This window comes from Sphingomonas sp. (assembly GCF_031361285.1).
In the GTDB taxonomy this organism is placed as follows: Bacteria; Pseudomonadota; Alphaproteobacteria; order Sphingomonadales; family Sphingomonadaceae; genus Sphingomicrobium.
The window spans coordinates 1-55,210 of record NZ_JANMCO010000033.1; the positions used below are offsets into that span (position 1 = coordinate 1).

A 55,210-nucleotide genomic window follows, 5' to 3' on the forward strand; every position below is an offset into this window, starting at 1 on the left:
TTAGGCCGTCAGTTACGCAGCAATTGCGAGTGCTTCGTTATCGTTAGCACTTGTGGTGATGAACGGTTTTACGGCTCATTCAGGCCGGCCGGCAATCAGGCCTTTATTGCACTCGTCGATCCTATTTCGCCCCCATCAGCATCAGCGGAGGCCTGCGCATGAGGCCGTTGGTCCGCTGCTGATGGTGGAGGCGCCGGGGTACTGCCCCCCGGGTCCGAAATGCCTATTCCACCTAACACTCTCCCGACATAGTCGAGTTGCCCCGACCCGGCTCAGATAGGCGCTTGGGCCGGGAGTCTCAAGTTGGCCGCCAATTCGCTCCCGGCTTGACCCACTGGCGTTGCTCGCGCGAGTCCTGTTATGTCTGTCGCGGTAACAATGCGATCGAAGAAGGGGTTTTCCTGAAATGAACAAGTTTGGTTTTGCACTGGCCGGAGCGGCATCGCTCGCTCTCGTCGGCTGCAGCGGCAGCAACAATGACGCCCTCAACAATAGCGAGAACATGGACGTGTCGGCCAATCTCGACGCGCTGGCCAATGCCGCCGCCAACGACGCCGAGGCCGAGGCGCTCGGCAATCAGGCGGCGCAGCTCAATCAGGAAAGCAACGCCACCGACGAGCTTAACACCACCGGGGCGACGGCAGCGGAAGAAAATGTCAGCGGCATGTAGTCATTCGCAGGCTTAACGCATCAGTGAAACAGGCCGCTGGCGCGACGCTGGCGGCCTTTTTCTTTGATGGCCGCTGGCCTAGGGAATGGCGGCGATGAGAGATGAGCCGATCCCTGCGGCGACCCTGGTGGTGGTGCGTGCAAGCGCGGCAGGCGGACCGCCCGAGCTGCTAATGGCCGAGCGCGCCAGCGGCATGGCCTTTGCGGGTGGGGCTTTGGTCTTCCCCGGCGGCCGGATCGACGAAGCCGACCGCCGCCTGGCCGAACCGCATGGCTATGCCGACGGCGCGGCCCGGGTGGCGGCGATCCGCGAGACCATTGAGGAAACCGCGATCGCGATCGGCGTCGAGCCGCAGCCGTCGCAAGACGACACGCTCGCCATGCAAGCCGCGCTGGTCGATGACCGCCCACTTGCCGAGCTGCTCGACGATGCCGGGCTTGGGCTCGATCTCGATGCCTTAACCCCCCTCGCCCGCTGGTTACCTAATTTTCATGTCACGCGCCGGTTCGACACGGTGTTTTTCCTCGCCCGCGCACCGGCCGGCGATTGGCAACCAAACGTCATCGCGGGCGAATGCAGCGGCGCTTTCTGGCTCACCGCAGCCCAAGCGCTGGAGCGCGAGACCAGCGGCACTGCGCGCCTGATCTTCCCCACCCGCCGCAATCTCGAGCGGCTCGCGCAGCACGCCAGTTTCGACGCCATGCACGCCGATGCCGAGGCGTTTGCAATCGCGCCGATTACCCCCTGGGTCGAAGACGATGCGGGGGAAAAATACGTCAGGATCCCGGACAATCTTGGCTATCCGGTCATCCGCGAGAAGCTCGACACGCTCTGGCGCGGGTGATTTCGGGCTGATTGAGAGCGGATTTCGAGGGTGATTCGCCTTCGCCAACCATGAAAAAGGGGACCCGCGTTGGCGGATCCCCTTCTCGGCCACGCCTTGCGACTGGCTTATTTCAGATGGTTGGACAGATGCTTGTTCATCTCGAACATGCTGCATCGGTCCTTGCCGAAGATCTTCTTCAGCTTATCGTCGGCGAGAATTTCTCTTTTGTTTTGAGGATTTTGCAGGTTGTTCTTACGGATGTGGTCCCACATTTTGGATACCACCTGGCTGCGCGGAAGCGGCGCGCTGCCCGTAATCGCCGCCAATTCCGGTGATGGTTGAACGGGGCGAGCCAATCCGCCCCCTGCTTTGCGACCAGTTTTTGCCATGTGCGCCCTCCTGTTGGTGTCCCCTTTTGTAGAGCGCAAAGCGGGGCGCTTTGCAATGCCTTCAAGCAACCTGGATCAGCATATTTTCAACCGAACGGGACGACCCGGTTGGCGGCGTCGTGACCGATGTCCGCGCGGCCACCAAAAACGATGCCCGAACGACCGCACCAATCGGCGACTATGGCCGCTTCGTCATGGCCGAAATCGGGATCGTTGCCGGGCACGTCCGCGACCCGGCCGAGTCGAATGCGCGCGGCGCCACGGACATTGGCGCTGGCGGTCACATGGAACATCAGCCGGTCGATCCGATAGTGATGCTCGCTGACTTCCTCGATCAGCAGGTCAGCGCCCTTGAGGTCGGGCTCCAGCGGCGTTCCGAGCAGGCACGACAACACCGTCAGGTTGAATGCAAACGCCGGAGCATGGAGTTGAGGCTCGAGCGCCGATGGATCACGCCGCACCAGCCAGTCGAGCGCCCGCGTCACCGCCGCCGCGCCGCCGTCGCGCAACACATCCTGCGGCATCGGGCCCCAGGCGGCGTCGAGCCCGGCCTTGTGCAGCCCGGCGAGCAGGAAGCCGGCGTCGCTATAGCCCATGTAGGTCTTGGAACGCGCCGCCGCGGGGAGATCGGCGAGCGCCGCTTCGGCAATCCGGTTGGATCCATAACCGCCACGCGCGAACCACACCGCGTCAAACGACGCGTCAGCCATCACCTCGCGCAACGCCGCCAACCGCTCGGCGTCATTCCCCGCGAAATGGCCGTCGGACAGGAAGCATTGTGGGTGGATGACGAGCTTACAATCGCCACGCCCCGTGGCAAGCGCGGCGACCGCATCAGCCGCCTCGCGCTTCAAGGTGCAGCTTGGCGCCACCACCGCAATCTTCATGCCCGCCCCATTTGTCATGTCGCTCGCCGTTCAATAGGGCACCGCCGATGAATGATTCCACTTTCTTTTGCGGCATCGGCGGCAGCGGCATGCTGCCTCTCGCCTGCATCGTCCGCGCTTCGGGCGGCCGGGTCGCCGGTTCCGACCGCTCGCTCGACGCCGGCCGCCTGGCGCCCAAGTTCGCTTATTTGCGCTCGCTCGGCATATCGCTGTTCCCGCAGGATGGCGGGGGCGTCCAGCCGGGCATGACCCTGGTCACGTCCGCCGCGGTCGAAGACAGCGTTCCCGACGTCGTCCGCGCCCGCGAGCTTGGCCTCACTCACATCACCCGCCCGCAATTCCTCGCCCAATTGCTCAATGCGGCGCAGCGCAGCGTTGCGGTCGGCGGGACCAGCGGCAAGTCGACCGTCACCGGCATGATTGGCTGGATCCTCCACGCCTGCCACCGCCAGCCGACGGTGATGAACGGCGCCGTGATGAAGAATTTCGCCACCCCATCGGCGCCGTTCGCCAGCGCGCTGGTCGGCGATCCCGAACTGTTCGTCAGCGAGGTCGACGAAAGCGATGGATCGATCGGGCTCTACACGCCGGAAGTCGCGGTGCTGACCAATATCAGCCTCGACCATAAGGAGATGGCTGAACTTCGCAGCCTGTTCGCGGCTTTCCTGTTGCGGGCTCGCAAGTCCGTTGTGAACCTCGACGACCCAGAAGCGCGAGCCCTCGCGGACATCGTCCCCGGTGACAATTGCGTCGGCTATGGCTTCGACAGCCCCGGGGCCGAGCTGATGGGCAAGCAGCTTGAACTACTCCCCGACGGCCTCAGCTTCGCCGTCGAAGCCGAAGGCGAGCGCCACGACGTCCGGCTGATGGTTCCCGGACGCCACAATGCGTCGAACGCTTTGGCAGCGCTCGCCGCGACGAGAGCGCTCGGCGTGCCGCTCGCCGAGGGGGCGGCGGCGCTGGCCCGGTTCGAAGGCCTGCGGCGGCGGCTGGAAACCGTGGGCACCAGCGCCGGCGTCACTGTGATCGACGATTTCGCTCACAATCCCGACAAGATCGACGCGACCTTGGCAACGCTGCATGCCCAGCCGGGGCGTCTGCTAATCATGTTCCAGCCGCACGGTTTTGGTCCGTTGGCGAAAATGGGCGAGGAATTGGCCCGCAGTTTCGCGCGCGGCATGGCTCCCGACGATCAACTCTTTTTGCCCGACCCAGCTTATTACGGCGGCACCGTCGAGCGGACTCGCGGGTCCGATTGGCTGGCCGAAGCGATCCGCGCCGAAGACCGCCACGCCGCTCATGTTCCCGAGCGCGCGGCAATTGGCGATGCGTTGATCGCCGAAGCAGGCGACGGCGACCGCATCCTGATCATGGGCGCGCGCGACGACAGCTTGTCCGAATTTGCCGGCGAACTGGTCGAACGGCTCGCGCAACGCGGTTGACTCGACGCCATGACGCAACTGTTTCTTGACCTCGACGGGGTGCTGGCCGACTTCGACGCTGGCGTCAGGGATTTGCTCGGCATGGCCCCCGTGCAGTTCGAAGCACGCCACGGCCGCGGCGAATTCTGGCGCCGCATCGCCAAGGCACCCAACTTCTACGGGACGCTTCCTGAAATGCCCGATGCGCGGCGGCTATTCGAGGCAGTTGAGCATCTCAGCCCGGCAATCCTGACCGGCCTGCCGGTGGGTAAATGGGCGGCGCCGCAGAAAGTCGCTTGGGCCGCTGAGCATTTCGCCGGTGTGCCGATCATCACCTGCATGGCCCGCGACAAGCATCTGCATATAGAAGCGGGGGATGTGCTGGTCGACGATCGCGAAAACCACCGCGCCGCTTACGAGCGCGCGGGCGTGGTCTTCATTCATCACAGCAATGCCGAGGACAGCCTCAAGGGTCTCGCGAAAATCTTTCCGTCGGTGAAAGCGGCTTAAGCAGCCAGCGTAACGTCGACCTTTTCGACCCATTCCGGCCAGAACACCGGCTCGCGGTTGGACCAGCCGGGCGCGGTCGCCGCGCTCTCGCTGATCGACTGCAGCAAGATCCGGCGGCGGTCGGGGTGAAGATGCGGGAGCGCCGCGGCCGAGCAGAAGGCCGACGGCAGCCACGGCCGCGCCGATGCGCCGATCAGCCGCTCATAAAGAAACCGGTAGGAAGCGAAATGCGGCAACCGGTCCTGGCCGAGGTCGAACGCCGATACCGTGATCAGCATGCCGATGAACGGTTCGATCATGTCGAGGCCGCTGTCGTCGGGAACTTGGAGGCGCATGTGGTCGAGCTGTTTGTAAAGCCGGCCCTGAGCACGGATCGAGGCGGCCTCGCCTTCGTCCCTGGCCCAGCATTCGATCGGGTCGCGGCGGCCGTAGGCAACATCGAGCGAACGGCGGATGTAGCGCTGCGTCGCTTTGGTGAAGCCCGCGAACTCCTTCATTTCGGAGATCAGCATTGCCCCACTTGCCGGCTGACTCGTCCGCGTAATCATGAACCCGACTCCTTGTGCTCGGGCAGGATCATGCGGTTGGTATAGTTGCGTTTTGCTTAACCACGGTTCCACCCTGGCGCAGATAGAATCAGAGCGGAGTCCTTGCGGCAACACGAAAATTTCACCCCATGTCGCTTCACGCGGCGACTGTGGACTATTTGCAACGCTGTGATTTTTTGTTTCGCTACCGCAACTTATTCGGGAAATCCGGATGACGGAACCGGGTCGTCATTCTGTCCCGGCTGGGCCGCGGCGAGCGGGTCGGACGCGTCCATGGACTGATCGCTGCCGACATCGGCCTTCTTGTCGAGGTCGTGCGGATGCTTGGTCAGCTCGCGTTCGAGTTCATGCTCCGGCGGGCGTTGCTGCACCGGCGGGGGGATGTCTTTTGTGTCCTCGGTGCTCATCATGCTCGCTCCTTCGGCAGACTCAACGAGCGCGGAGCAAGCCCGTTCCGGCTTGAATTGGCGCGGCTTTCGACAGAGACGCCGTTCGCTTCTGCCAAACGTCCAGCGAGCGATTGCAATCGCGGCCCCGCATGTTCAGATAGTCCAACATGAACAATCATTCAGAAATCTCGGCTTTACGGCTCGACGTGCGTCGCCAGGAATACGGCTACTTCGGCGATTGGCGTCTGGCGCTCAAATCCATTTTGGGCTTTTGGCTATTCTATGCGCTGACCGTTGTCTCACGGGCATTCCTTGGCTCGGATCCGTGGACGGTTCTTGAAAACAAGACGGTGACGATTGTCTCCGGCATCGTCTTTACCGCGGCAATCTATGCTGGCATTCGGCTGTTTGCGCTTCGGGCAACCATCGGCCGACGCGCAGTCGTCGCGACGATCGGCTCCTTTATCGCCGCGGGTGCCATGGCCGGGGTGTTGATCTGGGCCGACCGCTACCAGGAAAAGCCACAGGACGAGGAAAGGTACGTGTCGCGAGAAGGCTATCGCGTGATCGAACTCGGCAACACCATGCGGCTCGAGCGCGATGGGCAAGCGCCACTGACGGTGACCTGGCCCCACATTTCCGCTCTAAATCCCTATTTGCAGTTCCGCATCGCCGCGGATTCGGCGGTAATTTGGCTGTTCTTCTTCGCCGCGTGGAGCGCTTTTTATATCGCCATGCTCGCCCAGGCCGAAGCGTTGGGCGCGCGCCGCCGCGCCGCCGAAGCGGAAAGCGCCGCCCGCTCGGCCCAGGTTCGCGCGCTGCGCTACCAGGTCAATCCGCACTTCCTATTCAATACGCTGAACTCGCTGTCGTCGCTGGTCATGTCCGGCCGCCCCGCCGAAGCGGAATCGATGATCCTCAAACTGTCGACCTTCTTTCGCACGAGCCTGTCGCTCGACGCGTCCGCCGATGTCACCTTGGCCGAAGAAATCGCGCTCCAGAGCCTGTACCTCGACATCGAGCGGGTGCGGTTTCCCAAGCGGCTTAAGGTCGAGATCGACGTGCCGCCCAACCTCGAAACCGCGCGGCTGCCGGCGCTGGTCCTTCAACCGGTGGTGGAAAACGCGATCAAATATGGGGTTTCCCCAACGCGCGAGAAAGTCATTCTCAAGATCTCGGCGCGAGAAGCGGGGCCTGGCCGTTTCACGCTTGAAGTCAGCAATACGGGCAAGCATTCGCAGCGGCGCAACGACACGCCCGAAGGCACCGGTGTTGGTCTCGGCAATGTCTGCGAGCGCCTGCGCGCACGCTTCGGCAACGCCGTGCAATGCGAGTTTGGTCCGATCGACGAGGGCGGCTATCGTGTCGTGATGACGCTGCCGCTGGATCGGACCGATGGATGACGTTGTCGACCTAAAGGTACTCATTGCTGACGACGAGCCGCTAGCGGCGGAGCGGCTGCAGCTGCTGCTGGCGCGCTGCGCCGGTATTGATCTTGTCGGAACCGCCAGCGATGGCGACAGCGCGGTTCGCATGGCCGCAGCGCTGAAACCCGACGTCCTCTTGCTCGACATCGCCATGCCCGGTCTCGACGGCATTGAAGTCGCGCGCTCGATTGCTACGCCGACCGCGTCGCCGGCGGTGGTGTTCGTCACCGCGTTTGACCAGTTCGCCGTCGCCGCGTTCGAAGTCGCCGCGGTCGATTATCTGATGAAGCCGGTCGATCCGGCGCGGCTTGAACGCGCGCTCGATCGCGCTCGGGCCTATGTTCGGCAACGCCGGGATGAGCCCGGGCGGGCGCCATCGCGAACCTCGCAATGGCTCGACGAATTCTGGGCTTCGGACCTGACCGGCCTGGTGCGGATCGCGTCGCGCGATGTCGATCGGGTGTCGGCGGAACGCGATTATATGCGGCTGCATGTCGGCCGCCGCAGCTGGCTGATCCATCATTCGATGACCGCGCTCGAAGACGGCCTCGATCCCGAACTGTTCGTGCGCCTGCACCGCTCGGCGATCGTCCGGCGCGACTTCATTGGAGGCTTTACCCGCAATCCCTCAGGGCGATGGATCGCGCGTCTGGCCGACGGCGGCGAGCAACCAGTCGGCCGGCTCTATTCCGATCGGGTACGGAGCATCGCCGGCCGCTAGGCTCGACGAGCGCCGGCCACTGATCGGATTCGGTCAGGCGGCCGCGTTTTTATCCCTGGTGCCGCGATCGACCGCAGCGGTCACCGCGACGTCCAGCGTGACGTTGCCGAGGGTGCGAAAAATGTCCGGCACCATCTCAACCGCGACCAGCAGCGCCAACGGCGCAATCGGAACGCCGAGCGCCATCGCAATCGGCGCGATCGAACTGATATAGCTGATCTCGCCTGGCAAGCTGACCGCGCCATAGCTGATGATCGCGGCAACCGCGGTCGCGGCGATCATCTGGCTGACACTGGGTTCAAAGCCGAGCCAGTGCGCGACGTAGAAAGCGACCGCGACGTTCATCGCCGGTCCGGTCGCGCGGAACAGCGCCACCGACATCGGCAAAGTCACGTCGGCGACCTGTTCGCGAACACCCATGACGCGGGCGGCGGCCAGCATCGCCGGCAGCGAAGCCAGCGACGATCGGGTGGAAATGGATACGCTCTGCGGCGCGATCATCGCTTTGGTGAAGGATCCGAGGCCAATTCCGCCGGCCAGGACCGCGATTGGGTAGCCAGCCAGCGTCACCAGCACGCCAATGACCGAGATCATGACGATATAATGCGCCAGCGCCGCAAAGGCCGCGCCGCCGGCGCTCGCCCCAACAGTGAAGGCCAGCGCGAACACGCCCAGCGGCGCGATCCACAGCACCCAGCCGATGACGATCAACAAGGCGTCGCCGATGGCTTCGAACAGGCCGACCAGCGAACGCCGGCCCTGCTCGGGAATTCGCGCCGCGGCTAGCGCGAACAGCAGCGAAAAAACCACCAGCGGCAGCACGTCCCCGTTCGCCGCGGCGGCGATGACATTCTCCGGAATGATGCCGCGAAAGAAATCGGCAACGCCTGGAACCGGCGCCGAGGCGGTCGCCTGGTCGATGCCCGACAGCCCGGCCCGCAGCGCTTCGGCCGCCGCCTGGGGCAGCGGGAACAGGCCCAACAGGAACTGGATCATCAGCGTCCCGAAAATCGCCGAGCCGGTGCAGACGATGACGATCCACAGCACCGACCGGCCGGCGATCCGTCCAGCCCGCGCCGCTTCCGCGCCCTTGGCGACGCCGGTCACCAGCAAGGCCACGATCAATGGAATGACCGTCATCTTCAACGCATTGAGCCACAGGCCGCCGACCATGTTCGAGGCCTGCAATGCCGGTTCGCGAAGGCCGTCGCCGAGCGCCGCGGCGCCGGCGCCGGCGATCAGGCCCAGGACTAGCGCAAGCAGCACATAATAAGCCCGACCGCCAGCGACGCTGTCGTCGGCGACGACCTTTGGCCTTTTGCTCAACGCGGTTTCCGGAAACGATAAACGATGCGGTCGGTCTTGCCGCGGATCACCGGGTCGAACACCAGCAGCGTATGATCGTCAGCCGGGTTGCGAAGGAAGTTGCGAACCCCGACGAGCTCGAAACCGGCGCGCTGGAAGTCCGCTTTCAGCACCTCGGGGTCGATTCGGTGCAGTTTCTGAACCGTCGCGCGCGCGTCCGCGTTGGGCAGCGCGACATGGTCGATAATGCCGACCGTCGCCCCGGGCTTCATCGCCGCATAAAGTGTCTTGAGCCACGCGTCGGGTTCCATGCGGACAATCTTCCGCTCGGGATTCTGCCAATAGACGTCGTGGTAGTCGAGATTCATGATCATGAAATCATAAGCGTTGGTGCCGAGCTCCGGCGCTTCGAACGGGCTCGAGATTAACGACACATTCTTCTGCCGTTTGACGAATGCGGCGAACTTGGCGCGGCGCTCGTCGTTGATGAATTGGGTCGGTTGCCAGACGACGACCTTGCCCCTGGGGCCGACGACCGGGGCCATCATCTCCGCCCAATATTGGTTGGCGCCGAACATATCGATGACCCGCATGCCCTTCTTGAGCCCAAAAAAGTCCAGCACCTCGGCCGGCTTGCGGCCTTCGTCGAGTTTGACATTGTCCGGCGTCCGGGACGGCGCGGCCACCGCCGCCGCAATGGCGTTGGGTGCGGCAAAAGCAATCGTTGGCGACATGCCGAACGCGAGCCCGGCCAATAAAATAGTCGTCGCTTTCATAATCCCTCCATTGTGTGTGATTGCGCTTCTCATACCACGCGGCCGTTCTCGCGCCAGCCGGTGATAAAATCCCCATGTTCGGTCCTTTGCAGCCGGGCCAATGCACGCTAGTCTTACGGCCATTATCAGCCAATTCTTGGGGGATGTCGTCATGGCTACGGTTGCCGCGTCACCAGCCGAACGCCATTCCGCCGAGCGCAAATTCTATTCGCGCATGGCGCTGTTTCTGGTCGCGCTTGTATTGCTCGGCTTCGGTCCGAGCTTCTTCATGCGCGGCATCGTCCCGTCCTATCCGCGGCCCAACCCGACGCTTCCGCCGGCGGTGCTGCTGCATGGGACCGTGTTCACCGTATGGATGGCGCTCATTGTCGCCCAGACGCAGCTGATTTCCTCGCGCAAGCATGAAGTTCACATGCGTCTCGGCAAGCTGACCATGCTGTTCGCGATCCTGATGATCCCGGTCATGTACCTGACCGCCGTGTGGCAGGTCGCGCGGGCCAACCAGCCGCCGTTCACCGACCCACTGACCTGGACGATCGTTCCGCTATCGGTAGTCGTACCGTTCGCAATCCTGGTGTGGAAGGGCTGGGAGCAACGCCGCAACGCCCAGTTCCACAAACGCTTTCTGCTCAGCGCCGCAATTCTGACTGTAATGGGACCGGCGATCGGGCGTCTGCCGATCGCGCCGCCGACTCGCATCGGATTCACTGTCATTCTGCTCCTCGGGTTCGCACTGTTCGTCCCGTTGCTGGTGTGGGACCGCAAGACGCTCGGCCGAATTCACCCGGCAACCAAGCTCGGGCTCGCCATGGCTGCAGTTTCGATTTTCATCCCGCTAGCTGTGTTCTGGACCGGGGCCGACTGGGCTTCGATCGCGACGCGCCTGCCGGAGGTCGGGAGCTAGCCCGTAGAGCGACGCAACTCGGCGACTTAACGAATTTTCCAGCGAATGCGGCCAATAACCGCATCTTTGGCGGCCTTGCCATCAGCACCGATGGCAGGCGTGAATTTCGCTCGGCGCTCCAATATGCCACACGATTGCGTATCAAGTGCGGCAGCTCCGCTGGTTTCGATGATGGTGCAATCGGCGACCTTGCCGGTCTCATCAATCAACAAAGCAAAAGCCACGGTTCCGCTCTTGCTTTGATTGAACGCGATCGCCGGATAATCATCGTTGCTGAAGAACGACGCAAGGTTGGCTTTCGTCCGCTCCTTAAGCTTGGATTGATTACCTGTCGGGTCAGAGATGTTCCACAACAAGCGAAGGCCGACCAGGCACTTATCCATCGTCTTCAGCAGTGGCCCCATGTTCGACAGCGCAAACGCCTCGTTCAAGCCGGGTGACCGAATTGCAATGGTCTTGGCTTGGCGAAATGGCGCAAACTCGCTGGCGCGAAGACTAATTCGGTGGACGCGCAAAGTGGCTTTCCTGGGCTTTTAGACCAGGATGCTCGTACGAAACGCCGGCTGCTCATCAAACTTAACTGTCGCGTCGAGCTCTTCTGCCTCGCCCCCAGAGCCCTCACGCATGATGGCAAGCCGCATCAGATCGCCAAGCGGCGTGGCTTTGAGAACCAGGAAAATCGGTTTGTCGGCCGTGCCGTATTTTCGCGACGCAACGCATTGGGCATTGTCGAAATTGACCACCCATTTCGCAGTCGGTTTGAGAGCGTCGGACGCTTTGCCAGGAGCGGACGCTATAAGGAGAACTGAAGCACCAAATGCCCAGGGCCACTTCATGCACAAGCTCCCGCCGACCGAAAACTCCGAGCAATTCTGAGACTACCTCACGCCGCCCGCGCTTTGCCAGACCTTTCCGCAGCCATCGACTGAACGATCTTCATCGCCTCGTGCGCCGACAGCGCGGCACCTTCCTGCCACAAGCCGACGTAGCTCAAATGCTCACCGGCAAAGACGATCGGACCTTCGGGCTTCAATAGCTCGGCATAGCGCGGGCTGCGGCCGGCGGCGTCGAAGTCCTTGCCGATCGCGCCGACCCCCTCGGACCAGCGCGTCAGTCCCCAGCCGACCGTCACGCCCTTGCTCAACAGCCGCGATTTACCGGGATGCAGCGCCTCGACCGATCCGCGGCTGATGCGCAGACGCTCCTCATGGCTGAGCGCAGCGAATTGCTGTGGATTGCCGGGGTTGGTCCACCCCGCGACGTACGCCGCGATCAGCACACCCTTCGCGGAATTGAACCCCGACGACGGGTACAGCACATTCTCATTCAACCGGTCGGTCCAGGCGAGGCCGCCGTAGAGCTGCTCGTCACGTTCCCAAAATCGCGGACTTTCGAACGCGACCTTGACGCTGGGCAGATAGTCGATGCCCTGCAACGCGGCTTTCTTGGCCGGCGAGAAATCGCTGGGAATCCGCGCCAACAGATGGGCGGGCAACGTACAAACGCAATAATCGGCGTCGACCGGCGGGCGCGAGCCAAGTTCGATGCGAACCCCGCGTGGCGTGCGGCGAATGGCGGTGACCGGCGTCTTCAGCCGCACCGCCGGCTTGACCTGCTGGTAAATTGCATGGGCAATTCGGTCCATGCCGCCAACCGGCTGCAGCATCGGCGCCTGCATGTCGAAAATGGTTTCGAACAGGAAGGGAAAGGCAGGGCTCCCGAACGGTCCCTGGGCAAGGCTGGCCGGCAGCAGCTCCTTGAGTGTCATCGGCGGTCGCGGTTGCCCCGCCTGGGCATAAGCACCCGGCTCGACCGTAAAGCCGGACCGGCCATCCGGTGTATAGCGGCCCTGCGAATTGAGCGACGCATAAGGCGCTAGAAACTGGCGGAACAGCTCGAGCTCGCCCTTCGGCATTTCCTGGTCGAGCGCGTGGCTATCGATCGCCTTGGCCAGCAGCTCGCCGACGCGGCCCTGCATGTCGAACACCATTTGCCGATCACGCACGACGCGCCCGCCGAAGTCCCAACCGGCGCCGCGGTTGCTGTTGACGAAAACCTCCAGCGGCACGCCAAAGCGCCGCGCATAATCGAGAATTAGCCGGTGACTGGTTGGAATGCGGGCGGCGCCGGCGTTGAAGTATAACCCTGGATCGAAACTCGCGAGCTGGTCGGGTCGCCCGATTTGCCGGATGCGGTCGCCGCCGCGCACGGTCCACACCCGTCCACCGATGCGGTCGCGCGCTTCAAGCACGGTCACATGGTAGCCGGCACGCCGCAATTCATAAGCGGACACCAGCCCGGCGATACCGCCGCCCAGCACCACGACCGATCGCCCCTGCCCGCTTTGCCCAGGCAGCTCGAAATCTTCCGCCCCGGCGGGCGTCGCGACGGCGAGGCCGAGCGCCTCCATGCCCAGGAACACGGCGCTTGCGCCGCCGACAGCCCCCAGCTGTGTCAGCAATTTTCTTCGTGTCAGTGCCATGCCGTGCCCCCCATTTGTACGCGGTTGTCGACTCACCTCACCCGCGCGACCGATCTCAGCATAGCGCTTCCGCTCGACGGCCTGAAAGCGCTGGTCACCTCAAATGCAGTCCTGACGCGCATCCCCTTGAAACCTTGAGCGTTGGTGCACCGACAGGGGAAATTTAAAAGCCGGAGCAATAATCGATGACTGACCACATGCATTCCGCCCAGATTACCACCGTCAACACACTGATCGCCACGCTGGCCGATAGTATCACCGGTTACGAGGACGCGGCTGCCAACATCGAAGGCCACAACGACTTGCAGCAACTGTTCCGCAAGCGAGCCGAAGAACGCCGCGGCGTCGTCGACGACCTTCGCACCGAAGTCCGCCGTCTCGGCGGCGACCCGGAGGATGGCGGCACGTTTCTGGGCAAAGTTCATCAGCGGTTTCTCGACCTGAAGGCTGCGATAGCCGGGCGCGACGAGAAAGCGATCGTCGACGAGGTTGAGCGCGGTGAAGATTATCTCAAGGAGAAGTTCGAAACCGCACTCAAGAGCGGCTATTTGTCGAGCGAAGTCCGGGCCGCGGTCGAGCGCGCCAATCAGTCGGTGCGCTCGGGCCACGACCAGGTCAGCGCGCTCAAACACAAGCTCGAAGCCTAGCCTCTCCGGCCGCTCCCTCTCTCGCACAAAGTGCTGCGGGAGAGGGGTGGCGTGCGGGTTTGACGACACAAGGCATTACGCTCCTCATATCTTCTGCTATCGTCGATGCGGCAGGGTAACCAGCCGGACGGGGCGTCCGGCTCGGGCAGGAGTTGAACCTATGTTCGTAATTCGAGTTTTGGCGACGGCCGCGCTTGCGACGCTTTCGCTTGGCTCCGCGCAGGCGCAGCCGGCGGCGCCGGTGCAAGTCATCAATCTCGCCAGCTATTCGTTTTCACCGGCTCCGATCGTGCTTCATGCCGGAATTCCGGTAACGCTCCAGTTCGTCAATCGCGCCGGCAAGGGCCACGACTTCACCGCCAAACTGTTCTTCCGTTCCGCGCGCATCCTAGCCGGTAGCGTCGAAGGTGGCGAGATCGAGCTTCGTCCCGGGCAGACCGCGAACGTGACGCTGATCCCGGCGGCGGGCCGCTACAATGTTCGCTGCAGCCATGCCTTCCACAACATGCTTGGGATGCACACGACGATCCTGGTTCAGTAGCCCGGACCGAAAGCTAGCGCCGCTCGAGCATGCGCAGGATAGCGGCGTGGCGGACGGCGTCGTCGCCGCCAGCCTTTTCGAGCGTCTGGCGGATCCCGTTCAGTTCCTTCTCGCTCAAATGCTCGATGCCGATGAATTCGTTGCGCGCGTGGCCGACGGCGCGGATCAGCTCGTCGAGCTTGGCCTGGATCGCGCAGCCGTCGCGGTTCTGGGCATTCTGGATCAGGAACACCATCAGGAAAGTGACGATCGTCGTGCCGGTATTAATCACCAGCTGCCACGTGTCCGACCATTGGAAAATCGGTCCAGAAAGACCCCACACGATTATGGTCGTCATCGCCAGGATGAAAGCGATCGGACGGCCGGTCGCGCTCGATACCTTGCTGGCGATCTGTTCGAAGAAATAATTCATGCCTTTGGTCTCCTCGATCGCGCCATTGCGAGGAGTCGGGAGGAGAGGCAAGCGATCGAGCGCGGTCAGGCCGCCCGGTTGAGCCGTTCGACCAACGGATAGAGCTCGCGATTCTCGCGCAGGATGCGATTGGCCAGGGCATCGATCAACGCCTCGCTTTCTCGACAGTAGCCGCGCCAGTCGGCCGCGATCGACTCCGCTGTCCATTGCTTGCAATGCTGGGTGTAGGCTGCGGCCAGCCCGCCCATTTCGTCGCAGAAGGCATGGGCCGTGGCCGCGATCGTCACATCGGTATCGGCCAGCAGGCGGGGATAAAGCACCCAGTCTTCGGCCTTGAGATGACCGACGAGTAGCGACGAAAGTTCGTGGCGCAAGGCAAACAAATGGAGCCGTGGCGGCGGACTGGCCTTGGCAATCAGATGCCTGAACTTGGCGAGGATCGTCAGGATTCCGGCGTGGTCGCGGCGCAGCTTACTTAAATTGGTCATTTTGGTCCTTCGACGGGAAGTCCGGACCATTGAGAGGGGGCGGCTGATGGCACGTTAAGCTGGCCGCCAAAGTGGTGCAGTCTGTCTCCGCCAGGGCCAAGATCTAGCTTGCCCCGGTCTCGCAATTACAGCCGCAGCAGGTGCCGCAACAGGATCGCGCCGGTAAAAACAGCCCCAAACAGAAATGGGGGCCGGCATTGCTGCCAGCCCCCACTGCGCCGAGCACGGATATGTCGGTGTTCTCGTTTCAGTTCCGCCGAAGCTTCACTGTCTCTCGATCCTGACTCACCAGCTCAGGCGTCGCTTTCCACCGCAGCGGCTCGTGAGAGCCTCGCTTTCTCAAGTTTCCCTTCCCGAAGAAAGTTCTTCCTGGGTCCGCTCATGCATCGCCCGAAGACGAAGCAACTCCGATGTTCCACGGCCCTTCTTGGGATGATCACTTCTACGTCCCGCTTTGCTCCTGCCGTCCCGAAGAACAACTGAAACCGCGTCGCGCAAAAGGAAGATCATCTCTTCCGGCGCCTCTTCCCAGCTGGCCACGAATTGTCCCCGAAGGGACTTTCCACTGCCTGCCGGCAGAGATCGGTTCTTTGGTCACTGCCGCACCGTCTTGCCCGAAGACCGTCTAGCGAGGCTGCGACCGCCGTCCCGATCACCTGATGACAATGCACCTCGCCACGAGTCGCGCAAAGCTAAAAATGTGGGTCCAGGCCTGTGGATAACGGGGATATCGGTAACAACCGCCGGAACGAATCGTGATCCGCCGATTCGACCCTCGCCATTGCCTGAATCGGTGCCCGCCCCTACCTCGACATTGTGCCCGAAAGCTCCCCTGCCACGTCTGATCCTGCCTATCTCGCTGGCCTGAACCCGCCGCAGCGTGAAGCAGTGCTAACCACCGAAGGCCCGGTGTTGGTGCTGGCCGGGGCCGGCACCGGCAAGACGGCGGCGCTGACCGCGCGCCTTGCCCATTTGATCGCCACCCGCCGCGCCTGGCCAAGCCAGATCCTCGCCGTCACCTTCACCAATAAAGCGGCGCGGGCGATGCGCGAGCGCGTCTCATCGGTCAGCGGCGGTGCGATCGACGGCATGCCCTGGCTCGGCACTTTCCACTCGGTTGCCGCGCGCATGCTCCGCAGCCACGCCGAGCTGGTCGGCTTGAAGGCCAATTTCACTATCCTCGACACCGACGACCAGCTGCGCGTCATCAAGCAGCAGATCCTCGCCGCCAATCTCGACGAAAAGCGCTGGCCGGCGCGGCAGCTCGCCAGCCTCATTGACCGCTGGAAAAACCGCGGCTGGACTCCGACCCAAGTCGAAGCCGGCGAGTCCGAAATCTTCGCCAACGGCCGCGGCGTCGAGCTTTACGCCGCTTACCAGGACCGCCTGAAGGCTCTGAACGCCTGCGACTTCGGCGACCTGTTACTCCACATGCTGGTCATTTTCCGCCGCCACGAGGACGTCCTCGCCGCCTATCGGGAACGCTTCAAATATATCCTCGTCGACGAATATCAGGACACCAACCAGGGCCAGTACGAGTGGCTGAAACTGCTCGCCGAACCGCGGCGCAATTTGTGCTGTGTCGGCGACGACGACCAGTCGATCTACTCATGGCGCGGGGCCGAGGTCGCCAACATCCTGCGCTTCGATCGCGATTTCCCTGGAGCGGCGGTCATCCGGCTCGAACAGAACTACCGCTCGACCAGCCACATCCTCGGCGCCGCCGCGGGACTTATCGCCCACAACAGCGGCCGGCTCGGCAAGACCTTGTGGACCGACGTTGGCGACGGCGAACCGGTCAAGGTCATCGGCGTCTGGGACGGCCCCGAGGAAGCCCGCCGGGTCGGCGAGGAAATCGAGAACCACCAGCGCTCGGGCGGTAGCCTCGACGACGCCGCGATCCTCGTCCGGGCCCAGTTCCAAACCCGCGAGTTCGAGGAACGCTTCATCGCCATCGGTCTCGCCTACCAGATCATCGGCGGCTTCCGCTTCTACGAGCGGGCCGAGATCCGCGACGCGCTTGCCTACCTCCGCCTGGTTGCCCAGCCGGCCGACGATCTGGCGTTCGAGCGAATCATCAACGTCCCCAAGCGCGGTCTCGGCGACAAAGCGGTCGCGCGCATCCACAGCCATGCCCGCGCCACCGGTCAGCCACTGCTCCTAGCCGCCGCGGCCATGCTCGACAGCGACGAATTGACTCCCCAGGCGCACCGCAGCCTCGGCCGCTTCGTCGCCGACATCTTTCGCTGGCGCGATCAGGCAACCAAGCTGTCCCACCCCGAACTCGCCCGCATCCTGCTCGACGAAAGCGGATACAGCGCGATGTTGCAGGCCGACCGCAGCGCCGAAAGCGCCGGCCGGCTCGAAAACCTCACCGAGCTCGCGCGTGCCATGGAGGAATATGACAATCTCGGCGCCTTCCTCGAACATGTCAGCCTGGTCATGGACAATGATGCCGCGCGCGACGGCGAAAAGGTCACGATCATGACCATCCACGCGGCAAAAGGGCTCGAATTCGACCGCGTCTTCCTTCCCGGCTGGGAAGAAGGCGTGTTCCCGTCGCAGCGGGCGATGGACGAAGGCGGCCTCGCCAGCCTCGAGGAAGAGCGCCGCCTCGCTTACGTGGCCATCACGCGCGCGCGGCGCCGCGCGACCATCCTCCACGCCGCGAACCGCCGCATTTACGGCCAGTGGACCAGCTCACTCCCCAGCCGCTTCCTCGCCGAACTCCCCAAAGAGCATAGCGAGGAAGAGACCACCATGACCGGCGGCGAAAGCTTGTGGCGCGCGCAGTGGAGCGAGCACGCCGACCCCTTCGCCCATGTCGCGAGAGCCGAGCGCCGGGGTCCAGGCTGGCAACGCGCTCTAAGCCCCTCTCCCCTCGACGGAGAAGGAGCGACCCGTCGCGCCAGCGAAAGCGGGTATCGGAAAGTGAGGGGCCGAACCCCCTACGCCAGAGAACCGATCGAAGTCCGCGCAAGCGCCGTATCCCTCGGCAACAAGGGCCGCGACGACCTCGCTCTTGGCCAGCGCGTGTTCCACGGCAAGTTCGGCTACGGAGTGATCGCCGCCATCGAAGGCAATAAACTCGAAATCGACTTCGAGCACGCCGGCCGCAAAAGAGTCCTCGACAGCTTCGTCAGCACCGACGCGTAACGATTCCCGACGGGCTGGAGCAAACCCTCGTCGTGGTCGCCGACCTCTGCATTCCGGCGGCCGACCCGTGGCGGATCATCCCAAGCGCGGCGGTGGCATTGCACGGCGCCCTGGTCGACGATGTCCGCGACGTCGACCTGCTGATGAGCGGCCGCGACGCGCGGGCGACGTTGCTGCGGGTCGGAGTCCAGCCGGCCGCCGGCCAGGCGACGGACCTGTTCCGCTCGGCGGTCTTCGGGGCCTGGGATGGCCCGCCGCTGTCCGTCGAATTATTCGGCGATTTCGACTTAGCCGGCCCCGACGGCTGGTCGCGAGTCGCGCCGCAAACCCGTGAGCCGGTGGCGATCGGCGCGCGCACCCTGTTCGTGCCGTCCGCCGACGAGCTGACGCAGATGCTGACTAGCTTCGGCCGCCCCAAGGAGCGCGCCCGCGCCCGGCTACTCCTTTCGACCCAGCCACCGATCGACCACGATAAGCGCCGCCGCGATAATCGCGACCGCGCATAGCAACACCGCAACACTGGCAATCAGCGCCCCCGCGCTTTGCTCGGCTGGGTTGAGGAACCAATAAGCGTACCAGCCGTCGATGGCGCCGCGGGCGAGGGCGTAAGCGGCATAAAGTGCCGGGGGCAACAACGCCCAGCCGACCTCCCGCCATTTGAGCCGAGGATGCGGCGCCACCGCCCACAAGGTAATGAACAGCAATGGCATGGCATCGTGCAGTGCCATGTCCGCGACTTTCTGCAACCCGGTCGGATGCCATAGCGCCCGCAAGGCCAGCGAATAGGTGATACCGACCAGCGCAATTGACGTCGCCGCCATCAGCCGCGCCCTCGCGCCCGCCAGCGGGCCGCGACTGCCCAGCGCCATTGCCGTCGCTACCGCCGCGGCGCCGATGTTGATCAGGACGGTGAAGAAGCCGAAGTACCGCCACAACCCGAGCGCCGGCCCGAGATTGCCGATGATCAGCGCCAACTGCAGCACCAGTGCTGCCCAGCCGAACAAGGCAATAAATGCAGCGATACCCCTGATGCGCATCCGTCCCCCAATCAGCAGCCTCGGAACCCGACTCGGCCCGCAGGCATTTAACCCGCGAAAGTCACCTAAATAAACGAGCTGAACAATGAAAAAACGGCTAGCGTTAGCGCTCGCTTTGTCGAGCGTCTGTGCCCTCTCTATTCCGGTTGCACCGGCGGCCGGAGCCTATGAAACCCCCGACGCCAAAGCGGCGGCCAGCGAAGCCGCGGCGATGGCTTTATCCGACATGTCGGACGCGTTCGGCGACAAGCAATTGAAGCCCGGCCAATATCTGTGGCGCGACGTTTCCGCCGATGCCGGAGCGGAGCGGGTGGTTATCAGCCTGTCGGACCAGCTCGCCTTCCTTTATCGCGGCGACACACTGGTGGCTGTTTCGACCATATCGAGCGGCAGGGACGACAAGCCGACCCCGACCGGCATTTTCCCGATCCTTGAAAAGCAACCGATGTATCGCAGCGTTAAGTACGACAATGCGCCAATGCCGTTCATGCAGCGCCTCGATCAGTACGGAGTTGCGCTTCACGCCGGGTTCAACCCCGGCACGCCGGCGTCGCACGGCTGCGTCCGCCTGCCCGCGAAGTTCGCTGCAAAGCTGTACAGCGTGACGGAGGTCGGCACTCCGGTGTTCATCGGAACCTAACCCACGTTTCCCAAAACGCGGGAACAAGGCGCTTAACATGGATTAGAAAGCGCTGGGGCTTGGGTCCGTAATGATGTATATGATTTCCATCACTGGCATCGCTTGGCGCGCCGGTGGCTGAGAGACGTGCATTGCTCCCGCCGCTTGGGGCACATTCATGAGAGAGTTTCAAAGCCTGGCCGAGGCGCAGACGCTCGCTCTGGCGATCGCCGATACGCTTCCCGAACCGTTCCTCGTGCTCGACGACAAGCTCCACGTGTTGGCCGCCAGCCGGTGCTTCTACGCGGTGTTCATGGAAGACCCCGAGCAATCCCACGGCCGCTCGCTGTTCGAGATTGGCAATGGCCACTGGGACATCCCCGGCCTGCGCAAGTTGCTCGAGGCTGTGGTTCCCCAGCAAACGTCGGTCGAAGGCTTCGAGTTCGAGCAGAACTTCCAGCACCTCGGCAAGCGCACGGTTCAGCTCAATGCGCATCCGATCCACGACCCGAGCGATTCCAGCCGGATGGTGCTGGTGTCGATCAGGGACATCACTGATCGCCGCCTGATTGAGCAGGAGAAGGAACGGCTGCTCGAGCATAGCGAGGAGCTGCTCGAGCAGCAGAAGACCTTGCTGCGCGAGATGCGGCACCGGATCGCCAATAGCCTGCAGATCATCGCCAGCATCCTGTTGCTCAAAGCCGGATCGGTCGCGTCCGAAGAGACCAAGAACGAGCTGCGCGACGCGCACCAGCGAGTGATGTCGGTCGCCGCGGTGCAGAGCCACCTGCACGAAGTCGAAGGGATCGAGCACATCGACGTGGGCGCTTATCTGACCAAATTGGGCGCCGGACTCGCTTCATCGATGATCAGCCCCAAACAGAACATCAAGATCGCCGTCGTCGCGGACGATGGGACGCTTTCGACCAGCGAGGCCGTGAGCCTTGGCTTGATCGTCACCGAGCTCGTGATCAACGCGATCAAATATGCCTTCCCAGGAGATCGGAAGTCCCCGCGCATTCGCGTGACGTTCGAGACGGATCAATCCAACTGGAAACTCACGGTGTCCGACAACGGCACTGGTAGGCGTCAGATTGAGTCCGTTAAATCCTCGAGAGGCCTCGGCACGGCGCTGATCACCGCCCTTGCCAAGCAACTTGAAGCGCAAATTTCGGAGGTGTCGTCAACCAAGGGCCTCACCGTCGAGATCAGCCGGGCGACCTTCGTTTCTAAATTGTCTCAGGCCGCCTGAAGGAAGCGCGGGCGACTAGTCCTGTGGCAGCTCGACCGGCTCTAGGAATACGCCGCCGGCCTCGGAGCCGAGCGCCCAGCGGATTTGGGCCGGAAAGTCGCCATAGCGGGCGACCCTCAGGAAGACGTGCGATCCGATCGGAATGGTGTCCTCGGTGCTGAGGTGAAATCCGCCCGACGACACGTCGGTGATGACCACCGGATGCTCGGAACCGTCGGCCATGACCAGCATCGCGTCATGAGCGACGCTGACGCGGGGCATCCGCGAGATATGTCCAGGAATCCGGCTCACATTGCACGTCATACCCTTGCAGGATTGCGAAATGGTTAGCAGCGAGAGACTTAGCCGCCCTGCGTCATCGTCAGCGGGATCTTGAGATAATGGATTCCGTTGGCGTCGGCCGGTGGGAAACCGCCGGCACGAATGTTGACCTGGATCGCTGATAGAAGGAGCTTGGGCATGGCCAGCTTCGCGTCCCGCGCCTGGCGCATCGCCGTATACGCGTCCTCAGTGACGCCCCCACCAATGTGGACATTGTGGACCCGCTGTTCGGCAACATTGGTCTCCCACGCAAATTCGTCGCGGCCCGGCGCCTTGTAATCGTGGCACATGAACAGCCGCGTTTCCGGCGGCAGCGACAGAATGCGCTGGATCGAACCGTAAAGCTGTTGTGCGTTGCCGCCGGGAAAATCGCAGCGAGCGGTGCCGTAATCGGGCATGAACAAGGTGTCGCCGACAAACACCGCGTCACCGATTTTGTAGCTGACGCAGGCCGGCGTGTGGCCGGGCGTGGCGATCACTTCAATCGTCAGGCTGCCCAGCGGGAGCCGCTGCCCGTCTTCGAGCAGCAAGTCGAAATCGCCGCCATCGTCCTTCACATCATCGGCCGCGAACATCGGTCCGAAGGCTGTCTGCACCTCGCGGACGCCAGCGCCGATGCCCACCTTGGCACCGGTCCGCGCCTTGAACACCGGGGCCGCCGTCAGATGGTCGGCATGCGGGTGTGTCTCGAGCACGAACGTAATCAACAACCCCTGCGCGTCCGCCGCGGCCAGGATTCGCTCGGCCGACTTGGTGCTTACGGCGCCGCTGGCGGGATCATAATCGAGCACCGGGTCAATGACCGCGGCGGCACGCGTCTCCGGGTCCCACACAAGATAGGACACGGTGTTGGTCGGCTCGTCGAAAAAAGCCGTAATTTGCGGTCCCGCCGCCATGTCGCCGCTCCCCTTTGAGGCCAGTAGGATGACTCTCCGTGGGCGGCGCGGCAAGCCTTTTAGGTTAGGCTCAGATTTGAACCTCGGTCATGGTCGTCAGCTCCGGCTTGGGAGCGCCGCCCGCTTTGTACGACGCGACTAGCTCGGCCTTGCGCTTCGCCATCTGGGTACCGAGCGCGTCCATGTCGATCCCGGCGTGCCGTGCTTGGCTGAACACGCCCTCCATCCGCTTTTCTTCTTCCTCGACGTGATGCTCGATTTGCTCCTTGAGCACCTTGACCTTGGCATCGAAGAAATCGTCGTCACTCTCGCTGCTGGCCTCGATTTCGGCGATCAGTACCTTGGCGCCGTCGTGCTCGACATAGGCTTCCTTGAGCAAATCCTCGTCGACCTTGCCCCCGCAAGCCGGGTAGAAAATCTCTTCCTCGATAGTTGCGTGGACCGTCAGTTCAAGGCAGATTTTCTGCGCCAATTTCTGCTTGCGGTCGTCGCCGCTCGCTGTCTCGAATTCGGCAAATAAGTCCGCGACCGTGCGGTGATCCTGCTTGAGCAAAGCGATCGCATCGGGTTGTTTTACATCTGACATGTGGGGACTCCTGTAGTGTCCCAGCGCAACCCGCCGCACAGCGACATGTTCCTAATTTCGCCGGATAAAATTAGCTGCGCGCAGTCGCGAGCCTGGCCGAGTCCGCAACGATCGACGCGCTATGGTCACCCTGTTCCGGATCGTCAGGCTCGGCAATCGGCCCGGCCCGGCCATGGTCCAGTTCCAGCCAGTCGCGGAACGGCAAGTGATAGAGCATGTCCATGACTTCGAACTCGAGTCCCGCGGGCTGGTTGGTGTTGCTGTTCCACAGTGCCACGACGCCGCTTTTGCGTTGCGGGTCGAACAGGATCAGCGACCGATAACCGCTGACTCCGCCGCGATGGCCGACGATCCGGTGGCCGGCATAGTCATAGCTGCGCCAGCCATAGCCGTAATCGGCCTCGCCCAACCGCTCGAGAAATTTGCGCAAGCGCTGGCGCTCGCCGGGCGTCTTGACCAACGAGGCGTGAATGGTCTGCAACAAATGCGGCGAAAGTACGTCCGGCATTTCGCCCATCTGCGCTTCCAGCCACAGCGCCATATCCTTGATATTGCTGTTGATGCCGCCAGCCGCCGGGACGCGATAATATGCGTCCAGCACCTTCAAGGGTCGGCGGCCGCCATCGTGCGGCCGGGCCCAGCTTTTGGCGCTCTCCAGCCCGTCCCGAGTGACGCTGGCGCTGGTCATGCCGATCGGGTTGAACAGCATGTCCCGAACGGCTTGCGGATAGCTCTTATGGGTCACGTGCTCGACGATCTCCGACGCCCCGTCATAGGCGACGTTCTGGTAGCTCCAGCAGGTCCCGGGCGGGCAGATGGCGCTCAGCTGGGCCAGCGAACTGCGCAACAGGTGCGTGTCCTGCCCTTCTTCCAACTTGTTGTCATAGGCATTGCGATACAGGCCCAGCCGATGGCTCAGCATGTCGCCGATCGTCGCCGTCGCCTCGGCGCCGCCCGGCAGCTTCATGCTCGCGGCATATTGGATCAGCGGCGAGTTAAAGCTCAGCTTGCCCTGTTCGTCGAGCTTGGCGATCATCGTCGCCGCCAGTCCCTTGGACACCGAGGCCCAACGGAACACCGTGTCCGGCGTCACTAGCTCGCCCGACCCGGCCAGCGTCTCGCCATAGCCGTTCAAAAAAGTAATGCGGCCATTCTCGACAATTCCGACCGCCAGTCCGACCACCGGCCGCTGCTGCGCCAGCCGTTTCAGCCGCGCATCGAGCGCCACATAATCGATGTCGCGCCGGGAGGATGTCGACAAAGCGGCGAGCTGCAAATGCGCCCGTGACGGGGAGGCGCGATCGCCCTGCGTCGCCGGTTGCGGGCGCATGGTCAGCAACGCCGCCCCGATGACCAGGGCCAAAGCGCCGAGACCGATCCTATACTGCCTCTCCAAGCGCGCGCTCTCCCGACCCCCGCGCCTCGTGTGGCCGGTGCACTGGTCCCGCTCAACGGCGCGCTCGGCTCGCTGCGACGAGACGATTCCCTGGCGCGACGAATGCCGCTCCGGCTGGCCTTCGCTGCCGGTCTCGCTTAAAGGCGCGCGACGGGAGCCATGCCGATGCAATTTTTGAAGACCCTGTTTTGGGTGCTTCTTGCCGTGATCCTCGTCCTGTTCGCCAGTCGCAACTGGTCCGACGCCACGCTTAATCTGTGGGGCGACATCCAGGTCGATATCAAGCTGCCGGTCCTGATGCTGGTGGTGTTCCTGCTCGGCTTCCTGCCGGTCTTCCTGGTGCACCGGACGCGGTTGTGGAGCCTGAAACGGCGCCTGGAAGTCGAGCAGCGGCACCAGGCGCTCGCCGCGCAGCCCACGCCAGCGGACGAGGCAGCCTCGACCCTATGAGCCCGATTTTCGTCGCCATCGACACGCCCGATTTGGCGCGGGCCCGCGACATCGCGCGCGCCGTCCGCAGCGTCGCCGGCGGGCTCAAACTTGGTCTCGAATTCTTCGCTGCCAATGGCCCCGCCGGCGTAGCTGAGCTTGGCGAGTTCGGCCTGCCGATCTTCCTCGATTTGAAGCTGCACGACATTCCCAACACGGTCGCCAAAGCGGTGCGCGCGCTGGCCCCGCTCGAACCGGCGATCCTCACCGTCCACGCCGCCGGCGGCCTGGCGATGCTCGAAAATGCCAAGGCCGCGGCGTCTCTCAAGACCAAAGTCGTCGCGGTCACCGTCCTGACCAGCCTCGACGAAAAGGATCTCGCCGCGGCGGGCGTCAAGGGCAGCCCGGCCGACCAGGTCACGCGCCTGGCGGCGCTCGCGCAAAGCGCCGGCCTCGACGGCATCGTCTGCTCGGGGGAGGAAGTCGGCGCGGCGCGCAAGGCGTGGCCCGACGGTTTCTTCGTCGTGCCGGGGGTTCGGCCGCCCGGCGGCGGCGCGGCCGACCAGAAGCGCATCGTCACGCCCCGCGCGGCGATCGACGCCGGCGCTTCGGTGCTGGTCATCGGCCGCCCGATTACCGAAGCGGACGATCCGTCGGCGGCGGTCCGGAGCATCGCCGCGACGCTCTGAAGGTAGACAAGAAGCCGCCCTTGCGCCTAGCGGAACGCGACCAACGAACGAGGATTTGAATGAGCTGGTTAAGCCGGGTCAAAAAGGGCATTCCCTTCCTGCCCAAGCGGCAGACGACCGACAATCTCTGGCACAAATGCGTCAAGTGCGGGACGATGGTCTTCCTGAAGGAATGGGAGGACAACCTCCGCGTCTGCCCGCGCTGTGAATATCACGATCGGATCGGGCCCGCCGCCCGGTTCGACCAATTGTTCGACCGCGCCAAATATGAGCTGCTGCCGACACCCGCGGTCCGCGAGGACCCGCTGCGCTTCAAGGCCAAGGAGCGCTATACCGAAAAGCTCAAGGAAGCCCGGGCCAAGACCGGCGAGAGCGATGCACTGTTGAATGCGCGCGGCAAGATCGATGGCAATAAGGTGGTCGTCGGCGTCCAGGATTTCGCCTTCATGGGCGGGTCGATGGGCATTGCCGTCGGGGCGGCTTTCCTGGTCGGCGTACGCACCGCGATCGCCGACCACTGCCCCTACATCATCTTCACCGCCTCGGGCGGCGCCCGGATGCAGGAAGCGGCTTTGTCGCTGATGCAGCTGCCGCGGACGATCGTCGCGGTGGCCGAATTGCGCGAGGCCGGCCTGCCCTACATCGTCGTTCTGACTGATCCGACCACCGGCGGCGTGACGGCATCCTACGCGATGCTCGGCGACGTCCAGATCGCCGAACCCGGCGCGTTGATCGGATTTGCCGGCCAGCGCGTGATCGAACAGACCATCCGCGAGAAATTGCCCGAGGGCTTCCAGCGCGCCGAATATCTGCTTGAGCATGGCATCATCGACATGGTTGTGGCGCGCAATCAGCTGCGCGAGACGCTGTCCCGGCTGATCGCCTACCTCGCGCCGGAGAAGGCCGCGGCCTGATGGCCGATTTCGCGACGTCGACGCACCCCGCCGTCCAAGCGCAGCTTGACCGGCTGGCTGCGCTGTCGCTCGGCGGCGACCGCCTCGGCCTCGCGCGCATCGCGATCCTGCTCGACCGGCTCGGCCGGCCACAAGATGCGCTGCCGCCGATGTTCCATGTCGCCGGCACCAACGGTAAGGGCTCGACCTGCGCTTTTCTCCGCGCCGCGCTCGAAGCGGCGGGCCACAGCGTCCACATGTTCACTAGCCCCCATCTCGTCAGGTTCAACGAGCGCATCCGGGTCGCCGGCCGGCTGATCGACGATGATTCACTTGCCGCCCTCCTGGCCGAGGTGCTCGACGCCAGCGGCGACATCGACGCCAGCTTCTTCGAAGTCACCACGGCGGTCGCCTTCCTCGCCTTCGCCCGCACCCCAACCGACGCGTGCATCCTCGAGGTTGGGCTCGGCGGGCGGCTCGACGCGACCAATGTCGTCGCCCGGCCGGCAGTGTGCGGCATCGCCGACCTCGCCCTCGACCACCAGCATTTCCTGGGCCGGCGGATGATCGACATCGCCGGCGAAAAAGCGGGTATCGCCAAGCTCGGTGTGCCGCTCGTCACCCAGCGCTATCCAGCCGGAATTGCCCGCCGGATCGGCGAGCTCGCCGACGCCGCCGGTGCGCCGTGGCTCCCCCGCGGCCAGGCATGGGACATGCGCATGGTGGGCGACCGGCTCCGCTATCGCGACGCCACGGGCGCGCTCGATTTGCCGGTCCCGGGCCTCGTTGGCCGCCATCAGGCGAGGAACGCCGGGCTCGCCGTCGCCATGCTGCGCCATCAGTCTGAGGTAAGGGTTTCCGACGACGCGATGGCCCACGGCATGCGCGCGGCGCGATGGGCCGGGCGGCTGCAACTCTTGGGTGACGGACCCCTCACCGCCGCGCTGCCGGGCCGGCGCGTGTGGGTCGACGGCGGGCACAACCGCCATGCCGCCCAGGCTATCGCCAAGGCGATGGCACCCTACGCCCCGTTCGACGCGATCTTCGCACTGACCGCGACCCGCCGCGTCGCCGACGTGCTGGGCCCGGTCGCCCCGTTGATCCGCAAGGCGCACACCGTACCGATCGCTGGACACGTCCACCACGATCCGCGCGATATCGCGATGGTCGCCCAAGCCCGCGTCGGCCCGCGCGAATGCTATCCGGCCTTCACGCTTGAACAAGCGGTCGAGCGGCTCGCCAAAGATCCCGACGCCGCCAAGGACGTCCTCATCTTCGGCTCGCTCTACCTCGCCGGCCAGGCCCTCGCCGCCAACGGCGAGACGCCGGACTAGGGAGTCGCGACGCTTGCTGTGGCGTCGGCGCGGTCGCGGCGGCCGACGGCGGCGACGCGCATGCCTTCGAGAAGGACGAACAGGATGGCAAAGGCACCGGCCGCCGCGGTCCAGCGAAACACGGTCGCATAACCGTACGTGTCGAACGCCTCGCCCGCGATGCCCCGGCCCAGCGAGCCGATCAGGAAGGTCAGCGACGACAGCAACGCATATTGCACCGCGGTGAAATTCTTGCTGACGATGCCCGACAGATAGGCAACGAACGCCGCGCCGGCGATGCCGGTCGAGATATTCTCGTAGGATATGGCGAGCAACAGGCGGGTCATCCGCTCGTCAGAGCCAAGCGCGGTCGCCAGCCGGTCGAGAAACAGCAGGTGGCCAACCATGTCGATCCGTCCCCCGCCCTCGGCCAAGTCGGCGTAAACGAAATTGCCGAACACCGGCAGAATGGCGCCGATCAGGATGGTCGGGATGCGGCCGATGCGGAGGAACAGATAACCGCCCAGGCTGATGCCGATCATGGTCATGAAGATGCCGAACACCTTCGACGCGAACGCCACTTCATCCTTCGAATAATGGAGGAAATCGAGGTAGAAGGGGAAGGCGAACGACGACCAGATATTGTAGCACAATGTATAGCTGAGGATCAGCCCGAGGACGATCAGTACGCCCCAGCCGAGCCTGCCGGCAAGCTCCGACAACGGCGAGACCAGGGCCACGTACAAATGATTGGCGGCGGTCCGCACCGGCGTGTGGTGCGTGTCCTGTTGGGTCAGCACGTAACGGTGGTGACTGCGCAGCCAATTGGTGACCGCGGCCACGATCAGCGGCACGATCACCGTCGCGATGATAATCCACGGCCCGTAATGTTTGGTGAAATCGGCCACCGACGGCTGCTTTTCGCCCGGCGCCGTGGTCAGCATCGAGATCATGAAATGGGCAATGCTGAAAATGGCCCACGCCCAGCTGACGCCGACGATCCCGAGCGCTACCAACCGCGCTCCGGGCTCGAGCGCGCCCGGCTCGGCCAGCGCCCCGTGTAGCACACCGGCGCTGGGCCGTTCGGTGTCGGGCGCCCGCGACGTGACCAGGATCAGGATGCCGATCAGCGCCGCCATGATCAGATAGACCAAGGACCAGCTCATCCGCGCCGCCAGCACTAGCGCCAGCGCGCCGCCGACGATGCTCGCGATGCGATAGCCGAATTGATAGACTGCGGATAATAGCTCGACCGGCGTCTGCTCGTCGGCGACGTCGATCCGCCACGCGTCGACCGCGACATCCTGGGTCGCCGAAGCCAGCGCGGCGATTACCGCGAAAATCGCGAAGGTGCCGATATTCGTCGCCGGATTGGTTGCCGCGAGCCCGGCGAAGGCGGCGATCATCACCGTCTGGCACAGGATGATCCAGCTTTTGCGGCGACCGAGGCGGTCGAGCAACGGCAAGGGGAAGCGGTCGACCAGCGGCGACCACAGGAATTTGAAGCTGTACGACAGGCCGATCCACGACAGCACGCCAATGGTGGCGAGATTGATGCCCGCCTCGCCCAGCCACGCGTTGAGCGTCCCGATCAGAAGCGCGTACGGCAAGCCCGACGAGAAGCCGAACGCCAGCATGGTCGAGGCTTTTTGGGTCGCCAGCGCCGTCTTCAGCAGTTTCCAGCCCTTTGGACGTTTCACCGCCACCGTTTCCGCCACTGTTGCCCTCCACGGCTGTTGCCCGGCGGCAGCTTAGCTTGGTTTCACGACCTGCCTAGCCCTGTGATGTTTGCTTGGCCGACGCGCAGCGACCGTCCGTCGACGAAGGAACTCAGCCCGGCTCGCGGATGTAGATCTCAAGCCCCTTGAGCGGCTTGACCGTTTCCCCCGACAAATGCCGGTCGATGCTCGCGATCGCGGCCTTCAATTGGCGATCGGAATAAGGCTTGAGCAAGCAACCGACTGCGATTTCCGCCGCGCCCGGATAGGGATGGCCGGTGGCGAACAGGGTCGGGATGCCGCGCTCCTTCGCCGCCCGGGCAAGGTGGATGCCGGTTTGCTGGCTGCGCAGGCGGACGTCGCTGAGGATCAAATCGACCACCTTGGTCTCGAGCACTTTCATCGCTTCGTCGAAATCGTCGACCGTCGCGACGATCTCGTAGCCGGCGTCAGCCAGCATGGTTTCATTGTCGAATGCCGTCAGCGGCTCATCCTCGACGATGAGGATCCGCTTGACGATCCGGTTGCGCTTGCCAAACAGCATGGTCACCCTATCGAGGAATTATCTTGCCCCCGCAACGAACGAAACCGGATACCGTGCCGCGCCGCCGTGGCGCCGGTCGAATGATATCGAAAAATCCCGAACCGCGCGAGACCGGACCACAGCGGATCGCCAAGCTGCTCGCCCGCGCCGGCGTTGCGTCGCGCCGCGATGTCGAGCGGATGATTGCCGAGGGCCGCATTGCGCTCAAAGGCGCCGTCCTGACCACACCGGCCACCTTGTTGACCGATCTCGCGGGCGTGACAGTCGACGGCAAAGCAGTGCGCCCGCCGTCGGCGCCGCGGCTGTTCCGCTATTATAAGCCGCAAGCGACGCTGACCGCGGCCCGCGACCCCAAGGGCCGCCCGACGATCTATGACCGCCTACCGCAAGATCTGCCGCGACTGATCCCGGTCGGCCGCCTTGATTTCATGACCGAAGGGCTGCTCCTGCTGACCAACGACGGCGAGCTGAAGCGCCAGCTCGAACTGCCCAGCACCGGCGTCACCCGCCACTACCGCGCCCGTGCGTTCGGCACCGTCAGCCAGGCGGCGCTCGAAGATTTGGCCGAAGGCGTCACCATCGAGGGCATGCGCTATGGCTCGATCGACGCCAATCTCGAACGGCGGACCGGACGCAATTGCTGGATCCAAATGAGCCTGACCGAGGGCAAGAACTGCGAGGTGCGGCGGGTCCTCGAATATCTCGGCCTGCAAGTGTCGCGCCTGATCCGCACCGGTTACGGCCCATTCGACCTGCGCGGGCTCGACCCGGGCGGCGTCGATGAGGTCGACCGCAACCAGCTGGCCCAGTTCCGCAACAGCCTCAAGTGAGGATCATCGCCGGGCAATGGCGGGGGCGAACGCTGGAATCGCCGCCCGGCCAGGCGACCCGACCGACCGCCGACCGGGTGCGTGAAACTTTGTTCTCGATGCTCGCCAGCCGCCTCGGCTCGTTCGAGGATTTGCGCGTGGCCGACTTGTTCGCCGGCAGCGGCGCTTTGGGCCTGGAAGCGCTGTCGCGCGGTGCGGGCTTCAGCTGCTTCGTCGAAAATGACACCAAAGCCGCCGCCGCGATTCGGGCCAATGCGACCGCACTGGAGGCGCTCGATCGCGTGCAAATCCTCGGCGGCTCGGCACTGGCCCTGCCAAGATGCGAACCGTTCGACCTGGTCTTTGCCGACCCGCCTTATGCGCCCGGATCAGGCACTTTGACCGTCGCCGCGGTCACCGCCGCGCAGTGGCTCGCGCCGCGCGGCTGGATGGCCGTTGAAACCGCGCGCACTGACACCGTCGACCCGGGCAGCTGGACCATCGACACCGTCCGCGACGCCGGCCGCGCCAGGCTTACCCTTTTGCGCTCGAACCAGCCTTTTTCGACGCTTTCTTGATTTCGTCGAACTCGCTCGACAGCCGTCGCCCGATGGCTGCGGCAGCGGCCTTTGCAGCATCTTTGACCGTCTTGCTCGACTTGGCGTCGGCGCCGGTCCGCCGGCTGTGCCGGCTCTCCGTAATCGCGGCCAAGGCGGCGGTCGCGCCAACCGCCAGCAAATCGGCGACCAACGGACTTTCGAGCAGCTTCAGCAGCGCATCGACCGCCGTGTCCTTGGGCGCGCGCCGCGGCGAGGACGCCTTGCGCGTCGTCTTCCTCCCCGCGACCTTTGTCTTCTGCTTTTTTGCGGCGGCCTTCTTTGCAGTCGTTTTCTTGGCCATTGGATACCTCCTGATTGTTCGTCTTGCCTGGCTTAACTCATGCGCCGCATGTCGGTATCCGCGAACGGCTGCGCAAGCGCGCAGGCATCGACGCGCTCATTGTCCAGCCACCGTCCGCCATCGCTTGGCCGCAGCATCACCGGCATCGCCTTGGGATGCACCGCGCCGACCGTCGCATTCGCTTCGCAGGTCAGGAACGCCATATACGGTCCGTCGTCCCCCGGCCGCCACAGTCCGGCAAAGGCGAACAACGGCGGATACGCCTTGGCCATGCCGAACCACATTTTCGACTTTCGCTTGGTCGCGGGGTCGGGCTCGGCGGTCCATTCGCAAAAACTGGTTGCGGGAACGATGCAGCGGCGCTTGGGATCGTTGAGCGCGCTGCGCCAGAACCGGCTGGCGAGATTGCGGACATTGGTCACCGGCCGCGATCCCGCGGCGGCGGGCCCGGGAAAGCCCCATTGCATCCGTTGCAGCGCCAGCCCGCCATCATCCTTTCGGCGCAGCACCGGCGCCAGATGGCCCGGATAAATCTCGTCGAACGGCGGCAGGTTGCTGGTGTCGCCATCAAACGCGCCGAACAGCCTCCGAAGCTCATCGACGGTCGCGGTCATGCTGTAGAGATTGCACATGGGCCGTCGCCTAACACGTCGTCGCCGGGGTGTGCTACTGTATTGACAAGATAATACACTCGTCCTATCCGCTGCCGCGACAGTGGAGGAATGGGCATGTACAGTCAAAATGAACTCGACGAAGCGGTCGCGGCCGGCGCGATTACCGCCGAGGCCGCCGCGTCATTGCGAGCATACATCGAGCGTCAGGATTCGAGCTCGACCGTCGATGAAGAACAATTCCGGCTGCTGACCGGGTTCAACGATATTTTCGTCTCGATCGCAGCGGCGATCCTGTTGTTCGCGGTCGCCTGGATCGGCCATCAGATCGGCCAGAGCCTCGGCCTGTCGATCGACGGCGACGGTCCCGCCCCGACCGGTCCGCTGGCGGTTGCCGCGACCGCTTGGGGCCTCGCCCTGTTCTTCACCGCCAAACGCCGCATGGCGCTACCGTCGATCCTGTTGCTGCTCGCCTTTGTCGGCGGCGTGTTCGCCAGCGTGGCGTTCGGCCTGGTGCTGGCCGTCGGCCCCGACCAGATCGAAAATAATCCCCAGCTCGCGGGCATTGTCGGCGCCGTGTCCGGCGCCGCCGCAGCAGCTGGCGCGTGGCTCCACTGGAAGCGGTTCAGAGTCCCGATTACCGTCGCCGCGGGCGCCGCGTCGGTGGCCGCGATCGCCGTCGGCCTGCTGGTCGCCGCGCTTGGCGATACGGCCGAAAATTCGCGCAACCTGATCCTCGGCTTCGTGCTCCTGCTCGGCATCGGCACGTTCCTGTTCGCGATGTGGTGGGATGGCTCGGATCGCGCCCGTCTGACCCGCCGCGCCGACGTCGCCTTCTGGCTCCATTTGCTGGCCGCGCCGATGATCGTCCACCCGGTCTTCACCTTGCTCGGGCTCAACGACGGTCACGCCACCATCGGCGAGGGCTTTGTCGTCATCCTGCTCTACCTGGCGATTGCCGTCACGGCGCTGGCCATCGACCGTCGCGCCCTGCTGGTGTCGGCGCTCGCTTACGTGCTGTTCGCCATACAGCAATTGTTCGAACAGTTTGGCGCGGTTCAGCTCAACGTTGCCTTGACCGCGCTGGTCATTGGTTCGGCGCTGCTACTGCTGTCGGCCTTCTGGCATCAGGCCCGTAGCGCGGTGGTCAAGCCATTGCCGCCCGGGCTGCGCGAGCGGCTGCCGATCGTCAATCGCTCGAGCGTTCCCCAACCAGCCGGATCATAAAGCCTGGAACGGCGCTGGCAGGCTCAAGCGCTTTTGGTCTTGGGAGCGGGCTGGCGCGTTCGCTTCAATGTTTCGACCTCTGTGCGCAACGCTGCGATTTCGCGCTCAAGGTCGGCAATGCCGACCCGCGACGGATCGACATCCTCGCCGCACGGCGTGCCGTAGGGAATGAAGCCGGGGCTGTAATGGATCGAATCGATCGGCACCGCTCGGGCCGGAATGCCAACCACCGTCGCGCCCGGCGGAACGTCCTTGGTGACCACCGAATTGGCACCGACCTTGGCCCCCGCGCCAACCACCACCGGCCCGAGAATTTGCGCGCCAGAGCCAATCACCACGCCGTCATCCAGCGTCGGGTGCCGCTTGCCGCCGACGCCTGTCGTCGGGTTGGTCCCGCCCAGCGTGACGCTCTGGTAAATGGTGACATTGTCGCCGATCTCGGCCGTCTCGCCGATCACCGTAAAGCCATGGTCGATAAAGAAGTTGCGCCCGACTTTCGCGCCGGGATGGATGTCGATCGCAGTCAGGAAGCGCGCCAAATGATTGACGATGCGAGCGAGGAAATAGAGGCGCCCGCCATACAGCCAATGACCGATGCGATGCATCCCCAGCGCGAGCACGCCGGGATAAAGCAGCACCTCCCAGCGGGATCGCGCCGCCGGGTCGCGGGACTTAACCGAGTCCAGATAAGCGATGAACCCAGAATCCACGGGAACTCCTTGTTGTTCTTCTTTGGCCGAACAATCTAGGTCTGAGGCGACCGAATTGCCAGTCGAATGGAAGCTTTCGGCAAGCCTGACGCTTGCGAAACCAACGAGCGTTGGGCAAATCGCACGCATCTCGCCAGGGCGGAGGGCATCATTTTTCAATCCTTGTTCGCCGATCCGACGCTGCTTCTGACCTTCGTCCTGGTCGGTTTCGCGGCGCAACTTATCGACGGTGCACTCGGCATGGCGTTCGGCCAGATTTCAAGCACCATCCTGGTCAGCATGGGTGTTCCGCCGGCGGCGGCGTCGGCCGGCGTCCATACCGCCGAGACTTTCACCACCGCAGTCTCCGGAATTAGCCACATCGCTCACGGCAATGTCGATTGGCGGCTGTTTTTCCGCATCGTCATTCCAGGCGTAATCGGCGGGGTGCTCGGCGCCTATGTCCTGACCCGGATCGACGCGTCGACCGCCAAGCCGATCGTGCTCGCCTATCTCGCCGCGCTCGGCCTGTACTTGTTCTACCGCGGCGTCATGCACCGCCACACCGAAAGCCGGCCGAAGATCGTCGCGCCTCTCGGTTTTGTCGGTGGCTTCCTCGACGCGGCGGGCGGCGGCGGCTGGGGCGCGATCGTCACGTCCAACTTACTGGTTCAAGGCAGTAACCCGCGCAAAACCATCGGCACCGTCAACACCGCCGAATTCTTCCTGACCGTGACCATCTCGGCGACCTTCATCGCGGCATTGGGCTGGAAGGCGTTCACGGTTGCGACTTTTGGCCTGCTGATCGGCGGCGTCCTCGCCGCGCCGTTCGGCGCCTGGATCACCAAACGCGTCAACCCCGACGGTCTGCTGACCTTCGTTGGCGCATTACTCACCGCGACCAGCGGATTCGGCCTGTACCGCGCACTGAGCTGATATCCTCGGTCTGGCATTAATCGTTTCAGGCGCTTATTTCGGTCCGACTGATCGGAAACACCACTGGCTACCTATCTCCCCACCATCAAGCAGCTGCAATATCTCGTCGCGCTGCGCGAGCATGGCCATTTCGGCCGGGCCGCGGACGCTTGCTACGTCACCCAATCGACGCTGTCGGCCGCTTTACGCGAATTGGAGACCTTGCTCGGCGTCACGTTGGTCGAGCGCACCCGTCGCGTCGTCCGCTTCACGGCCTTGGGCGAAAAAATTGCCGACAAGGCAGTCCGGCTGCTGCGCGAAGCGGAAGCGATTGCCGAGGTCGCCCGCGCCGAAGGCCAGCCGCTCCACGGCGAATTGCGGATGGGCGTCATTCCGACCATTGCGCCCTTTCTGCTCCCGGCCATGCTCCCCAGCCTGCGCCGCGAATGGCCCAGCCTGAAGCTCTATCTGCGCGAGGAAACCAGCCAGGCGGCCTGCGAAGCGCTGCACCGCGGCCAGCTCGATTGTGTGCTGCTCGCGCTTCCCTACGGCTGCGGCGACGTCGACTCAGCACCCTTGTTCGACGATCCCTTGTTCGTCGCCTTTCCCCACGGCGAAGCGCCGGGCGGCGCCACCGTCGATGTCGCGGCGATCGACGAGAACCGCATGCTGCTGCTCGAAGACGGGCACTGCCTCAAAGACCATGCGCTGTCGGCCTGCAACCGGCCGGACTTGAGGGCGCACGCGGCGATGATGGGGACCTCGCTCCACACCCTCGTCCAGATGGTCGACAACGGGCTTGGGGTGACCTTCATCCCGTCGATGGCGATCGACGCCGGCATCCTCGACGGCACCAATGTCGACGCCAAGCCGCTAAAATCCGATCACGGCTTTCGCCGCATCGCGCTCATCTGGCGCCGCTCAAGTCCGCGCGAAAGCGAGTTTCAGCTGCTCGCCACCACCCTTCGCCGGATCATGGCTGGGCTCGTCTCGCCGCCGTCTAGCCAAGATCGAAGCGATCGGCGTTCATCACCTTGGTCCACGCCTTGACGAAGTCGCGGACGAACTTCTCCTCATGGCCGGTCTCGGCATATACTTCGGCGGTTGCTCGCAGCTGCGAATTCGACCCGAAGATCAGGTCGGTGCGGGTCGCGCGCCAACGCTCCTGCCGGCCGCCGCGGACAAAACCGATGAACTCTTCGTCGCCGCTGGTGTCGACCACCTCCCACACCGTGTCCATGTCGAGCAAATTAACGAAGAAGTCGTTGGTCAGTTGGCCGACGCGGTTGGTTAACACACCGTGCTTGCTCCCTTTGTGGTTGGCGCCGAGCACGCGCAGGCCGCCGACCAGCACGGTCATTTCGGGGCCTGACAGGCCGAGCAACGCCGCCCGGTCGAGCAGCAGTTCCTCGGTCTTCACGCTGTGCTTGGTCTTGAGATAGTTGCGGAAGCCGTCGGCCGCGGGCTCCATCACGTCGAAACTCTCGACGTCGGTCCAGTCCTGCGTCGCATCGCCACGCCCGCCGGTGAACGGCACGTCAACCGCTAAGCCGGCGTCCTTCGCCGCTTTTTCGACCGCCGCCGTGCCCGCCAGCACGATCGCGTCGGCCATCGACAGCGACCCACGCAATTCGCCGATCTTGCTCAGAATTCTGGCCAGTTCTTCCGGCTCGTTGACCGCCCAATCCTTTTGCGGGGCGAGGCGGATGCGCGCGCCATTGGCGCCGCCGCGATGGTCTGACTTGCGGTAGGTCGAGGCCGACGCCCAGGCGGTCTTGACCAGCTGGCCGATACTCAAGCCGGCATCGAGGATCTTCGCCTTGAACGCGGACACATAGCCGTCCGACGGCTCGGCGCCGGCCGGAATGGGGTCCTGCCAGATCAAATCCTCGCGCGGCACTTCCGGGCCGAGATAACGGACCCTGGGCCCCATGTCGCGATGGGTGAGCTTGAACCAGGCGCGCGCGAAGGCGTCCTTGAACGCCGCGTGATCAGTGCGGAATTTCTCCGAGATCGCACGGAATTCCGGGTCCATCTTCAGCGCCATGTCGGCGGTGGTCATCATCGTCGGCACCCGCTTCGACGCGTCATGCGCCGCTGGGGCCATATCCTCGGGCTTCTGGTTGACTGGCTGCCACTGCTGCGCCCCAGCGGGTGATTTCACCAGTTCGTAATCATAGTCGAGCAGCAGGCGGAAATAATTCTCCGTCCACGTCGTCGGCGTATTCACCCACGATCCCTCGATACCGCTGGTAATGGTGTGCTCGCCCATGCCGCTTTCATAGCCGCTCGACCAGCCGAGCCCTTGCAGCGCCATGTCGGCGCCTTCCGGTGCCGCACCGACCAGGCTCGCGTCGCCGGCGCCATGCGCCTTGCCGAAGGTGTGGCCGCCGGCGGTCAGCGCCACCGTTTCCTCATGGTTCATGGCCATGCGCTCGAACGTGATCTTGATGTCGCGTGCCGACTGCAACGGATCGGGGTTGCCGCCCGGGCCTTCCGGGTTGACGTAGATCAGGCCCATCTGGATCGCTGCCAGCGGATTTTCGAGCTCGAGCTCGCGGTCCGGCTGGATGCGGGTTTCACTGGCCTCAACCCATTTTTCTTCGGCGCCCCAATAAATATCGCGCTCGGGCTCGAACACGTCCTTGCGGCCGCCGCCGAAGCCGAACACCGGGCCGCCCATCGATTCGATGGCGACGTTGCCGGCGAGGATGAACAGGTCGGCCCAGCTGATCCGGTTGCCGTATTTCTGTTTGACCGGCCACAACAGCCGCCGCGCCTTGTCGAGATTGCCATTGTCGGGCCAGCTATTGAGCGGGGCGAAACGCTGCTGGCCGCTGCTGGCGCCGCCGCGGCCGTCGGCGGTGCGATAGGTGCCGGCGGCATGCCACGCCATGCGGATGAAGAACGGGCCGTAGTGTCCATAGTCCGCCGGCCACCACGGCTTGCTGTCCGTCATCAGCGCGGTCAAATCGCCCTTCAGCGCGGGATAATCGAGCCCCTTGAACGCCGCTGCATAGTCAAAATCCTCGCACATCGGATCGGGCGAACCGCCGCTTTGATAGAGAATGTCGAGCGGCAGCGAGTCCGGCCACCAGTCGTGGTTGGTTCGACCCACCAGTGAGCGCACCGCGGGGTTCATCGGGCAGCTCAAAGGGCCGCCGCTCGTTTTTGCGTCCATGGTGTCACCACTCCTCATTTTTGGGTTGGTCGCTCGCTAGGCCGGGCTTTGCAGCGACGGAAACGATTAAACTTGGTCAGTGCGAACGGTAAATTCGATTAGTCCCGCCCGCACCGCGCTATTCCATGTGGCGGATGCCGGTCCTGAGATAATCATAGCCAGTGACCAGGGTCAGCGCGGCAGCCGCCCACAGGCTACCCAGCCCGACATTATGCACCCAAACCTGCTCGGGGACTGACCCACCGAGAATTAGCGCCCCCAGCGCGACCAGCTGCAACGTCGTCTTCCATTTGGCGAGCGCGCTGACTGGCATCGACACTTGCGATTCCGCCAGGAATTCGCGGAGACCGGAAACGATGATTTCGCGCAGCAGGATGATCAGCGCCGGGATGATGTGCAGGCCGTGGATCACCGGCTCGCCGCTCATCTTGCGCGACGACACCAGCATCATGATCACCGCCGCGACCATGATCTTGTCGGCGATCGGGTCGAGGAATTGGCCGAGCTTCGAAATTTGCCCCTGCGCGCGGGCCAGATAGCCGTCGAAATAGTCGGTAATGCCGACCACGCAGTACAGCACGAAGATGATCGCATAATCGAGCGGCGCCGGCCGCCACAGCAGGAAGACGAGGATCGGCACCGCGAAGATTCGCGAGAGCGTCAGCAGGTTCGGCAGCGACAACATCGTTGGACAATGCCGTTATAGCGTTTGGCGGCTCGCGCAAAGCTAGCTATGCCGTGCCCAGCTTATGCGAGCCGGCGCCACCCCGCTTTGATCCAAAATGTAAGCCATTTGCTGCGTACGCGGCGCTTCTTGCCGATTTTCGTCACGCAATTGCTCGGCGCCTTCAACGACAATTTGTTCAAGTCGGCGATGGTCATTCTCGCCACTTATGCGATCTACAATGACGCGACCAAGGAAGCGACGTTCAATGGCGTCGCCGGCGCCTTGTTCATCCTGCCCTTCTTTCTGTTTTCGGCGCTGTCGGGCCAATTGGCCGACGCCAACGACAAGGCCAGGATTATCCGGATCGTCAAAACCGCCGAGGTCCTGATCATGATCGTCGGCGCCGCCGGGCTGCTGCTCCAGAACATTCCGCTGCTGCTTACCGCTTTGTTCGCGATGGGCGTCCACTCGACCTTCTTCGGTCCGATCAAATATGCGATTTTGCCGCAGCATCTGGAGCGCGACGAAGTCCTCGGCGGGACCGGCCTGGTTGAAGCCGGCACCTACATCGCCATCCTCGGCGGGACCATCCTCGGCGGCCTGCTGGTGATGCAGCGGGCCGACGGCTCCTATCACGCCGAATGGGCGGCGCTCGGCGTCATCCTGGTGGCTTTGGTTGGCCGCGTCGCCGGTTCGTTCGTTCCGCCAGCGCCGCCGGCCAATGATCCCGAGATTCCCGGTTACCCCAAGCGCGGCATGGACTGGCACATCATCCGCGCGTCGATCACTTTGGTCAGCGCCACCCTGCACGTTCGCCGGCTCTACCTCGCCATTCTCGCGATCAGTTTCTTCTGGGCGATGGGCGCTGTGCTCGCCGCGCAATTCCCGCCGCTGGTCAAGAACAGCCTCGGCTCCGACCAAACCGTCGCGACCCTGTTTCTCGGCACCTTCTCGGTCGGCATCGCGATCGGCTCGGTGGCCGTCAATCGCCTGCTCAAGGGTCAGGTCTCGGCCAGATTTTCGCCTTCCTCGGCGTTGGCCATGGGCTTGTTCGTCGTCGACCTTTACCGCCGCGTGCACGGCTGGCCAGTGGATACGGGCGAGCTCCACGATATCCGGTCGTTTCTCGCTTTGCCCAGCAGCTGGATGATCGTCCTCGACCTGCTGGGGGTGGCGATTGCCGGCGGCATGTTCGTCGTGCCGCTCTACGCCTTTTTGACGACCACGGTTCCCAAGTCGGAAACCGCGCGGACGATCGCCGCCAACAACATCGTCAATTCCGGGCTGATGGTCTTCGCCACGCTGATCCTGACGCTGGCGGTGCAGCTCGGCGTGACCGTCGGCGACAGCCTGCTGATCGTCGCCGTCGGCAGCATCTTCGCCGCCTGGCTCGGCTGGAAACTCCACCTCGCCTGCGACTGAAGCGAGTCCGCCCGCAACGGCCAAAGCGGACATTAGAGACCCACAATCACAAGGTGTAATGGCGACTAGGAAGCTGGAAGTTAGGGCATCACAGCCCAAGGACTAAGCCCGGTTCCTAAGCCAGATCAGGTACGGCAGTTAGGTCGTTTCTCCTGTCGCGACCGAACAAGGCACGCATCATGAAGATCGTGAAAGCGACGACGCCGACCGTGAAGACGAGATCTCCCGGCACGCGCATCCACACCAGCGCCTGCATGAGCGGGCTGTGGATGACCTCGGCGCTGCGCGCATAAGCGTAATCGCGGGTGAAGCTCTGGTAAGTCTGGAACAGCCCTTGCGGGAAGAGCGACAGGAAGACCATCATCGCCAGGCCGATGTTGAGGCACCAGAACGAGGTCTTGAGCAGTCGGTTGCTCCACCGCGACGGGTCCGACAGGCCGCGCATGCAGAACAAGGTGAGGCCGATGCCGAGCATGCCGTAAACGCCGAACAATGCGGCATGGGCATGGGTCGCGGTCGTGTTCAGGCCCTGCATGTAATACAGGGCGAGTGGCGGATTGATGAAGAAGCCGAACAATCCGGCGCCGATCAGATTCCACACCAGCACGGCCGAGAAAAAGGCGAACGGCCAGCGATAGGCCTCCTGCCAATCATGCCGGTACTCGAACTTGGCGCGATTGTAGGCCTCGAACCCGACGACCATCAGCGGCACCACTTCGAGCGCGGAAAACACGGCGCCCAACGCGATCACCGCGGTTGGCGTGCCGGCGAAGTAGAGGTGGTGAAAGGTGCCAAGCACGCCGCCGGCCAGGAAGATGATCGTCGCGAGCAACACCGACGTCGCCGCCACCGATGCCCGCACCAGCCCCATTTTGACGAACAGGGCGGATACGATCGCAGTCGCGAAGACCTCGAAAATGCCTTCGACCCATAGATGGACGACCCACCAGCGCCAATATTCCATGACCGAGATATGGGCGTGCTGGCCATAAAAGAGCCCGGTCCCGAACAGGAGGCCGATCGAGACCGTCGCGATGGCGACCAGGAAGACGAGTGAGCGCCCGCCTTTCTCGCGCAAGGCGGGCCACACGCCGCGCAGCACCAGCGCGGTCCACAGCAGCAGGCCTACGAACAGATAGAATTGCCAGAAGCGGCCAAGGTCGAGATATTCATAGCCCTGGTGGCCGAACCAGAAATTGATCGTCCCGACGGCCAGGTGACGGTTGATCGCCATCCATTCACCGGCGAACGAGCCGACGACGATGACGAGCAGGCTGATGAACAGGAAGTTCACCCCCAGGCGCTGGAACCTCGGCTCTCGTCCGCCCAGCAGCGGAGCGACGTACAGACCGGTTGCCAGCCAGGCGGTCGCGATCCACAGAATTGCGAGCTGCGTGTGCCAGGTCCGCGTGACCGCATAAGGGAAATATTCCGCCATCGGCAGGCCGTAGAGGCCCTGTCCCTCGACTGCGTAATGGGCGGTGACGATACCAAGCAGCACCTGAGCGAAGAACATGGCGGTGACGACGAAGAAATATTTGGCGGTCGCGCGCATCGAGGGGGTGATCACGGCGCCTTCAAACAGATCAGTGGTCGCAAACCCGTCGAGCGGCTCAATGTCGCGCCGCCACACGTCGAACTCGCGCGCATAATACCAGACTAGCCCGCCAATGCCGGCGAGAAGCACGAAGATCGAAACGAATGTCCACAGGAAGATCGCTCCCGTCGGCGCGTTCCCGACCAAGGGCTCGTGCGGCCAGTTGCTGGTATAGCTGATTGCTTCGCCCGGCCGCTGGGCGGCGGCCGCCCAGGACGTCCAGAAAAAGAAGCCCGTCAACGCATGCGCTTCGTCCGCGCTCAGCGCCGCGTTCTGCGGCATCGCATAGAGCTCGCGCAGATGCTGGTCCGCTGGCGTGCGGTTGGTGAACAGCCCCTCGAAATGGTCCGCCGTTGCCGAGATGGCAGCCGCCCTTTGGTCACTGACCAAGATGACGGACGTTTGCGGATCGAAGCTGTTGGTGCGCATTTCGCGCTTCAGGATCGCGCCAATCCGTGCCTGATCGGGTTCGGGCATCGTCTCATATCGCCCGTTCGAGAGCTGGCCGCGCAGCGCGACCGCTTCGCGGTGCAGCCAGTCGGCGCTCCAGTCCGGGGCAACGTAGCTGCCATGGCCCCAGATCGAGCCCTGCTGCATGCCGCCGGTCGACTGCCACACCGCCTGGCCGCGCTGGATGTCCTCGCTCGTGTAAAGCGTTTGCCCGGAAACGGTCCGGACCGCGCTCGGGATCGGTGGTTTGGAGTGATAAATCTGGGCGCCGAAGTAGAGCAGGGTTCCGAACATGATCGCCATGCTCGCGCCAAAAATGATCCACAGACGCCGGATCGAAAATTCAGAGGCGTAGTCGGACATAATAATCCCCCGCTCACAGGCTTTGTACCAAGCCAGTCTCTCGCAGTGGAGCCGCGCCTCGTCTAACTTATGTCATGCGCCCGTTGTTACGATTAGACAATGCGGGTCGCCGCGTCTGCGAGCTTCCATCTAATGTCCGGGTGGCAAAGCTCGATGCGCGCTTATTGTTCAAATCCAAACTCTAGCTCGTCGACACCCGCAAAGAGGGCATGGCGCCCGATCCAGATTTGGTGCGCGAAGCTCTCGATCAGCAGCGGTCCTACCGACGGTCGTGCGTGCGCGGCCGGGGCCGCAACGACCCTAGCTTTGGTGTGGGCAGCGAAAGGAGAGCCTTGAGCGCGCGCGTTTGACCCGATGCTGCCGGCGGCGGGAGCTGTTCAACCACGCCTGGCTGGAAAAGTGGCATGCTCGTCATTGGGTTGGTAGACGGCGGTTGTCATAATCTTGGGAAGGTGCCGCAATGCAATTTCGTGCCAACAAAGCAACCGCACCTGAAGCTCGTCGCCATCGCAGCCCGATCGCCGTGGGCTCAGTCGGTTTAGCTGCTGCTTCGCTGCTTCTCACGGCCTGCGCCACGGCCCCGCCAGGCAAGGATGGGATCGCCCGGGTCAATCCCGCCAGCATTGCCGCTGCTCCAGCCACCTGGGACGGGCGCACAGTCGAGATCGTCGGCCTGGTCGTCTGGGAGTCCGGCGATTTCGGCCTTTATCAAAACTACGGTACTTTTTGCCGTGGCGGCGAAGGCGCCGCGATCAACGTGCAGTGGGACAAGTGGCCGGGAGTGTCGCCGAAGGACAGCCGCCGCCGCGCGGTCGTGCGGGGGGTGTTCCGCAACCGTGTCGGGGTCAAGCAAGCCGATGGCAGCACGGCGATCTCGGCCGGCGCGCCGGGACCGGGCCCGCTGGAGCCGGGAGCTGTCGTCCGCTGGCTCTCCACGCCCGAGCGCCCCTGCCCCAACCGTCAGTAGCCAGGGCACTAGATCTATTTTCTACCCAAACTTGCCGTACACGGCGGCGACTCATTGCGGCCCTTCCTGGACAAAATCAGCGTCACAATGTCCACCGCTTCCCGCGGCCGAGCGGCGCCTTACGTCAGCTCCAGCACGACGGGGCCCGACACCGGGTCAGTGACCCCAAGATCGCCGCCAAGATCCTCAAGTGTGTCGCGGAACGTATCGAGCGTCGCCAGCATGTGCGGCCGCGCCGCGGCGATGCTCTCGACGTCGTCCCATTCGCCGACGATGCAATAATTGTGCTCACCGGTCTTGATCAGGTTGGCGCTCCGCATCCCCGGCCAATTCCTTTCGACCTTGCGGTGCGCGGCGATGAATTCCTCGTCGCGCCCGGGCTTTACCTTGAAGCGCACGCTGTTGAATGCAGTCATGACAATTCTCCCGCGTCAGAAAGACGGCGGAAGGCCCTTTAACCGATCAGGATCGAAACGAACAGAAAGCCGGCGGCAAAAGTGATCGCGAACAATCGCAGGTCATTGCCGAGCGTCGGCGCACGCATTGGCGGCGCGTCGGCGCAAGCAATCGGCGCCCTGCCGAAGCGGCGCGGGTCCATTGCAAGGGCGGGGCGAACAACAGCCATGCACAATTCTTAACGCAGTTTTTACCATACCGACAACCTCCGGAATGGGCGCAAAGTGCCAAGCGGTCCCGTCATGGGACAGCGGCCGTGGCGTGGCAGTGGATGAGAGGCGCTTAGCCGCCGGCGATTTTGCGCTGAGTTTCGACGTCCGGCTGGCCGTGGACGTCCGGCTGCGTGCGCCGGGCGAGCAATTGGGTCGCCTGGTCGCCGGTCATCGGCTTGCCGAAGTACCAGCCCTGGCCGACCATGCAGCCAAGGCCAAGAACGGCGGCGTGGGACGCCTCGGTCTCAATGCCTTCGACATAGACCGGCACCTCCAGCGCGCCGGCGAGCGTCGTGACGGCGCGAATGATGGCGCTGCTTTCCTTGTTCGAATGAATGTTCGCAACGAAGCTGCGGTCGATCTTGATGACGTCGAACGGCAACGACCGCAGGTGCGACAGCGACGAAAATCCGGTCCCGAAGTCGTCGAGCGCCAGGCGGATGCCCTGGTTCTTCAGGCTGGTGACGATCGACCGCGCGAGGTCGATGTCGGCGAACAGCGAGCTCTCGGTGATCTCGACCACCAGCCGCTCAGCCGGAAAGCCGATTTCGGTTAGCAGCCGGACAATCCGCTGGGCCAGCCAGGCATCGGTCAGCTGGACCGGCGAGATGTTGACCGAAATCTTGATCGCCGGGTCCCATTCGACCGCCTGCGCCAGCGCGCTGGCGATCACGTGTTCGGACAATCGGCCGATCAACCCGATTTCCTCGGCCACCGGAATGAAGGTGTCGGGCTGGATGATCCCGCTCAACGGATGGACCCACCGCGCCAGCACTTCGAAGCCAATGATCTCGCCGGTCTCGAGGTCCATCTGGGGCTCGAAAAATGGCACGAACTGGTCGTGGTCGAGGCCGTAGCGAATGCCTTGCTCGATCTCACTGTGGGCAATTAGCTCGCGTTCCATGCCGCCGTCGAACCACACCGGGCGCGCGGCGCGGCCGCTCTTGGCATGCTCCATGGCGATGTCGGCGCGGCGCAGCAGGTCGGGGATCCGGACGTCGGATGCCGGGGCCGTGGCGATACCGGCGAACGCTCCAACCTGGATCAGCCGTTCGTCAATCGAGAAAGCCGCGGTGACAGCGTGCAGCACCGCTTCGGCGGAGCGTTCCAGTTCGTCGGTTTTGTCCGGATCGAGCGCCATCGCGACCGCGAACTCGTCGCCGCTCAGCCGGGCGATCTCGACCTCGGGGTCGAGCGCTTCGGCCATGGCTGCGGCCAGCGAGCGCAGCAAGCTATCGCCGACTTCATAGCCGTGGCGATCGTTAACGGCCTTGAAGCGGTTGATTTGGATCGAGATGATGGCCAGCTGGTGGCCGGCCAGGCTAGCCCGCTGGGCCAAGGCCGCGGCCCGGTCGGCAAAGCCCTTGCGATTGAGCAGGCCGGTATGCGCGTCGGTCGACGCCAGCACGGCCGCCCGCCGCTCGCCATCGGCGCGCAGTTCCGCTTCATGCTGCAAATCGACATATTGCCGCCAGCCGAACAGGATCAGCGCCACATTGAGCGTCAGCGCAATGCTGGCGATCTTCGCTTCGCGACCAAGATCCGCGCCGGCGGACATCATCTGGCTGAAGAACGTCGTGCCGTTCCAGATTAATAGCGCGACCGCGCCGATCAGGATGGCGAGCGTCAACGCGTGGCGCCGCATTCTAAACTGGTGTTCCGGCGTTGCTGCCGCAACACCCGAAAGGTTCGCCATTTCGCTCACGCCTTCGGGTTAACCCGATGAAGCTTAACAATTTATCTTCATTCCGGACGATTAACGCGCCGCTAATTGGTGCGGACGGCGGGACTTGAACCCGCACGCCCTAATTGGGGCAGAAGATTTTAAGTCTCCAGCGTCTACCATTCCGCCACGTCCGCATCCGCGCGAACCCAAGCGCTTCCCGGCGCGAACTGCAAGTTGTGGACCGCCTGGACGGGCGAACGTCGGCTATTCGGCGGTGACTTCCTGCAGGTTCAGCCGCTCGCGCATTTCTTTGCCTGGCTTGAAGTAAGGCACGCGCTTGGCGTCGACGTCGACCGCGGCGCCGGTGCGCGGGTTGCGCCCCACCCGAGCGTCGCGCTGGCGAGTCGAAAAGGCGCCAAAGCCGCGTAACTCGACCCGACCACCGCCGGCCAGTTGGTCGGTGATGGAATCGAAGATCGCGCCGACGACGCTTTCGACTTCACGCTGCGTCAGGCCCGGAAAATCGGCGCACAGCTTTTGCACGAGTTCAGAACGGATCATGGTGTCCCCGCCTCAAGTTATATGGGCCGGCGCTCCCCAGCGCAGCGGCCCGTTACACATAGGCTGTCAGGAAAGCCCCCCCTGCGCAACCAGATTTCGACGAATGCGCATGATTAAATCGCGCCGCCAAAGCAAGCTACCGAAAGTCAGCTATTCCTTCTTCGCCTGCTTCAGCGCTTCGCCGAGGATATCGCCGAGCGACGCGCCCGAATCAGACGATCCGTACTGGGCCACCGCCTGCTTCTCTTCGGCAATCTGCAGCGCCTTCACCGAGAAGTTGGGCTTCTTCGACCGATCGAAGCCGATGACCATCGCATCCAGCTTCTGGCCGACCTGGAAGCGCTCGGGGCGCTGCTCGTCGCGGTCGCGGCCAAGGTCGGTGCGCTTGACGAAGCCGGTGACGCCGCCGTCGCCGACCTGCACCTCGAGGCCGCCGTCGCGCACTTCGAGGACCGAAACGGTAACCGTCTCGCCCTTGTTGACGCCGCCGCCGCCCGACGCGCTGCCGGCCGCGGTGACGCCGCCGCGCTCAAGCTGCTTGATACCGAGGCTGATGCGCTCTTTCTCGACGTCGATATCGAGCACTTGGGCAGACACGGTCTCGCCCTTGTGGTGGAGCTTCAAGGCTTCCTCGCCCGACACGCCCCAGGCAATGTCGGACATGTGGACCATGCCGTCGACGTCGCCATCGAGGCCGATGAACAGCCCGAATTCGGTCGAATTCTTGACTTCGCCCTCGACCGTCGAACCGATCGGGTGCTTGGCGGCGAAATCGGACCACGGATTTTCCTGCGCCTGCTTGAGGCCCAGCGAAATCCGCCGCTTCTCTTCGTCGACCTCGAGCACTTTGACATCGACTTCCTGCGACGTGCTGACGATCTTGCCCGGGTGGACGTTCTTCTTGGTCCAGCTCATCTCGCTGACGTGGACCAGGCCTTCGATGCCCGGCTCGAGCTCCACGAAGGCGCCATATTCGGTGATGTTGGTCACCCGGCCCTTGAACGTGCCGTCGATCGGATAGCGGGTCGCGGCGCCGTCCCACGGATCGCTCTCGAGCTGTTTCATGCCGAGGCTGATGCGCTGCGTCTCGCGGTTGATGCGGACAATCTGCACCTTGACGACGTCGCCGATGTTGATGACTTCGCTCGGGTGGCCGACCCGTTTGTAGCTGATGTCAGTGACGTGCAGCAGCCCGTCGATCCCGCCCAAATCGACGAACGCGCCGTAATCGGTGATGTTCTTGACGACGCCTTCGATCACTTGGCCCTCGGTCAGGCTGAGGATCAGGCCGGAGCGCTGCTCGGCGCGGGTTTCTTCAAGGATCGCGCGGCGCGACACGACGATGTTGCCGCGACGGCGATCCATCTTCAAAATCTGGAACGGTTGCGGCAGGTCCATCAGCGGACCGACGTCGCGGACCGGGCGGATGTCGACCTGGCTGCCGGGCAAAAAGGCGACGGCGCCGCCCAGGTCGACCGTGAAGCCGCCCTTGACCCGGCCGAAGATCACGCCTTCGACCCGCTCGCCCTTTTCGAATTCCTTCTCAAGCTTGTCCCACGCGGCTTCACGGCGGGCGCGGTCGCGGCTAAGCATCGCTTCGCCGGCGCTGTTTTCGACCCGGTCGACAAAGACTTCGACTTCGTCGCCGACTTTCAGCTCGGCCTTCTGGCCCGGCATGGCAAACTCGCGCAGCGGCACGCGGCCTTCGGATTTCAGCCCTACGTCGATCACCGCCAGATCGTTCTCGATCCCGGTGACGATCCCCTTGACCACCTTGCCTTCGAAGGTTTCGTTCTCGCCGCCGAGGCTCTCGTTCAACAGGGCTTCGAAATCGTCGCGGGTCGGAAATGCCGTTGTCGCCATAAGAAAAATGTCTTCCGTACTATCAGGGCCTGCCGCGCGGCCTGCCACGGTGGCGAGCCTTCATCTGCGGACCTGGTCAATCCATTCCGCCGCCCCAGCCCCATGCTGAAGTGGCATCCGTTGGAGGCTGAAGCTGATCGCGGCGCTCCGTACCTCAAACGAAAAGCGTGTTCCGATGCCGGCCACAACCGGACCACCGTACGCGCTCGCCAAATGGACGGGCTGCCGCGAGGCTATACAGCACCCGCCGGACGGGGCGGCCTATATGCGAAGGGGGTGAGAGGGGCAAGGGTGAAGCCGATCGGCGTTCGGCTGGAACAGACCGCTTTTCGCGACGAATACCGTGAATCTTGTGCCGGCTCGAGTATGGCGGCATTGTGGCGGCTCCATTCGCCGGGGAATTCTCCATGACCAAGATGACCAAGCGATTTTTGATATTCGCTCCGCTGGCATCGCTGGTTTGCGCCTGCCAATCGACCCCCCAGGAACCGACGCTCAAAGAGGTCAAGTCCATTGCGGAGCGGTACGCCGACGTCAACGTCGCCATCGCGGAAGGTTATAAGACCGACAATAAATGCATCACCGCGGCAATGCTCGGCTTCCCCGCAAGCATGGGCACCATGGGGCTCCATTATGTGCGGCGTGACGTGCTCGGCCTTCCGGATAAGCCGGTCGGGCGCGTTAAGGGGACCGGTACGCACACCGATTTCCGCACGCCGGCGATGCTGGTCTACGAGCCACAACCCGACGGTTCGCTTCAGCTTGTGGCGGTTGAAAATCTCGTTTTTGCTGCTGCCTGGCACGAAACCGCGGGCCACAAGGAGCCGCCGAAATTCCATGGCCGCACCTATCCACTGCTAAAGGACGATCCAGCAACCAAAGTCGACGAAGCCCACGGCTGGGAACCGCATTACGAGCAGCATTTATGGGTGTTTCGCGACAATCCGAACGGCGTCTATTCGCCGTTCAATCCGAACGTTACTTGCCGACACAACAAGCCGCTCGCGCCAGCGCCGCAGCACAGCGCGCATTGAAGGTCGACGACATCAGGATAATTGCATCATTTTCTGAAGGTTGAACGAACAGGCGGTTCGGCGCACAGTCCCGCCACCAACGGGGGAGTTGGATGGCCGCACTGTTCCTGAGCTACTCGCGAGAAGACGTCGAGCGCGTGCAGCCGCTCGCGACTGCGCTTGAGCGCGAGGGCCACAGTGCCTGGTGGGACCGGCACATTTCTGGTGGCCAGGAGTTCGCCGGTGCGATCGAGCAGGCACTCGCGTCAGCCGATGTCGTGATTGTGTGCTGGTCCCAAAGTTCGATCCGGTCTGATTGGGTGCGGGACGAAGCGGCCGCGGGGCGGGACAGCGGCAGCCTGGTCCCGGTAACTCTCGACGGCTGCCCCCCGCCGCTCGGCTTTCGTCAGTATCACACGATCGATCTGTCCGGCTGGAACGGCCGCCCGCGATCGCGAGCTTTACGACCGCTTAAGGCGGCGATCGCGGAAAAGGCGAGCGGCGCGGTCCCCCACGCGAGGCCCGCCGAGGCCCTGCCCATACGGCAGCGGCGGAGCAGCTTCGAGGTGGGCCGCTGGAGTATTGCAGCGGCCGCCGTCCTCGTCCTCATTTTCGGCGGCATATTCCTGTATCCGCGAATCTGGACCGGCACCGACCGGATCACTCCCAGGGTCGCGATCGGCCAATTCGAACTCGTCTCGGCTGACTTGCCCCGCGCGCTTCCCGACATGCTCGGCCAGGAGATTCTCGCCGCGTTCGGTGCCGAGAACGCTGTCGCGGTGGTTTCCGCCGGCGATGGCACGGCCGGTTTGTCGGCGCCGTTTGTTATGGACGGAGGTGTCAGCCGGCTGGGGGATGCAGTGCGCTTCACGGTCAATCTCAAGAACCGGAAGTCAGGCGTTCTCCTGTGGTCCGACGCCTATGAGCACGAGGCCGCCGATGTCGTCGCCGCGCGCCAGGCTGCGGTCGGTGCAAGCCAAGTCGTCCGTTGCGGCCTGTGGGGCGCCTCCTCGTACAAGGGCCGGATGTCGGACCAGGCGCTGTCGCTCTATTTCAAATGGTGCAACGAACATTGGGGCGGATCGGCCACCCAGGCCGCCGAGCTCGACGCCGCCCGCCGAGTGACGGTTGCGGTGCCAGATTTTTCGTTTGGCTGGTCGGCATTGGCGCTGGCAGCGGTTCCGCTCGCGGCAGGCAAGTCAGGGGAAGCGATGCAGCTGCGCAACGAAGGGATGGCGGCGGCGCGCAAGTCGATGCAGCTCGATCGACAAAATCCCGAGGGCTATATGGCCATTGCCGGGCTTCTGCCGCTAAATCGCTACGCCGAACGCGAGGCGCTGCTCAAAAAGGCGATCAGCGTCAGGCCGACCGAGTGCGGGTGCGAGCGCCAGGCCTACGGTGACTTCCTCGCGTCCGTCGGGCGCATGGAGGAAGCGGTCGGGCAATATGAGCAGGCGCGAGCCATGCGTCCGTTGGCGCCCTTTAGTAACCTTCGCTTTGCCCAGTCGCTCTATGTCGTTGGCCGCAACGACGAGGCCGACCGGATTTTGACAGAAACGCTCACGCTGTGGCCCGACGCGACTTCGCTTCGCTTGCTGAAAATGAAGTCGGCGTTGTGGACCCACCGTTATGACGAAGCGATCACCCTGCTCCAGGCTGCCGACCTCCCGCTGACGAGCGTGCAGCGGAATACGCTGACCGCCGCCTTTCAGGCGCTGAAATCACCCAATGCCGCGCTTCGGGCGAAATCGGTTGCAGATCTCGAAAGCTTTGCAGTCGATCCGCGCTACAACGACCGGCTGGTGGTAGGCACGCTCGCGGCTCTCGGGGCACGGGTAGCAGCTCTGAAGGCAGCCACGAACCTTGTGCGCACCCGCGGACTATTCGACACCGAAGTGTTGTTCGAGCCCAATCTGGCGGCGGCGCGGGAGGAGCCTGGCTACGCCCAGCTCGTCCGCCAGCTGGGGCTGACGAATTACTGGCGAGGGGCCCGCAACGCGCCCGACATTTGTCGGGACTCGGCCCGACCAAGCTTCTGTACTTTTGCATGACGGAGGAATGGTGATGAAACGACTTGTGCTGCTGTTCGCTCTCGGCGCCTCCGCCTGTGAGCGTGAGGTGCCAAATAACACCGCCGTACGTACGCCAGTGGCATCCAACGTGCTCCTGCCCGGACCGGATTCCACGAAGAAATCGGCGAGCGTTGTCCCGTTACCAAAAGACCAGGCTCAGCTCGATCGCATGATCCTCGCCGGCTATACGCCGCACGGCAACCATATGCATCCGCCGGGAGTCAAGGAATGCCCGCTAGCCCAGGGGAGTGAAGGCGTCATGTGACGCGAGCTGGAGCTCGGCCATGAGGCTCTTTTCAGGCTTATTTGATGTCCTGCAGCGCTATCCTTTTTCGGCCGCTCTTGCCGCGGCGGTTTGCATGTCATCGGATCTCTAGGTTCACGAAACTCACGACCCCCCGAATTCACCTGCTCTCCCCAATCGCAACTGTGTCCCACCGGTCACAAGCGATTAGGTTTTGGCGGCTAATTTTGGCTAATAGGGACCGCGAGGCGGTTGTTGGCGTTGGGCGTGTTAGGGCACGGCCCGAAAAATCGCAGGAAAAGACCAAGTGCAAGTGAAGACGCAAATTCTGACGTTGGCGGCGGCGACCATGCTGTGCGGTGCCGCGCCCGCCGCGGCCCGGCCCGCGCCGGCGCCCGCACCTGTCCCCGCGACCCCGGTCGCTCCCGCCCTCCTCACCGCCGCGATCCTGCCCTCGGCCCGCGCGGTCGATGCCTTTTACCAGGCGCATAGCAATGCCCCGATCTGGTTCCGCAACGCCGCCACCATCGCCGCCGCCGGCCAGCTACCCGCGATTCTCGACCGGGCGCCGCTCGACGGGATGGCCAACGGCCCGACCATCGCCCGCTTCGTTGAAAGCGCGGTGGCCCGGGCGCGCGCGGCCATGGCCGCGCACAAGCCCGTCCCGCTCGCCGACGAGAAATTGCTATCCTCGGCGTGGGCGCAATATGTCGCGGCGCTCCGGTCGCCGGTTGCCGGCATTACGTATGGCGACCCGGCGCTGGCGCCGCGGGTGCCGGCGGTCGATCAGGTCCTGACCGACGCCTGGCTCGCCCCGAGCCTCACCGCCCATGTTGCGGGCATCGCTGCCGTCAATCCGATCTATGGTCAGCTGCGCGACGCGGCCTGGCAGCAACTGCGGGCCGGGCGCGCGGTCGATCCGCGCCTCCTGACCAACCTCGATCGGGCGCGGATCCTGCCGTCGCGAGGCCGCTACATCATCGTCAATGCCGCCACCGCGCGGCTGTCGATGTATGAGGATGGGCGCCCGGTCGACACCATGAAGGTGGTGGTCGGCAAGCCCGCGACCCCGACGCCGATGCTCGCCGGCACCATCCATTATGCGACTTTCAATCCCTATTGGAATATCCCCACCGATACCGCCCGCGAAGAGGTCGCGCCGATCGTCGTCAAACGCGGCATCAAATATCTCAAGCTCGCCCGCTATGAAGTCGCCTCGGACTGGTCCGAACAGGCGACCGTGCTCGATCCCGCGACGATCGACTGGAAAGCGGTCGTCGCCGGCACCGCCGAGGTTCATGTTCGCCAATTGCCCGGGCCCGACAATATGATGGGCCAGATCAAGTTCGGTTTCGCCAATGAACTGGGCATTTTCCTCCACGACACGCCGCGCAAGGAATTGTTTAGCGAGGACAGCCGCAATTACAGCCACGGTTGCGTCCGGGTCGAAGACGCGATGCGCCTCGGCCGCTGGCTGATGGGGACCGAGCCCGTCGCGCCGTCCACCCAGCCCGAGCAATTCGTCCAACTGGCTAGGGCCGTCCCGGTGTACATCACCTATTTAACCGCGGTCCCGGGCATGGACGACGCGTCGCTGACCTTCGCCAACGACGTTTACGGCCGCGATCCCAAGGCGGATGACCAAACGAGTTCGGCGGCCGACACTGGCCTGCCCGTGGTCAAACTGGCCACCATTCCCGCCAGCGCGATCGTCCCCTCTCCCCACTAATTCGATCGCAACCTCAAATTGCATAGGTAATTGCCTATTGCAGATAGGGAACAAATAGGGAACAAGGAAGCGCTCGGAGTCGCTCATGCTTGTTCTCGATCCTGCTGCCCTGCTCGGCCTTGCGGCGTTCATTACCAGCCTGTCGGCGCTGGTCTGGGCCCTGCGCCGCAAGCCATGACAAGAGCGCGCCGCAAGCCTTAGGGCTGGTCAGGTCGCCGTGGCGGCGAGCCTGGCTTCGACCAGCCGGATCGCTTCGACGATCGCTTCGTCGGCGGTGAGGTCGGTGGTGTCGAGCAGGATGGCGTCGTCGGCCTGGCTGAGCGGTGCCACCTCGCGGCCCATATCGCGCTCGTCGCGGGCCCGGATGTCGGTCAGCACGTCCTCATAATGGGCGGGCAGCCCGCGTTCGAGCAGTTCCCGCACGCGCCGTTGTGCCCGCACTTCGGCCGACGCCATGACGAACAGCTTGGCGTCCGCTGCCGGCGCCACCACGGTGCCGATGTCGCGACCGTCGAGCACGGCGCCGCCGGGCTGCTGCGCGAACTGCCGCTGCCGGTCGAGCAGCGCGGCGCGGACCGATGGATAGGCCGAAACGCGCGAAGCGATGCTGGAAATCGGCTCACTACGGATTTCGGGATCGTCGGGGTCGACCGCGGCGACGTCGCACGCCCGCAAGGCCTCGAATTCGCTGCCCAGGTCGCCGCCCCACCGCCACAGGTTCAGGGCCACCGCACGGTACAGCATCCCGGTATCCATGTGCGGCAGGTGGAAATGCGCCGCCAGGGCGCGGGCGATGGTGCCCTTGCCGCTCGCCGCCGGACCGTCGACTGCAATCAGGATCCGGTCCGGCGTCAGGTTCTCGTTGTCGGAATGCTCGGTCAAGCGCCGGGCTTTGACAGGGCACCATGCCTATGGCAAGGCGCCCGCCGCACGGTGCATGGCATCTCCAGAGACATCTCCGGGGCCCCGGCCGAACCGACCAAAACTGGAGTAATACTCACCATGGTGAAGCCCGAATGGGGCGCCAAGCGCACTTGCCCCAAGTGCTCGACCCGCTTTTACGATCTCGGCAAGGACAATCCGATACATTGCCTCGAGTGCCACAATGAGTGGGTGCCGGAGCCGGTGCTGAAGTCCAAGCAGCCGGTGGCGTTTGAGCCCGCGCCGGTCGCCAAGGAGCCGGTCGCGGAGGCCGACCTTGAAGCCGAAGAATTGGCAATCGCCGAGGACGAAGAGCCGTCGGCCGACGACGAAGTCGATCTCGCCACCGGCGATGACGGGCTCGGGGTCGAGACCGCGGGCGACGAAGATGAAGCCTAGCCGGCTTCGCGCGTGGATTTTCGAGTTTTCAGTGGGATGAAGTTCGCCTAAAGGCGCGAACAGACGGGGCCGTAGCTCAGCTGG

At 63.9% G+C, this 55,210-nt stretch carries 58 protein-coding genes, 2 tRNA genes and 1 other RNA gene (1 of these 61 cut by a window edge); 30 read left to right on the top strand and 31 right to left on the bottom strand.

What is annotated here, in order from left to right:
* Positions 1-306, bottom strand: a transfer-messenger RNA (tmRNA) gene (ssrA, locus tag RMO25_RS02885); the annotation flags it as partial.
* A gap of 100 nt (positions 307-406) precedes the next feature.
* Here ssrA and RMO25_RS02890 point away from each other — a divergent pair.
* On the top strand, positions 407-670 hold the full coding sequence (locus tag RMO25_RS02890; protein WP_309661105.1) for a hypothetical protein: 264 nt from the start codon (positions 407-409) through the stop codon (positions 668-670).
* A gap of 94 nt (positions 671-764) precedes the next feature.
* Positions 765-1,514, top strand: a complete 750-nt coding sequence (locus RMO25_RS02895; protein WP_309661106.1) for an NUDIX hydrolase — start codon at positions 765-767, stop codon at positions 1,512-1,514.
* Between the two features lie 107 nt (positions 1,515-1,621).
* Here the strand turns inward: RMO25_RS02895 and RMO25_RS02900 are convergent, their stop codons facing one another.
* Entirely contained in the window at positions 1,622-1,885 is a 264-nt protein-coding gene (locus tag RMO25_RS02900) for an SWIB/MDM2 domain-containing protein (protein WP_309661107.1), read from the bottom strand.
* A gap of 86 nt (positions 1,886-1,971) precedes the next feature.
* Complete coding sequence (locus RMO25_RS02905) at positions 1,972-2,772, bottom strand: LD-carboxypeptidase (RefSeq protein ID WP_309661108.1); 801 nt, start codon at positions 2,770-2,772, stop codon at positions 1,972-1,974.
* A gap of 47 nt (positions 2,773-2,819) precedes the next feature.
* Between RMO25_RS02905 and RMO25_RS02910 the strand changes: the two genes are divergently transcribed.
* Both RMO25_RS02910 and RMO25_RS02915 read left to right on the top strand, forming a co-directional pair.
* Positions 2,820-4,214, top strand: a complete 1,395-nt coding sequence (locus tag RMO25_RS02910; RefSeq protein ID WP_309661109.1) for a Mur ligase family protein — start codon at positions 2,820-2,822, stop codon at positions 4,212-4,214.
* 9 nt (positions 4,215-4,223) lie between these two features.
* On the top strand, positions 4,224-4,703 hold the full coding sequence (locus RMO25_RS02915) for a 5' nucleotidase, NT5C type (protein ID WP_309661110.1): 480 nt from the start codon (positions 4,224-4,226) through the stop codon (positions 4,701-4,703).
* On the opposite strand, the gene RMO25_RS02920 is transcribed toward RMO25_RS02915, so the two are convergent.
* Positions 4,700-5,251 (bottom strand): hypothetical protein, encoded by a 552-nt coding sequence (locus tag RMO25_RS02920; RefSeq protein ID WP_309661111.1) that lies wholly within the window; start codon positions 5,249-5,251, stop codon positions 4,700-4,702. The genes RMO25_RS02915 and RMO25_RS02920 overlap by 4 nt on opposite strands.
* Positions 5,252-5,445: 194 nt before the next feature.
* Entirely contained in the window at positions 5,446-5,661 is a 216-nt protein-coding gene (locus RMO25_RS02925; RefSeq protein WP_309661112.1) for a hypothetical protein, read from the bottom strand.
* A gap of 146 nt (positions 5,662-5,807) precedes the next feature.
* Here RMO25_RS02925 and RMO25_RS02930 point away from each other — a divergent pair, with 146 nt between their 5' ends.
* Positions 5,808-7,043 (top strand): histidine kinase, encoded by a 1,236-nt coding sequence (locus tag RMO25_RS02930; RefSeq protein WP_309661113.1) that lies wholly within the window; start codon positions 5,808-5,810, stop codon positions 7,041-7,043.
* The gene (locus RMO25_RS02935; protein ID WP_309661114.1) at positions 7,036-7,788 is read left to right on the top strand and encodes a LytTR family DNA-binding domain-containing protein; all 753 of its coding nucleotides are present in this window, start codon (positions 7,036-7,038) and stop codon (positions 7,786-7,788) included. The genes RMO25_RS02930 and RMO25_RS02935 overlap by 8 nt, the downstream gene beginning before the upstream one ends.
* Positions 7,789-7,821: 33 nt before the next feature.
* Here RMO25_RS02935 and RMO25_RS02940 read toward each other — a convergent pair whose 3' ends face one another.
* Both RMO25_RS02940 and RMO25_RS02945 read right to left on the bottom strand, forming a co-directional pair.
* Entirely contained in the window at positions 7,822-9,114 is a 1,293-nt protein-coding gene (locus RMO25_RS02940) for a cation:dicarboxylate symporter family transporter (protein WP_309661115.1), read from the bottom strand.
* Complete coding sequence (locus RMO25_RS02945) at positions 9,111-9,869, bottom strand: methyltransferase (RefSeq protein WP_309661116.1); 759 nt, start codon at positions 9,867-9,869, stop codon at positions 9,111-9,113. Before RMO25_RS02945 ends, RMO25_RS02940 begins: the two co-directional genes overlap by 4 nt.
* 151 nt (positions 9,870-10,020) lie before the next feature.
* Between RMO25_RS02945 and RMO25_RS02950 the strand changes: the two genes are divergently transcribed.
* Positions 10,021-10,773: a hypothetical protein gene (locus tag RMO25_RS02950; RefSeq protein ID WP_309661117.1), complete on the top strand. Its 753-nt coding sequence runs from the start codon at positions 10,021-10,023 to the stop codon at positions 10,771-10,773.
* A gap of 26 nt (positions 10,774-10,799) precedes the next feature.
* Here RMO25_RS02950 and RMO25_RS02955 read toward each other — a convergent pair whose 3' ends face one another.
* The 3 genes from RMO25_RS02955 to RMO25_RS02965 form a co-directional block, all read right to left on the bottom strand.
* Entirely contained in the window at positions 10,800-11,204 is a 405-nt protein-coding gene (locus RMO25_RS02955; RefSeq protein WP_309661118.1) for an energy transducer TonB, read from the bottom strand.
* Between the two features lie 102 nt (positions 11,205-11,306).
* Complete coding sequence (locus RMO25_RS02960; RefSeq protein ID WP_309661119.1) at positions 11,307-11,609, bottom strand: hypothetical protein; 303 nt, start codon at positions 11,607-11,609, stop codon at positions 11,307-11,309.
* A 47-nt stretch (positions 11,610-11,656) separates the two neighbouring features.
* On the bottom strand, positions 11,657-13,195 hold the full coding sequence (locus RMO25_RS02965; RefSeq protein ID WP_309661120.1) for an FAD-dependent oxidoreductase: 1,539 nt from the start codon (positions 13,193-13,195) through the stop codon (positions 11,657-11,659).
* Between the two features lie 245 nt (positions 13,196-13,440).
* On the opposite strand from RMO25_RS02965, the gene RMO25_RS02970 reads away from it, so the two are divergent.
* Together RMO25_RS02970 and RMO25_RS02975 are read left to right on the top strand one after the other, a co-directional pair.
* Positions 13,441-13,902, top strand: coding sequence for a PA2169 family four-helix-bundle protein (locus RMO25_RS02970; RefSeq protein WP_309661121.1), 462 nt, complete (start codon positions 13,441-13,443; stop codon positions 13,900-13,902).
* A 160-nt stretch (positions 13,903-14,062) separates the two neighbouring features.
* Positions 14,063-14,443 (top strand): cupredoxin domain-containing protein, encoded by a 381-nt coding sequence (locus tag RMO25_RS02975; protein ID WP_309661122.1) that lies wholly within the window; start codon positions 14,063-14,065, stop codon positions 14,441-14,443.
* Positions 14,444-14,456: 13 nt separating this feature from the next.
* On the opposite strand, the gene RMO25_RS02980 is transcribed toward RMO25_RS02975, so the two are convergent.
* Both RMO25_RS02980 and RMO25_RS02985 read right to left on the bottom strand, forming a co-directional pair.
* Positions 14,457-14,855 (bottom strand): low affinity iron permease family protein, encoded by a 399-nt coding sequence (locus tag RMO25_RS02980; RefSeq protein WP_309661123.1) that lies wholly within the window; start codon positions 14,853-14,855, stop codon positions 14,457-14,459.
* A gap of 65 nt (positions 14,856-14,920) precedes the next feature.
* Positions 14,921-15,343: a hemerythrin domain-containing protein gene (locus RMO25_RS02985; RefSeq protein WP_309661124.1), complete on the bottom strand. Its 423-nt coding sequence runs from the start codon at positions 15,341-15,343 to the stop codon at positions 14,921-14,923.
* An 816-nt stretch (positions 15,344-16,159) separates the two neighbouring features.
* Between RMO25_RS02985 and RMO25_RS02990 the strand changes: the two genes are divergently transcribed.
* Positions 16,160-18,499, top strand: coding sequence for a UvrD-helicase domain-containing protein (locus tag RMO25_RS02990; RefSeq protein WP_309661125.1), 2,340 nt, complete (start codon positions 16,160-16,162; stop codon positions 18,497-18,499).
* Between the two features lie 32 nt (positions 18,500-18,531).
* On the top strand, positions 18,532-19,005 hold the full coding sequence (locus RMO25_RS02995) for a hypothetical protein (protein ID WP_309661126.1): 474 nt from the start codon (positions 18,532-18,534) through the stop codon (positions 19,003-19,005).
* Here RMO25_RS02995 and RMO25_RS03000 read toward each other — a convergent pair.
* Positions 18,937-19,536: a Pr6Pr family membrane protein gene (locus tag RMO25_RS03000; protein ID WP_309661127.1), complete on the bottom strand. Its 600-nt coding sequence runs from the start codon at positions 19,534-19,536 to the stop codon at positions 18,937-18,939. The genes RMO25_RS02995 and RMO25_RS03000 overlap by 69 nt on opposite strands.
* An 85-nt stretch (positions 19,537-19,621) precedes the next feature.
* Here RMO25_RS03000 and RMO25_RS03005 point away from each other — a divergent pair, with 85 nt between their 5' ends.
* On the top strand, positions 19,622-20,176 hold the full coding sequence (locus RMO25_RS03005) for a L,D-transpeptidase family protein (protein ID WP_309661128.1): 555 nt from the start codon (positions 19,622-19,624) through the stop codon (positions 20,174-20,176).
* Between the two features lie 157 nt (positions 20,177-20,333).
* Entirely contained in the window at positions 20,334-21,407 is a 1,074-nt protein-coding gene (locus RMO25_RS03010; protein ID WP_309661129.1) for a histidine kinase dimerization/phosphoacceptor domain -containing protein, read from the top strand.
* 15 nt (positions 21,408-21,422) lie between these two features.
* Here the strand turns inward: RMO25_RS03010 and RMO25_RS03015 are convergent, their stop codons facing one another.
* The 4 genes from RMO25_RS03015 to RMO25_RS03030 all read right to left on the bottom strand — a co-directional run bounded on the left by RMO25_RS03015 (position 21,423) and on the right by RMO25_RS03030 (position 24,606).
* Positions 21,423-21,698 carry a PilZ domain-containing protein gene (locus tag RMO25_RS03015; RefSeq protein WP_309661130.1) on the bottom strand — a complete coding sequence of 92 codons (276 nt, stop codon included), beginning with the start codon at positions 21,696-21,698 and terminating at the stop codon, positions 21,423-21,425.
* Positions 21,699-21,748: 50 nt separating this feature from the next.
* Positions 21,749-22,624 (bottom strand): MBL fold metallo-hydrolase, encoded by an 876-nt coding sequence (locus RMO25_RS03020; RefSeq protein ID WP_309661131.1) that lies wholly within the window; start codon positions 22,622-22,624, stop codon positions 21,749-21,751.
* Between the two features lie 70 nt (positions 22,625-22,694).
* Complete coding sequence (locus RMO25_RS03025) at positions 22,695-23,210, bottom strand: hemerythrin domain-containing protein (RefSeq protein ID WP_309661132.1); 516 nt, start codon at positions 23,208-23,210, stop codon at positions 22,695-22,697.
* A gap of 70 nt (positions 23,211-23,280) precedes the next feature.
* Positions 23,281-24,606: a serine hydrolase domain-containing protein gene (locus RMO25_RS03030; RefSeq protein ID WP_309661133.1), complete on the bottom strand. Its 1,326-nt coding sequence runs from the start codon at positions 24,604-24,606 to the stop codon at positions 23,281-23,283.
* 165 nt (positions 24,607-24,771) lie between these two features.
* On the opposite strand from RMO25_RS03030, the gene RMO25_RS03035 reads away from it, so the two are divergent.
* From RMO25_RS03035 to RMO25_RS03050, 4 genes are read left to right on the top strand one after another with little or no spacing between them, the layout of a single operon-like run.
* Positions 24,772-25,056, top strand: a complete 285-nt coding sequence (locus RMO25_RS03035; RefSeq protein WP_309661134.1) for a hypothetical protein — start codon at positions 24,772-24,774, stop codon at positions 25,054-25,056.
* Positions 25,053-25,724, top strand: a complete 672-nt coding sequence (gene pyrF / locus RMO25_RS03040) for an orotidine-5'-phosphate decarboxylase (protein WP_309661135.1) — start codon at positions 25,053-25,055, stop codon at positions 25,722-25,724. The genes RMO25_RS03035 and pyrF overlap by 4 nt, the downstream gene beginning before the upstream one ends.
* 59 nt (positions 25,725-25,783) lie before the next feature.
* A complete protein-coding gene (gene accD, locus RMO25_RS03045) occupies positions 25,784-26,638 on the top strand; it encodes an acetyl-CoA carboxylase, carboxyltransferase subunit beta (RefSeq protein WP_309661136.1) in 855 nt (284 codons plus the stop codon).
* Positions 26,638-27,951, top strand: a complete 1,314-nt coding sequence (locus RMO25_RS03050) for a folylpolyglutamate synthase/dihydrofolate synthase family protein (protein ID WP_309661137.1) — start codon at positions 26,638-26,640, stop codon at positions 27,949-27,951. Before accD ends, RMO25_RS03050 begins: the two co-directional genes overlap by 1 nt.
* Here the strand turns inward: RMO25_RS03050 and RMO25_RS03055 are convergent.
* Together RMO25_RS03055 and RMO25_RS03060 are read right to left on the bottom strand one after the other, a co-directional pair.
* A complete protein-coding gene (locus RMO25_RS03055) occupies positions 27,948-29,648 on the bottom strand; it encodes an AmpG family muropeptide MFS transporter (protein WP_309661138.1) in 1,701 nt (566 codons plus the stop codon). The genes RMO25_RS03050 and RMO25_RS03055 overlap by 4 nt on opposite strands.
* 112 nt (positions 29,649-29,760) lie before the next feature.
* Entirely contained in the window at positions 29,761-30,192 is a 432-nt protein-coding gene (locus RMO25_RS03060) for a response regulator (protein ID WP_309661158.1), read from the bottom strand.
* 80 nt (positions 30,193-30,272) lie between these two features.
* On the opposite strand from RMO25_RS03060, the gene RMO25_RS03065 reads away from it, so the two are divergent.
* Both RMO25_RS03065 and rsmD read left to right on the top strand, forming a co-directional pair.
* On the top strand, positions 30,273-31,022 hold the full coding sequence (locus RMO25_RS03065; protein ID WP_309661139.1) for a pseudouridine synthase: 750 nt from the start codon (positions 30,273-30,275) through the stop codon (positions 31,020-31,022).
* Positions 31,019-31,579 carry a 16S rRNA (guanine(966)-N(2))-methyltransferase RsmD gene (gene rsmD, locus RMO25_RS03070; protein WP_309661140.1) on the top strand — a complete coding sequence of 187 codons (561 nt, stop codon included), beginning with the start codon at positions 31,019-31,021 and terminating at the stop codon, positions 31,577-31,579. The genes RMO25_RS03065 and rsmD overlap by 4 nt, the downstream gene beginning before the upstream one ends.
* Here rsmD and RMO25_RS03075 read toward each other — a convergent pair.
* Both RMO25_RS03075 and RMO25_RS03080 read right to left on the bottom strand, forming a co-directional pair.
* Positions 31,536-31,901 (bottom strand): hypothetical protein, encoded by a 366-nt coding sequence (locus tag RMO25_RS03075; RefSeq protein WP_309661141.1) that lies wholly within the window; start codon positions 31,899-31,901, stop codon positions 31,536-31,538. The genes rsmD and RMO25_RS03075 overlap by 44 nt on opposite strands.
* Before the next feature lie 32 nt (positions 31,902-31,933).
* Positions 31,934-32,533, bottom strand: coding sequence for an SOS response-associated peptidase family protein (locus RMO25_RS03080; protein ID WP_309661142.1), 600 nt, complete (start codon positions 32,531-32,533; stop codon positions 31,934-31,936).
* Between the two features lie 96 nt (positions 32,534-32,629).
* On the opposite strand from RMO25_RS03080, the gene RMO25_RS03085 reads away from it, so the two are divergent.
* Positions 32,630-33,739, top strand: a complete 1,110-nt coding sequence (locus RMO25_RS03085) for a hypothetical protein (RefSeq protein ID WP_309661143.1) — start codon at positions 32,630-32,632, stop codon at positions 33,737-33,739.
* Positions 33,740-33,762: 23 nt separating this feature from the next.
* Here RMO25_RS03085 and epsC read toward each other — a convergent pair whose 3' ends face one another.
* The gene (gene epsC / locus RMO25_RS03090; protein ID WP_309661144.1) at positions 33,763-34,449 is read right to left on the bottom strand and encodes a serine O-acetyltransferase EpsC; all 687 of its coding nucleotides are present in this window, start codon (positions 34,447-34,449) and stop codon (positions 33,763-33,765) included.
* A gap of 150 nt (positions 34,450-34,599) precedes the next feature.
* On the opposite strand from epsC, the gene RMO25_RS03095 reads away from it, so the two are divergent.
* Positions 34,600-35,364, top strand: coding sequence for a sulfite exporter TauE/SafE family protein (locus RMO25_RS03095; protein WP_309661159.1), 765 nt, complete (start codon positions 34,600-34,602; stop codon positions 35,362-35,364).
* Between the two features lie 63 nt (positions 35,365-35,427).
* Complete coding sequence (locus RMO25_RS03100) at positions 35,428-36,393, top strand: LysR substrate-binding domain-containing protein (protein ID WP_309661160.1); 966 nt, start codon at positions 35,428-35,430, stop codon at positions 36,391-36,393.
* Here the strand turns inward: RMO25_RS03100 and katG are convergent.
* Positions 36,344-38,524 (bottom strand): catalase/peroxidase HPI, encoded by a 2,181-nt coding sequence (gene katG / locus RMO25_RS03105; protein WP_309661145.1) that lies wholly within the window; start codon positions 38,522-38,524, stop codon positions 36,344-36,346. The genes RMO25_RS03100 and katG overlap by 50 nt on opposite strands.
* Before the next feature lie 118 nt (positions 38,525-38,642).
* Entirely contained in the window at positions 38,643-39,209 is a 567-nt protein-coding gene (gene pgsA / locus RMO25_RS03110) for a CDP-diacylglycerol--glycerol-3-phosphate 3-phosphatidyltransferase (protein WP_309661146.1), read from the bottom strand.
* Positions 39,210-39,299: 90 nt separating this feature from the next.
* Between pgsA and RMO25_RS03115 the strand changes: the two genes are divergently transcribed.
* Entirely contained in the window at positions 39,300-40,613 is a 1,314-nt protein-coding gene (locus RMO25_RS03115) for an MFS transporter (protein ID WP_309661161.1), read from the top strand.
* Positions 40,614-40,728: 115 nt separating this feature from the next.
* On the opposite strand, the gene RMO25_RS03120 is transcribed toward RMO25_RS03115, so the two are convergent.
* Entirely contained in the window at positions 40,729-42,963 is a 2,235-nt protein-coding gene (locus RMO25_RS03120) for a nitric-oxide reductase large subunit (RefSeq protein ID WP_309661147.1), read from the bottom strand.
* A 520-nt stretch (positions 42,964-43,483) separates the two neighbouring features.
* Here RMO25_RS03120 and RMO25_RS03125 point away from each other — a divergent pair.
* On the top strand, positions 43,484-43,990 hold the full coding sequence (locus RMO25_RS03125; protein ID WP_309661148.1) for a hypothetical protein: 507 nt from the start codon (positions 43,484-43,486) through the stop codon (positions 43,988-43,990).
* A gap of 119 nt (positions 43,991-44,109) precedes the next feature.
* On the opposite strand, the gene RMO25_RS03130 is transcribed toward RMO25_RS03125, so the two are convergent.
* The 5 genes from RMO25_RS03130 to rpsA all read right to left on the bottom strand — a co-directional run bounded on the left by RMO25_RS03130 (position 44,110) and on the right by rpsA (position 48,748).
* Positions 44,110-44,406 (bottom strand): antibiotic biosynthesis monooxygenase, encoded by a 297-nt coding sequence (locus RMO25_RS03130; protein WP_309661149.1) that lies wholly within the window; start codon positions 44,404-44,406, stop codon positions 44,110-44,112.
* A gap of 322 nt (positions 44,407-44,728) precedes the next feature.
* Positions 44,729-46,303 carry an EAL domain-containing protein gene (locus RMO25_RS03135; RefSeq protein WP_309661150.1) on the bottom strand — a complete coding sequence of 525 codons (1,575 nt, stop codon included), beginning with the start codon at positions 46,301-46,303 and terminating at the stop codon, positions 44,729-44,731.
* A gap of 127 nt (positions 46,304-46,430) precedes the next feature.
* Positions 46,431-46,518 (bottom strand) — tRNA-Leu (locus RMO25_RS03140).
* A gap of 70 nt (positions 46,519-46,588) precedes the next feature.
* Positions 46,589-46,885 carry an integration host factor subunit beta gene (locus tag RMO25_RS03145; protein WP_309661151.1) on the bottom strand — a complete coding sequence of 99 codons (297 nt, stop codon included), beginning with the start codon at positions 46,883-46,885 and terminating at the stop codon, positions 46,589-46,591.
* Positions 46,886-47,035: 150 nt separating this feature from the next.
* Positions 47,036-48,748: a 30S ribosomal protein S1 gene (rpsA, locus tag RMO25_RS03150; RefSeq protein WP_309661152.1), complete on the bottom strand. Its 1,713-nt coding sequence runs from the start codon at positions 48,746-48,748 to the stop codon at positions 47,036-47,038.
* Positions 48,749-49,155: 407 nt separating this feature from the next.
* Here rpsA and RMO25_RS03155 point away from each other — a divergent pair, with 407 nt between their 5' ends.
* The 4 genes from RMO25_RS03155 (at position 49,156) to RMO25_RS03170 (ending at position 53,806) form a co-directional block, all read left to right on the top strand.
* Positions 49,156-49,782, top strand: a complete 627-nt coding sequence (locus RMO25_RS03155; RefSeq protein WP_309661153.1) for a hypothetical protein — start codon at positions 49,156-49,158, stop codon at positions 49,780-49,782.
* 92 nt (positions 49,783-49,874) lie between these two features.
* A complete protein-coding gene (locus RMO25_RS03160) occupies positions 49,875-51,812 on the top strand; it encodes a TIR domain-containing protein (RefSeq protein WP_309661154.1) in 1,938 nt (645 codons plus the stop codon).
* A gap of 13 nt (positions 51,813-51,825) precedes the next feature.
* Entirely contained in the window at positions 51,826-52,098 is a 273-nt protein-coding gene (locus RMO25_RS03165; RefSeq protein ID WP_309661155.1) for a hypothetical protein, read from the top strand.
* A gap of 292 nt (positions 52,099-52,390) precedes the next feature.
* A complete protein-coding gene (locus RMO25_RS03170) occupies positions 52,391-53,806 on the top strand; it encodes a L,D-transpeptidase family protein (protein WP_309661156.1) in 1,416 nt (471 codons plus the stop codon).
* A gap of 207 nt (positions 53,807-54,013) precedes the next feature.
* On the opposite strand, the gene cmk is transcribed toward RMO25_RS03170, so the two are convergent.
* A complete protein-coding gene (gene cmk, locus RMO25_RS03175) occupies positions 54,014-54,646 on the bottom strand; it encodes a (d)CMP kinase (protein ID WP_309661162.1) in 633 nt (210 codons plus the stop codon).
* A gap of 162 nt (positions 54,647-54,808) precedes the next feature.
* Between cmk and RMO25_RS03180 the strand changes: the two genes are divergently transcribed.
* Together RMO25_RS03180 and RMO25_RS03185 are read left to right on the top strand one after the other, a co-directional pair.
* The gene (locus tag RMO25_RS03180) at positions 54,809-55,126 is read left to right on the top strand and encodes a TIGR02300 family protein (protein WP_309661157.1); all 318 of its coding nucleotides are present in this window, start codon (positions 54,809-54,811) and stop codon (positions 55,124-55,126) included.
* A gap of 65 nt (positions 55,127-55,191) precedes the next feature.
* Positions 55,192-55,210 (top strand) — tRNA-Ala (locus RMO25_RS03185); it runs 57 nt beyond the window's last position.

Excerpts from the sequence above, each read along its gene's own strand:
- RMO25_RS03120 (WP_309661147.1), bottom strand. The coding sequence starts at position 42,963 with ATGGCGATCATGTTCGGAACCCTGCTCTACTTCGGCGCCCAGATTTAT.
- RMO25_RS03085 (WP_309661143.1), top strand. The coding sequence starts at position 32,630 with ATGTACAGTCAAAATGAACTCGACGAAGCGGTCGCGGCCGGCGCGATT.
- RMO25_RS03020 (WP_309661131.1), bottom strand. The coding sequence starts at position 22,624 with ATGGCGGCGGGACCGCAAATTACGGCTTTTTTCGACGAGCCGACCAAC.
- RMO25_RS02975 (WP_309661122.1), top strand. The coding sequence starts at position 14,063 with ATGTTCGTAATTCGAGTTTTGGCGACGGCCGCGCTTGCGACGCTTTCG.
- RMO25_RS03180 (WP_309661157.1), top strand. The coding sequence starts at position 54,809 with ATGGTGAAGCCCGAATGGGGCGCCAAGCGCACTTGCCCCAAGTGCTCG.
- RMO25_RS03060 (WP_309661158.1), bottom strand. The coding sequence starts at position 30,192 with ATGCTGTTTGGCAAGCGCAACCGGATCGTCAAGCGGATCCTCATCGTC.
- RMO25_RS03035 (WP_309661134.1), top strand. The coding sequence starts at position 24,772 with ATGCAATTTTTGAAGACCCTGTTTTGGGTGCTTCTTGCCGTGATCCTC.
- RMO25_RS02915 (WP_309661110.1), top strand. The coding sequence starts at position 4,224 with ATGACGCAACTGTTTCTTGACCTCGACGGGGTGCTGGCCGACTTCGAC.
- rpsA (WP_309661152.1), bottom strand. The coding sequence starts at position 48,748 with ATGGCGACAACGGCATTTCCGACCCGCGACGATTTCGAAGCCCTGTTG.
- RMO25_RS02985 (WP_309661124.1), bottom strand. The coding sequence starts at position 15,343 with ATGACCAATTTAAGTAAGCTGCGCCGCGACCACGCCGGAATCCTGACG.
- RMO25_RS03065 (WP_309661139.1), top strand. The coding sequence starts at position 30,273 with ATGATATCGAAAAATCCCGAACCGCGCGAGACCGGACCACAGCGGATC.
- RMO25_RS03025 (WP_309661132.1), bottom strand. The coding sequence starts at position 23,210 with ATGTCAGATGTAAAACAACCCGATGCGATCGCTTTGCTCAAGCAGGAT.
- RMO25_RS02905 (WP_309661108.1), bottom strand. The coding sequence starts at position 2,772 with ATGAAGATTGCGGTGGTGGCGCCAAGCTGCACCTTGAAGCGCGAGGCG.
- RMO25_RS03165 (WP_309661155.1), top strand. The coding sequence starts at position 51,826 with ATGAAACGACTTGTGCTGCTGTTCGCTCTCGGCGCCTCCGCCTGTGAG.
- RMO25_RS02980 (WP_309661123.1), bottom strand. The coding sequence starts at position 14,855 with ATGAATTATTTCTTCGAACAGATCGCCAGCAAGGTATCGAGCGCGACC.
- RMO25_RS02945 (WP_309661116.1), bottom strand. The coding sequence starts at position 9,869 with ATGAAAGCGACGACTATTTTATTGGCCGGGCTCGCGTTCGGCATGTCG.
- RMO25_RS03075 (WP_309661141.1), bottom strand. The coding sequence starts at position 31,901 with ATGGCCAAGAAAACGACTGCAAAGAAGGCCGCCGCAAAAAAGCAGAAG.
- RMO25_RS02925 (WP_309661112.1), bottom strand. The coding sequence starts at position 5,661 with ATGATGAGCACCGAGGACACAAAAGACATCCCCCCGCCGGTGCAGCAA.
- RMO25_RS02930 (WP_309661113.1), top strand. The coding sequence starts at position 5,808 with ATGAACAATCATTCAGAAATCTCGGCTTTACGGCTCGACGTGCGTCGC.
- RMO25_RS02890 (WP_309661105.1), top strand. The coding sequence starts at position 407 with ATGAACAAGTTTGGTTTTGCACTGGCCGGAGCGGCATCGCTCGCTCTC.
- RMO25_RS03080 (WP_309661142.1), bottom strand. The coding sequence starts at position 32,533 with ATGTGCAATCTCTACAGCATGACCGCGACCGTCGATGAGCTTCGGAGG.
- RMO25_RS03135 (WP_309661150.1), bottom strand. The coding sequence starts at position 46,303 with ATGCGGCGCCACGCGTTGACGCTCGCCATCCTGATCGGCGCGGTCGCG.
- RMO25_RS02970 (WP_309661121.1), top strand. The coding sequence starts at position 13,441 with ATGACTGACCACATGCATTCCGCCCAGATTACCACCGTCAACACACTG.
- katG (WP_309661145.1), bottom strand. The coding sequence starts at position 38,524 with ATGGACGCAAAAACGAGCGGCGGCCCTTTGAGCTGCCCGATGAACCCC.
- RMO25_RS03155 (WP_309661153.1), top strand. The coding sequence starts at position 49,156 with ATGACCAAGATGACCAAGCGATTTTTGATATTCGCTCCGCTGGCATCG.
- RMO25_RS03125 (WP_309661148.1), top strand. The coding sequence starts at position 43,484 with ATGCAATTTCGTGCCAACAAAGCAACCGCACCTGAAGCTCGTCGCCAT.
- RMO25_RS03010 (WP_309661129.1), top strand. The coding sequence starts at position 20,334 with ATGAGAGAGTTTCAAAGCCTGGCCGAGGCGCAGACGCTCGCTCTGGCG.
- pyrF (WP_309661135.1), top strand. The coding sequence starts at position 25,053 with ATGAGCCCGATTTTCGTCGCCATCGACACGCCCGATTTGGCGCGGGCC.
- RMO25_RS03145 (WP_309661151.1), bottom strand. The coding sequence starts at position 46,885 with ATGATCCGTTCTGAACTCGTGCAAAAGCTGTGCGCCGATTTTCCGGGC.
- RMO25_RS02960 (WP_309661119.1), bottom strand. The coding sequence starts at position 11,609 with ATGAAGTGGCCCTGGGCATTTGGTGCTTCAGTTCTCCTTATAGCGTCC.
- RMO25_RS02910 (WP_309661109.1), top strand. The coding sequence starts at position 2,820 with ATGAATGATTCCACTTTCTTTTGCGGCATCGGCGGCAGCGGCATGCTG.
- RMO25_RS03005 (WP_309661128.1), top strand. The coding sequence starts at position 19,622 with ATGAAAAAACGGCTAGCGTTAGCGCTCGCTTTGTCGAGCGTCTGTGCC.
- RMO25_RS02895 (WP_309661106.1), top strand. The coding sequence starts at position 765 with ATGAGAGATGAGCCGATCCCTGCGGCGACCCTGGTGGTGGTGCGTGCA.
- RMO25_RS02920 (WP_309661111.1), bottom strand. The coding sequence starts at position 5,251 with ATGATTACGCGGACGAGTCAGCCGGCAAGTGGGGCAATGCTGATCTCC.
- RMO25_RS03160 (WP_309661154.1), top strand. The coding sequence starts at position 49,875 with ATGGCCGCACTGTTCCTGAGCTACTCGCGAGAAGACGTCGAGCGCGTG.
- accD (WP_309661136.1), top strand. The coding sequence starts at position 25,784 with ATGAGCTGGTTAAGCCGGGTCAAAAAGGGCATTCCCTTCCTGCCCAAG.
- RMO25_RS03050 (WP_309661137.1), top strand. The coding sequence starts at position 26,638 with ATGGCCGATTTCGCGACGTCGACGCACCCCGCCGTCCAAGCGCAGCTT.
- RMO25_RS02900 (WP_309661107.1), bottom strand. The coding sequence starts at position 1,885 with ATGGCAAAAACTGGTCGCAAAGCAGGGGGCGGATTGGCTCGCCCCGTT.
- RMO25_RS02950 (WP_309661117.1), top strand. The coding sequence starts at position 10,021 with ATGGCTACGGTTGCCGCGTCACCAGCCGAACGCCATTCCGCCGAGCGC.
- RMO25_RS03000 (WP_309661127.1), bottom strand. The coding sequence starts at position 19,536 with ATGCGCATCAGGGGTATCGCTGCATTTATTGCCTTGTTCGGCTGGGCA.
- pgsA (WP_309661146.1), bottom strand. The coding sequence starts at position 39,209 with ATGTTGTCGCTGCCGAACCTGCTGACGCTCTCGCGAATCTTCGCGGTG.
- RMO25_RS03130 (WP_309661149.1), bottom strand. The coding sequence starts at position 44,406 with ATGACTGCATTCAACAGCGTGCGCTTCAAGGTAAAGCCCGGGCGCGAC.
- RMO25_RS02935 (WP_309661114.1), top strand. The coding sequence starts at position 7,036 with ATGGATGACGTTGTCGACCTAAAGGTACTCATTGCTGACGACGAGCCG.